Consider the following 46,604-nt stretch of genomic DNA (forward strand, 5'->3'; position numbering starts at 1 on the left):
CCGTCAGCCGCGCCCTGTCCGCCGTGGGCAGCTCCTCGATTCCCGCGGCCACCGCTTCGGCCAGCCGGGCCGCCGCCTTGCCGGTCGGTGCGGCCAGCGCGATCCGGGGACGAGGCCGGCCGGCACGCTCGGCCTGTTCGACCAGCAGGGCGAGCAGGCGGGCGATCGTGGTGGTCTTGCCGGTCCCGGGCCCGCCGGTCAACACGGTCAGCGCCTGCGACACCGCGATCTCGGCGGCGGCCCGCTGCTCGTCGTACCCGGACGGGAAAAGCCGGTCGTAGGTGGCTGATTCGACGCTCGCGGGCGTCACCGACAGCGCCAGCAGGTCGGTGCACACTTGCTCTTCCTCGAGCCAGTACCTGTCGAAGTACAGCAGATCCCCGAACAGCCTCAGCACTGGCGGCGTCTGCAGCATTGCGCTGGCCCGCACCGCCGCCATCCAGTCGTCGGCCTCCGGCCAGGCCAGGTCGGGCGCACTCACCTGCGCGGGTACCGCGCGCAGATCGACGCACACCGACCCGCCCCGCAGCGCGCGCACCACTAGGGCGACCGCGAGCGCCACCCGCTCGTCGGGCTCGCCGGTGAGTGCCGTAAGCCGTTGCGCGACATGGATATCGGCGGGCTCGAAAACGCCGGCATCGGCGAACGTGCGCAGCAGCCCGGTCGCGAACATGGCTTCGACCGTCACGCGGCCACCCCCCGCGCGTCGAGCAGGTCCGACAGCGCCGCAACCAACGGCCAGGGCGGCCGCCAATCGAAGACCCCCGCCGGGTGGCCGTCGAGCACCGGCGTGTCGGCACCACACATGCCTCGCAGGAACAGATACAGGACGCCGCCGAGATGCCGGCTCGGGTCGTAATCCGCCAACCGCCACCGCAAAAACCGGTGCAGCACAGCGCAATACAGTAGCGCCTGCAGCGGATAGTCCGAATGCAACATCGCCTCGGCCATCCGTGACCGGTCGTAGTCGGCGGCGGTCAGCGGTCGCTCCGGTTCCCCGAGCCGATTCGTCTTGTAATCCACCACCACGAACCGGTGCCCGGTGCCGTCCGGAACGCGGAGCACGGCGTCGATGGAACCGGTGAGGTAGCCGCGCAGCGACTGATCGCCCAGGCCCGGTTCGGCCAGCCGGTCGGCATACGATGCCAGCACGTCGTCGTGCGGCAGGTGCTCGCGCAACAGCGCCGCCAGATCCGCCAGCCGGAGCGGGGTAGCCGTCGACCGACGGTCGCCGCCGGCCAGCGGCAGCTCAAAGTCCAGCTCGCGCAGGCGGTCTGACAATCCGATCTGGCGCAGCGTGATCCCACCCGTCAACGCACCCAGCGGCGTGTCGTGCATCGGCACCATCGCCGCGGCCAGCTCCTCGGGGGCAACGGCAACCGGCCACCACGTTGAGTGCGTCCGGATCTGCACCTCCAGCTCGGCGGCCAGGTCCGCGGCGAAGGGGTCGGCCGTCTCCAGCACGGCGTGCACCAGCGTGCCGAACGTGGCGCCCGCGGGAAGGTCGGCCATCGGCGAGGGCACGTCCGGCCCGGACACCGCGGACACCAACGGGATGTCGCCGGCTTCGTCGTCAAGCTCGCCGATTTCGGGTTCGCTGCCCACCCCGCTGGTTTGCGCCGCCCGGATCAGACCGGAATACGAGGTGCGCCGCCAGCCGGTGTCGATGCCGCGGTGGAAGTGGCGATTCTCCAGGCGCGCGGGCACCGGCCCGGCGGGCAGCGTCGGGGCCGCCGCCACCAGCGACTCCTCGATGACCGGGCCGCCGGCCGCCTCCCACTCGCGCAGCCGGGCCAGGGCGTCGTCGTCGGAGACCTTCGCGGGTTCGCACCGGTCCGGCACCACCGGCTCGCCGGGCCGGCGGCCGCGCAGCAGCCGCGACAGGCCGCCGTTGGGCTCGTAGTACGCCGGCGACCACCACGCCACCACCTGGGACTGCGCCCTGGTGAGCGCGACGTAGGTCAGGCGGCTGTCGTCGCTGGCGTCCTCTTTGCGGCCCAGTCGCTCAACGGTTTTGAAGTCGGGGCTGTCCTTGCCCCCGACGTGCAGGCAACGCGTGCCGTCCTCATCGTGGAACAGCACCACGTCGCTGTCCTGGGTGTTGCGATTGAACGCGAACGGCAGGTACACGATCGGGTACTGCAGGCCCTTGCTGACGAAGACGGTCATGATCTGGACGGCGGCGGCGTCGCTGTCGAGCCGGCGATTGCGTTCCGGTGCGCCGCTGCGCTCGTCACGCTGCCGGCGCAGCCAATCGCGCAGCGCGGGCAGGCTGTAGTGCTCGCGGTGCGCGACATCCTGCAGCAGCTGGGTGACATGGGCCAGGTCGGTCATGTGCCGCTCGCCGCCCTGCCAGGCGAGCACGCGGTTGCCCATGCCCAGCAATTGAGCGGCCTCGAAGATGGCCGCGACGCCGCGTTCGCGGGCGTGACCGGCCCACTCCCGCAAGGTTTTCGCGATCCGATCCGTGAGCGCGTCGCCGCCGGCCACCAGCGACTCGGCCGTCTCGCCGAAGAACATCGTCGCCGCGGCCGCGCGCACCATGCCGGGCCGGTGCGGTTGGTCGAAGGCTTCCAGCAGGCACAGCCAGTCCTCGGCGGCCTCGGAGGTGAACACGTCGGAGTTGCCGGTGTAGACCGCGGGAACGCCCGCATCGCAGAGCGCGGTGAAGCAGGCGTGCGCGTCTCGGTGCTTCTCCACGATCACCGCGATGTCGCGGGCCTGCAGCGGTCTGCCGCCGAAGGTGGCACCGCTGGCCAGCAGCGCGCGGATGTCGGACGCGAGGTCCGCCCCGATGTGCTCGCGCACCTGGTCGATCGGAAGGTTCGCAATACCGCGGCGGCCCAACGTCTTCCGCGCCACCACGCGCAGCCGGAACGGCTCGTTGTGCGGCGCACCGGCGAGCCGGTGGCCGCGGTGATGCGCGTCGACGTCGTTCACGACGATCGCGGGGTCACCGAGCTGCGCGCCGCGCAGCACCACCTGCAACCGTTGCAGCAGCGCGGAGTCGCTGCGCCAGTTGGTGTCCAGCGTCTTGCGCTGGCCCGCCGTCTCGGCCGCCCGCAGATACGTGACGATGTCACCGCCGCGAAACGCATAGATCGCCTGCTTCGGGTCGCCGATGAGAATCACGGTGGAGCGCCCGCTGAACGCCCGGTCGATCACCTGCCACTGCACCGGGTCGGTGTCCTGGAACTCGTCGACCATGACGATCGGCCAGCGTTGATGCATGCGCAGCCGGGCGGGAGAGCCCTCGGTGGCCAGCGCCTCGGCCAGCCGGATCAGCAGGTCGTCATAGCCGAGCACGCCCAGCCGCCGCTTACGCGTATCCAGTTCGGCCAGAACATCATTGGCGAACCTGAGGCTGACGGCGGCCCGCGAGTCCGGATCCGGGTCGCGCGGCCGCAGCTGGGTCGACGGGTTCTTCACCACCTCGCGGGCCAGCCGCAGCGCCTCGCGGTAGTGCAGCACCGGATCGTCGCGTTCCTGGCCGAAGTGGGCCAGGTACAGATCGTCGACGATCTCGGTCACCAGGTCATCGAGGCTGTCGAGCAACGTCACGCTCGCGGCGGTGTCGCCGGCCACGCCGAGCGAGCGCAACACCAGCTGGCAGAACTGGTGGGTAGTGGCGATCGTCGCCGCGTCGAAACCGGCCAGCGCGTCACGGAGACGCTGCCGGCGCGCCGCGCGCTGCTCGTCGGTGCCCTCGAGCAGGTGCGCCACCACCTGGTTGTCGCCGACGGTCGACGGATCGGCGAAAGCGCGTACCGCGTCCACCATCTGACAGCGGACGCGTTCGCGCAGCTCCTGGCTGGCGGCCCGGCCGAAGGTGATGAGCAGCATCTGGTCTAGCGCCGCCACGCCCTCGGCGACATATCGGGTCACCAGCGAAGCCAGCGCGAAAGTCTTGCCGGTTCCCGCGCTGGCCTCCAGCACCGTGGTGGACCGCTCGGCCGGCAGCGGACCCAACAGGTCAAAGCGTTCCATCTACACCGGCCTCCGCTCGGCGCGCAGCATCGGCAGCCAGACCCGGGCGGCGTAGGCGCCGAGCCGGTTGTCTTCGCCGTCGCACTCCTCGCCCGGCCGCACGGGTTGCATCAGCTCGTCGAGCGGGGCTCCCTTTCCCCACGCCCGCACGTGCGCCGGGGCCTGGTCCTCGCCCGGGAAGCGGTCGCTGGATCTCCACCGGTAACGGGCCTCCGTCACCGGGTCCTCGCCGCCGTGCCGGGCGGCCGCCCAGGCGTAGGACGTCTTGATGGGCAAGGGAATCGGTTCACGCCGCCCGGCGTCGTAGACCGCCACCAGCTCGCGCAGTATCTCGGTGGCGTCCTCACCCTCGCGCGGCCGCCCCAGGCCCTCCACCCGGGTGGTGGTCCCCCGGCGCATGCGGCCGATGCACACCGCCGACCAATCCCGGCCGGGGTCATGAGCGACCAACGCCAGCAATGGGATCCACGATTCGAGCAGATGCTTGCCGTCCAGCCGGGAATACGTCACCGACACCAACCGGTCGCCGTACACCGGTGACACCGTGCCGGTGAGGCGTCGCCCGCCGCCGAGGTCGACGTCGACGTCGTAGGCGGCCGCCGGGCGCTGACTCTCCATGTGACGCATCGCCTCGCGCGCCAACAGTGCCGCCTGGTCCCGGATCTCGGTGACCTTGCGCCAGCCCAGCTGGCCCGGGGGCAGCGTGCCGCGGCGCCACTCGGCTTGCCGCGCATCGTCGGGTGTCATGCCGCGCAGGATGTCGCCCAGCATCCGGTCGCCGACCGTCCACTCCTCGAGGCCGTCGATGTCGACCGGGATCGCGTCCTGCACGCCGTCGACGTCGTAGGGCAGCGTGAATTCCAGCGCGCGGAAGAAGCCCTTGACCGGATCCTTGAAGAAGCCGACGAGGTCGGCGAGGATGACGTCGTCCGCCGGCGGTGGGCGCAGCGGCGCCGAGATGAATTTCGGTCGTGCGCTGTGGTCGCCGGCGGTGGCGCGTGCCGCGCGCAACACCGTGGGGTCGAAACTGAACGGCACGTCCGGCACCAGCCGGCCAGGGATCACATTGCGAATGTCGAAGGGCTGCAACGGATGTTGGACGACGATGCGGTCGCGCACCTTGACCGGCGTGGTCACGTCGAGGGCGTCGAGCAGTTCGGCCAGCGGCACCGCCGGGGGGCGCGGCTGCCCCGAGTACTCGTTGGCGCCGGTGTAGGTGATGACCAATTTCTCGGTGGCCGCGCCGATCGCGTCGAGCAGCAATTGCCGGTCCTCGGAACGGATGTCGCGTTCGCCGGTCATCGGGCAGCGGGCCAGCGCGTCGTCACCGTCGACGATGCCGAGCCGTGGGAACAGCCCGTCGTCGAGGCCCACCAGGCACACCACCCGGTGTGGCACCGAGCGCATCGGCACCATGGTGCAGACAGTGAGGGTGCCGGTGCGGAAGTTGGCCCGGGTCGGCCGACCGGAGAGGCGCCGGGTCAGCAGCGCGCGAACGTCGGCCAGCCGCAGCGGGGTGTCGCCGCGGGATCCGGCGTGCGCGGCGGTCTGGGCGAACTCGCGTTGCATCTGACCGGTCTGCCAGGCGTCCGCATCGCTGACCCGGGTCAGCATCGTGACGCCGTCGGTCAGGGTGGCCAGCCATTCGGTCAGCGGCCGGGCGCCGGTGAGCGAGTCCAGGACATGCTGGAGCCGCGCGACGAATTCGGCGAACTGGCCGGCCAATTGGACGCGATTGCTGCTGACGTCGTCGAGTGGCAGCGTCGCGTCGATCCACGCGTTCGAATCGTCCGACATCGCGACGCCGGCCAGGATCCGGTCGATGCCGAAACGCCATGTGTTGTGTACGAAGTCGACGTGATAGGGCCGGCGATGCTGCTGATCCAATCCCCACCGGATGTTGGCCTGCCGGACCCAGCGGGTGATGGCCTCCAAATCGTCGTCGGTGAGCCCGAATTGCGCACGCACGGGCGGGGCCTGCGCCAGGTTGAGCACCTCGCTGGCCGTCACCCGGCCGGCCGCCAGCGCCAGCAGCTGCGCGGCCACCCCCAGCAGCGGATTGGTCTGGATCGGCGAGCGGTCCGCCAGCCGCACGCGCAGCTGGTGGGCCGGATGCGCGCCGTGCACCACGTCGCCCAGGCCGAAGTCGGCCACGATCAGCGGCGCGTAGGTCTCGATGTCCGGACACATCACCAGGATGTCGCGCGGCTCGAGCGTCGGGTCGTCCTGCAACAGGCCGAGCAGCACCTCGCGCAGCACGTCGACCTGGCGGGCCGGACCGTGGCAGTTGTGGATCTGCACCGATCGGTCGTCGGCGGCCAACGTGCGCCCAAGTGGGCGAACGGCATTGGCGGCGATGTCGGACTGCAGCCAGCCGAGCAGCGTGTCCGGGCGGACGCCGCCGGGTAGGTAGTCGTCGGTCCGCGCGTCCGCCGGCAGGCTGCGTTGCAGTTCACGCAGGTCTCGTCCCAGCGTCGCGAGCAGCGGATGGGACACCGCGCGATGGCTGACGTCGTCGCGCCGGGGAATCGCGCCGTGCGCGCCGGCCAGCGCGCGCCACAGCTCGTCGCTGGGGTGCGGTAGCCACAGATGCAGCTCGTGGTGGGCGGCCACCGCCTCCAACAGCTCGACGTCGGTGCGGGTCAATCGGGTATGCCCGAACAGCGACAGCCGCGGCGGCAGCGCGCTGGGCGCCGCCTTCAGCCGCGCGATGGTCTTCCCGTGACGGACGTGCGGCGGGTCGGCGGCGACCCGCGCGACCAGCGCCCGCCACACCTGCGGCTGCCAGCGCAGGTCCTCGTCGAGATCACCGATGTCCCCGTTGCCCCAGTCGACGAGCAGCTGCGGGCGCTGCCGGGCGTAGGAGTCGAACAGCCCGGCCAGCCGGCGCGCGACCTCGTATCGCCTGCCCTGGCGCAGCTCGGCCTCCGCGCCGGCGTGGAAATGACCGACATGCGATGCCAGCGTGCGGCACCACGGTTCGTCCAGCGAGCAGTCGATGGCCTCCAGCAGGGGCCACACCATGGCGTCCGGCGACCACGGATCGTCGTCGGCGGTGCCGGTGATCTCGGCGATCAACGAGCCCGGGCTGCGAAACGCCACCCCGGCGCACACCCCGTCGCCGCCGCGCGCCCCGAGCACATGGGACAGCCGCTGGCTGAGCCAACGCTCCACGCCGCGCGCGGGCACCACGACCAGTTCGGTGGCGAACGGGTCGGGCAACGGGTTGGCCAGCAGGGCGCCGAGGCCGTCGGCCAGGAGATCGGTGCGCTCGGCACGGTGCAGATGAAGCGGCATTGCGGTGTCACGATAAACCCCGACACCGACGCGGTGGCCTACTTCGCCAGCGTGAACTGGTTGACGTCGATGTATCCGGCCCGGAATGCGTCGGCGCAGCCCGTCAGGTACCGCATGTAGCGCTGGTAGACCTCTTCGGACTGGATCTCGACGGCCTCGCGGTGGTGCGCCTGCAAGGCCTCGGCCCAGTGGTCGAGGGTCCGGGCGTAGTGCAACCGCAGCGACTGCCTGCGTTTCAGGTTGAAGCCCATCTTCGAGGCGTGGAACTCCACGATCTCGATCGCCGGCAGCTGGCCGCCCGGGAAGATCTCGGTGGCGATGAACTCGTTGAAGCTCGTCTGCTCCTCGGTCATCGGCAGCTCACGCTCGACGATCTGCTGCGGGGTCAGCATGGTGATGGTGTGCAACAGCATCACCCCGTCGTCGGGCAGGGTGCGGTGGGCCATCGCGAAGAAGTCGTCGTAGCGGTCGTAGCCGAAGTGCTCGAACGCGCCGATGGAGACGATCCGGTCGGCGTACCCGTCGAACTCTTCCCAGCCGTGCAGCAGCACCTGCTTGCTGCGTTCGGTGTTTAACGAGTCGAGGAGCTTCTGCACGTGCGCGGCCTGGTGCTCGGACAGGGTCAGACCGATGACGTTGACGTCGTAGTTCTCCAGCGCGCGGCGCATCGTGCCGCCCCAGCCGCACCCGATGTCCAGCAACGTCATGCCCGGTCGCAGGCCCAGCTTGCCCAGCGAGAGGTCCATCTTGCGCAGTTGCGCCTCTTCCAGCGATATGTCCCGGTTGCGATCCCAGTACGCGCAGCTATACGTCATGGTGGGGTCGAGGAACAACCGGAAGAAGTCGTCGGACAGGTCGTAATGGGCCTGGACCTCTTCGAAGTGCGGCGTCAGGTGCTCTGCCACGGCGGGTACCCGCCTTTCTGACTTGGGGCCATTCGGTTGTTGACGAGCGGGCCGCTCATTTGGTTCACCCCGGCTTCCCGGAAACGCGATAGTCAAACCCAACCGGCCGGCAACCGCGGCCGTCTCGCGCAGAACGTGTTGAGCTGTGGCCCAAGGTGTTTGGCTGCGTTGGCGCCCGTGCACTCACATGTGTCGGGGCTAGACTGCGGGCGAACGCGCAATCGCCACCTGGGAATTCACCAGATCCTACGCCGGTTGACGCGGGAAAACAGTTAGTGGAGGCAACCAGATGGAAGCTTGGGACGCGATCCGTGCACGTCGCAATGTCCGGGAGTACCAGCGCAAGCCGATACCGGCCGAGGACCTGGACCGCATCGCCGAAGCGGGCTGGCGCGCGCCCTCGGCGAAGAACCGCCAGCCGTGGGACTTCGTCATCGTCACCGACGGCGACCAGCTGGCCGAGCTGTCCACGGTCTGGCGGGGCGCCGGCCACATCGCCGGGGCGGTGGCCGCGATCGCCATCGTGGTCCCGGTGCCGCCCGACGAGCGCCGAGTGGTGACCGACAACTACGACGTCGGCCAGGCCACCATGGCGATGATGATCGCCGCCACCGACCTGGGGATCGGGACCGGTCATTCGTCGGTGGGCGAGCAGGACAAGGCGCGCGCCATTTTGGGCGTGCCCGACGAGTACCTGGTGGCTTTCCTGCTCGGGCTGGGCTACCCCGCCGATCGCCCGCTCGCGCCGATCCGCAAGCCGAACCGGCGGCCGTTCGCCGAGGTGGTACACCACGGCCGTTGGTAGCGCGCACGGTGAAAAACCTTCGGCGCCTTGGTCGTAAGATGATCGGCGTGCACGACCATCGCGGCGATTACGGAATAGACGGTTCCTTTCACACCGTGTCGCCGCGCGCGCAGGCAGTAGGCATCGCCGCTCAGGCTGCCGGCCTCGCCGCGTTCGCCGGAATCAGCTGGGCGCGCGGCAAGCGGCTGCGGGCGGCCTTGGCCGCGGTGTCGTCCGCCGGCGTCGCGGGCGCCGTCGCCCTGTACATGTACGCCACCCGGGCCGGAAAATTCGTGGTCTGGGACCGGGTTCTCAGCGACCTGCGCCTGGCGGGCGACGAAACCGTGCTCGACCTCGGCTGCGGCCGGGGCGCGGTGTTGCTGGCGACGGCCAAGCGGTTGCCCCGGGGCCGCGCGATCGGCGTCGACCTGTGGCAGGCCGACCAGACCGACAACTCCGAGCGGGCCACGCTGGCCAACGCGGTGGCCGAAGGCGTCGCCGATCGGATCGAATTGCACACCGCGGACATGACCGCGCTGCCCTTCGCCGACGCAAGCGTCGACGTGATCGTCAGCAACCTGGCCATCCACAACATCCCCGGCCACGCCGGCCGGCGCCGGGCGCTCGAGGAAGCCGCGCGCGTGCTGCGGCCCGGCGGGCGGCTCGCCATCGCCGACCTGTGGGAGACGCGCCAACACGCCGCCCGGCTGCGCGAACTCGGCTGGCGCAACGTGCGGCGGCGCAATCTCGGCTGGCGCATGTGGTACGGCGGCCCCTGGTTCTCCACCCGCTTGGTCACCGCCACCAAGCCGGAATGAGCCCGGGCGGGTAGGGAGCTGTATCCGGCAGGGGGTGGGTAGATATCGCCACCGTTTCAGCTAGCGCATGCGCTAGCTGAAACGGCGAAGCATCAGTGGTCCGGACACGGCTCGGCGCAACTACGCTTCCCTTGCCACCACGCGCTGGCCCAGCAGCAGGGGATCGACCACTTCAGCCATAACGTTTGAGTATGCCGAAGCGCGCGACTGCGCCGGGCCGGACCGCAGGGCATGCTTGAGCGCTATGAACAGAACCGAAATCACCGAACAGGTCGTTTTAGCCCGGCTCCGTCAGGGGCTGACGTGGCAGGAGCTGGCCGACGCGATCGACCGGCCGCTGCTGTGGACCACCGCCGCGCTGCTCGGCCAGCATCCGATTCCGGTGGAGCAGGCCAAGGTTCTGGCCGAAAAACTCAAGCTCGACGAGTCCGCGGTGGCCGTGCTGGCGGCGCCGCCCATGCGCGGCGGACTGCCCACCGCGGTCCCCACCGACCCCACCATCTACCGCTTCTACGAGGCCCTGCAGGTTTATGGCGGCGCCCTCAAGGAGGTGATCGCCGAGCAGTTCGGCGACGGCATCATGAGCGCGATCAACTTCAGCCTCGACGTGCAGAAGAAGCCGCACCCGTCCGGCGACCGTGTCGTGGTGACGTTCGACGGGAAATTCCTTCCCTATCAATGGGTTGCGGCCGACGACTGACACGGAGTTGCCGAGTGAAGTGACGGCACGCCGCGCACGTGCCAGACTGGCGTCGAGGAGGCGAGCTGAACGCGGTGGCGGCCATTGGCGGCCACCGCGTTCGCCGTTTCAGCTCATCAAGACCTGCGGGGTCCGCGTTCCCCACGGGTCCGCGATGCGATCTATGGCCATTCCGGTGACTTCCCCGGCAGCGGCACGCGAACCGAGGCGGGCGGACGCCCTTAGCAGATCACACGCCGAATTCGGCTTCGATCCCGTCGATGCCGGCGCGGATGGCCGCCAGGGCGTCGGCGCGGGCGCGCAGCTTGGTGGCGGCGTGCGCGCGCTGATGCAGCCCGGCGAACTCCCGCGCGGCCTCCTCGGCGCGGTCGACCACCACCTCGGGCAACACGATCTCGTCGATAAAGCCTGCGGCGAGGGCGGTTTCACCGAAGAAGGTCTTGGCCAGCCCGCTGGCTTGCTGGTAGGCCGACGGCGTCAACCGCAGCTTCATGATTTCCAGGGCGGCATAGGGGATGACCATACCGATCGCGACCTCGTTGGCCTGGATGTTGTACGCGTGCGCGGCAATTCGGTGATCACCCGCCGACAGCAAAAACGCCCCCATCGCGATGGCGTGGCCGGTGCAGGCCATCACCACCGGCTTCGGATGGGACAGCAGGCGATGCGCCAGCTCGAATCCGCCGCGCAGCATGTCGATCGCGGGCTGCACCTCGCCGGAGGTGAGGATCTTCAGGTCGAAGCCCCCGCTGAACACCCGCTCGTTCCCGGTGATCACCAGCGCCCCGACGTTGTCCGCCTCGGCCCGGTCGATCGCGTCGTTGAGCGCCTGCTGCATGGTCGGGCCCAGCGCGTTGACCTTGCCGTCGTCCATCTTGATGACGGCGATGGAGTCTTTGGTGCTGTAGTGAACCGGGGCGGTCATCGGTTGCTCCTTGCCGTCAGGCGGGCTGGCTGTGGTGTTTGCCCAGGTCGTCTTCGGCGTTACTCCAGCGCAGGCTGACATCGGTGGGTTCGTCGAGTTGGCGGGTGCGCCATCGGTCCTGGGTTTCCCGGACCGCGGCGTTGATCCGCTCGATCTCGCTGCGGAACACCTCGGGACGGGTTTCCTTGCTGGCGTAGTGGAAGTAGGTCAGCAGGCCGCGCAGCAGCTCCAGCTTCTCCTTCTCCCGCTTCGCCAGGTCATGGGTGGTCATCAACTCGATGCGCTGCACGGGCGGCAGAGCGTCCCAATCCAGCACCACGTCGGTCTGCAGCGGCGAACGCTCGCGCTGCCAGAACCGCCGGGCGTGCGGCCGATCCGGCCGGTCGTGATAGGTCACGGTGCCGGTGAAGCGGGATTCGATGCCGCTGCCGATCTCGGCGCGGTCGAGCGCGGAATCCCACACCATGCGCCATTCCTGGCCCGGGGCCAGCATCGGCAGCTCGCGGGGGAGCCGCAATTCGACGACGTCGGCGTAGCCGTCGGTGGCGTTTTCGTACTCGGCCACCGTGGGGGGATTGTCGAAGGAAAAGCTGATGTCGTAGGCCGCGGTCCGGCCGAAATTGCGGACCACCAGCTCGATCACGTGCCAGTCGGCCGAATGCGGCTCCATGAACATCGCGACGTGGGGGCGGGTCTGCTCGGCCGCCGCGCGGCGATTGCGGTTGATCTGGCTGTTGGTGAAGACCAGCGTGACCACTGCCAGGACGATCGCCGCCCACGCTGCCCACGCAATCCAGGTGCCGGACCCGACGTGCGTGACTTCATGCCAGCTGTCCTGGATCCAACCCATGGAATCCACCCTCCGCTTATATCACAGAAGGCGGCCGCCGGATGGCCATCACCGAGCGATCCCCGGGCCGCTCAGCCGCCCATCAGCATTCGCCATTGGTCGAGGTCCGCGGCCCGATACACGTAGTTGGAACGCTTGACCTCCGAGAGCGAGGCGCTGGGCTCCGCCGAATACCAATGGCCGGGAAACACGGTCGGGTCACCGGGCAGGGTCGCGAGCCGCTGCAGGCTGCGGTACATCTCGTCGGAGTCGCCGCCGGGGAAGTCGGTGCGCCCGCAGCCCTCCAAGAACAACGTGTCACCGGCGACCAGGCGGCCGTCGAGCAGGAAGCACTGGCTGCCCGGCGTGTGGCCGGGGGTGTGCAGCAACTCGATCTCGATGTCGCCGATGCTGACCTTGTCATGGTTCTCGTGGGAGGTCAGGTCGCTGCGGCTTATCCCGGTGACACGCGAAACCCACAGTGCCTCATGGGTATTGACGTGCACCGGCACCGGTGCCCGCTCCAGTAGTTCGGCCAGGCCCGCCAGCGCGAAGCCCATCATGGACCCGCCCACGTGGTCGGGGTGGTGATGGGTCACCAGCACCCCCGACAGGTGCATGCCGTCGGCCTCGAGCGCGTCGAGCAGGTCGCCCGCGGCGTACGCCGGGTCGACGACGACGCAGTCGCCGGTTTGCCGGTCGCCGATCAGGTAGGCGAAGTTGCGCATCTGCGTCGCCATCATGTCGCCGGCGGCGAAGTCGCGACCGGAGAGCAGTTGACGAAAGTACAGCCGGTCCTCTGGCACGTGACCAGACTAGGGCCTCGGCTCACACGGCCGGTTGCGGCCCGTGGGGCCGGTGTCCGCTGGGTATTGTTGGCGCATGAAGAAGAAGGTTGAAATCGAGCTGGACGTCGATCTGGTCGATGAGGCGATCCGCCGGTTTCATCTCCTCGACGCGCGCGAGGCCGTCAATCTCGCGTTGCGGACCCTGCTCAACGAGAGCGATTCCGTCGAACAGGACGACGAGTACGACGAGTTCAGCGACCTGGGCGCTTGGCGGCCCGGGCACCGGTCCGGCGGCAGCTGACGTTTGCCGCGGCTACGCCGATCGCCGGGTGAGCCGCGGTTGCCCACGACCCGCCCTCGACCGGGCTTCGCGTGGTTTGGTTCCGCTGCAAGCCAGGCTGTACCCTCTTTTAGGCCCGCGCGGAGGAGATCGCTTCGGGTGCACGGCCCCCTTAGCTCAGTCGGTAGAGCGTTTCCATGGTAAGGAAAAGGTCAACGGTTCGATTCCGTTAGGGGGCTCGGCGGACGCCGAGCAGGCGTGGCGGCCCCGACCCCACAAGGGGTGGCCAGAGGCGATGTAGCTCAGTCGGTTAGAGCGAACGACTCATAATCGTTAGGTCGCCGGTTCGAGTCCGGCCATCGCTACAACACAACAGCAAAGCTTTATTCAGGAATTGAGAGAGAACCGTCATGGCTTCCAGTACCGATGTACGGCCGAAGATCACCTTGGCATGTGAGGTGTGCAAGCACCGCAACTACATCACCAAGAAAAACCGCCGGAACGACCCGGACCGACTGGAGCTGAAGAAGTTCTGCCCCAACTGCGGTAAGCACCAGGCGCATCGGGAGACACGCTAGCGGCCACCCGCGGGCGTTTACTCCGATTGACTAGGTAGTTTAAGAATCGTGCCGTTAAGTTCAAGCCTGGTGGGGATGCACTATCGCTACCCCGATCATTACGAGGTGGAGCGGGAGAAGATCCGCGAACACGCGACGGCCGTGAAAAACGACGACGCCTGGTACTTCGAGGAAAAGGCGGCCGCCGAACTCGGCTACAGGGGTCTGATCGCGCCGTTGACGTTCGTCTCCGTCTTCGGCTATCAGGCGCAGACAGCCTTCTTCAAGCACGCCAACGTCGCCGTCCAGGACGCCCAAATCGTGCAGGTCGACCAGGTGCTGAAGTACTTCGCTCCGCTGGTGGCCGGGGACAAGCTGTACTGCGACGTCTACGTGGACTCGATGCGTGTGTCGCACGGCACCCAGATCATCGTCACCAAGAATGTCATCACCAATGAAGCCGGTGACGTCGTGCAAGAGACCTACACAACCCTCGCGGGCCGTGCCGGCGAGGATGGAGAAGAGGGATTTTCTGATGCCACTGCGTGAGTTCAGCTCGGTGAAGGTGGGTGACCTATTGCCGGAGAAGACCTACCCGCTGACCCGACAGGACCTGGTGAATTACGCGGGCGTCTCTGGTGACCTGAACCCGATCCACTGGGACGACGAGATGGCCAAGGTCGTCGGCCTGGACACCGCGATCGCGCACGGCATGTTGACCATGGGCATCGGCGGCGGCTACGTGACCGCGTGGATCGGCGACCCCGGCGCCGTGACCGAATACAACGTGCGGTTCACCGCCGTGGTGCCGGTGCCCAACGACGGTAAGGGCGCCGAGCTGGTCTTCAATGGCCGGGTCAAGTCCGCCGACCCCGAGACCAAGTCCGTGACCATCGCGCTCACCGCCACCACCGGCGGCAAGAAGATCTTCGGCAGGGCCATCGCGTCCGCGACACTCGCGTAGGCTATGGCGCTCAAAACAGACATCCGGGGGATGATCTGGCGCTACCCGGACTACTTCGTTGTGGGGCGGGAACAACTGCGCCAGTTCGCGCTTGCTATCAAGAACCGCCACCCGGCCCACTACGAGGAAGACGCCGCCGCCGAACTCGGCCACGACGCGATCATCGCGCCGCTGACCTTCGGGACCATCTTCGCCAAGCTGGTCCAGCTGGATTTCTTTCGGCACGTCGACATCGGCATGGAGACGCTGGTGATCGTCCAGGTCGACCAGCGGTTCGTATTCTCCAAGCCGATCAAGGCCGGCGACAAGCTGTGGGCCCGCATGGACATCCTGTCGGTGGACGAGCGTTTCGGCGCCGACATCGTCGTCACCAAGAACATCTGCACCGACGACAAGGGTGAAGTGGTCCTGGAGGCCTACACCACGCTGATGGGCCAGTACGCCGACAACTCCGCGAACCTGCGCTGGGACCCGGACTCCGGTCAGGTCGTCAGAACGGCGTAATTAGTATCTGACTCTCGCGTCGATGTACACTCGGTCCTCGGGGTTTTCCCAGCATTAGCGCGCTTTCCGTGAGTCGAGCAATCGGAAGGCGCGCGTGTCATGTAAGCCCCGGTAGGTAAGCGCAGGTTGGCCTGCCAACCGCGAAGGGGCGTAGCTCAACTGGCAGAGCAGCGGTCTCCAAAACCGCAGGTTGCAGGTTCAAGTCCTGTCGCCCCTGCTAATGGCGAACGTCCTGGCATGGTGGACACTGGAAGAAGGTTCCCACCTTCGGCGGGATGGTTCGCGAGTGACTAGCAGACAAAGGAGCATGCGGTGAGCGACGAAGGCGATGTTGCCAACGACGCCGCAAGCGACGGCACTGACAAAGAGGACGGCCGCGCGAGCGGCGGTCGGACGGCGGTGGTGACGCGGCCCCAGCGCCCCACGGGCAAGCGGTCCCGGCAGCGGGCGGCCGAGGCCGGCGAGGACGCCGTATCGCCGGACGACGTCGAAGCCGCGACGCCGGAGAAGACCAAAAAGGGCGCCAAAGCCAAGAAGGCCGCCAAGCCCAAGAAGGCCGGCGACCACCGGGTCAACCCCTTCGTGTTCGTCTACAACTACCTCAAGCAGGTCGTTGCAGAGATGCGGAAGGTCATCTGGCCCAACCGCAAGCAGATGCTCACTTACACCTCCGTTGTGCTGGCTTTCCTGGCCTTCATGGTGGCGCTGGTCGGCCTGGCGGATTTCGGCCTGACCAAGCTGGTGCTGCTGGTGTTCGGCTGAGCGAGTGACGCCGCTTTTGAATGTGACGCCGCTTTTGAATGTGACAGAGAGGACTCAAACCGTGACTACCTTCGACGGTGACCCGTCCGCGGGTGAAGCGGTCGACCTGAAAGGGACCGACGAGGCCGCCGAGGCGCAGGCCACGGACACCTCTGCGGCCACCGAGGTCACCGAGGCGACCGCGGACCAGGCTGTCGACGAGACGGCCGAGGCCGCCGAGGCGCCCGAGGAGCCGGCCGAGGACGAGGATGTCGACCCCGCCGTCGCGCTCAAGGCCGAACTGCGCTCCAAGCCCGGCGACTGGTATGTCATCCACTCCTATGCGGGCTACGAGAACAAGGTCAAAGCCAACCTCGAAACCCGTGTGCAGAACCTCGACGTCGGCGACTACATCTTCCAGGTGGAGGTGCCCACCGAAGAGGTCACCGAGATCAAGAACGGCCAGCGCAAGCAGGTCAACCGCAAGGTGCTGCCCGGCTACATCCTGGTGCGCATGGACCTGACCGACGACTCGTGGGCCGCGGTGCGCAACACCCCCGGCGTCACCGGGTTCGTCGGGGCCACCTCGCGTCCGTCGGCGCTGACCCTCGACGACGTGGTCAAGTTCCTGCTGCCGCGCGGCGCGACGAAGAAGGCCGCCAAGGGTGCGGCCACCACGGCGGCCGCCGCCGAGGTCGGCGGGCTGGAACGTCCGGCCATCGAGGTCGACTACGAGGTCGGCGAATCGGTGACGGTCATGGACGGCCCGTTCGCGACGCTGCCCGCCACGATCAGCGAGGTCAACGGCGAACAGCAGAAGCTCAAGGTGCTGGTGTCCATCTTCGGCCGCGAAACCCCGGTCGAATTGACCTTCAGCCAAGTCTCCAAGCTCTAACCGGCGCATACGCCGGGCGTAAACCAGGAAGGAACAGCACAATCTCATGGCCCCGAAGAAGAAAGTCGTCGGGCTGATCAAGCTTCAGATCCAGGCGGGGCAGGCCAACCCGGCGCCGCCGGTCGGGCCCGCGCTCGGTCAGCACGGCGTCAACATCATGGAGTTCTGCAAGGCGTACAACGCCGCCACCGAGAACCAGCGCGGCCAGGTCATCCCGGTGGAGATCACGGTCTACGAGGACCGCAGCTTCACCTTCGCGCTCAAGACGCCGCCCGCCGCCAAGCTGTTGCTCAAGGCCGCCGGCGTGGGCAAGGGATCGGCCGAGCCGCACAAGAACAAGGTGGCCAAGGTCAGCTGGGATCAGGTCAAGGAGATCGCCGAGACCAAGAAGGCCGACCTGAACGCCAACGACATCGACGCGGCCGCCAAGATCATCGCCGGCACCGCCCGGTCGATGGGTATCACCGTCGAGTAACACCAGCACCACCACCGTGGGAGGGCCAGCTTCGGCCCGCCGTCGGACGACGATGCAGGCCGGCAACGGCCTGAGGAGGAGTCCGACACCAGACAACCACGACCCAACATCGGATTGGATGAATCAATGAGCAAGAACAGCAAGGCATATCGCGCCGCCGCCGAGAAGGTGGACCGCGACAACCTCTACTCCCCGCTGGAGGCGGCCAAGCTCGCCAAGGAGACGTCGTCGAGCAAGCAGGACTCGACCGTCGAGGTGGCGATCCGGCTCGGCGTCGACCCCCGCAAGGCCGACCAGATGGTCCGCGGCACGGTCAACCTGCCGCACGGCACCGGTAAGACCGCCCGCGTCGCCGTGTTCGCCGTCGGCGACAAGGCCGAGCAGGCGCAGGCCGCCGGCGCCGACATCGTCGGCAGCGACGACCTGATCGAGAAGATCCAGGGCGGCTGGCTGGAATTCGACGCCGCGATCGCGACCCCGGACCAGATGGCCAAGGTGGGTCGCATCGCCCGGGTGCTCGGCCCCCGCGGCCTGATGCCGAACCCCAAGACCGGCACCGTGACCCCCGATGTCGCCAAGGCCGTGGCCGACATCAAGGGCGGAAAGATCAACTTCCGGGTGGACAAGCAGGCCAACCTGCACTTCGTCATCGGCAAGGCCTCGTTCGACGAGAAGGCGCTGGCCGAGAACTACGGCGCGGCGCTGGACGAGGTGCTGCGGCTCAAGCCGTCCGCGTCCAAGGGCCGCTACCTGAAGAAGATCGTGGTCTCGACGACGACCGGCCCGGGTATCCCGGTGGACCCCGCCGTCACCCGCAATTTCGCGGAGTCCTGAGCCCGGGCGGGTTATCCGCCGCACTCGATGATGCGCCGCCGCAGAAACTCGCGGCCCGGGTCGGATCCGTTGGACTCCAACGCGGCTCGATACCAGGGCAGCGCGTCGGCGGGTCTGCCGGCGCGCCGCAGCAGGTCGGCGCGCACGGTCGCGCTCAGATTGGTGCGGGTTAGCCGCGGGTCGTGTGCCACCTCGTCCAGGGCGGCCAGGCCGGCGTCGGGGCCGTCGCGGAATCCGAGGGCCAGCGCCCGGTTGGCGGCCACCACCGGCGAGTTGGTCAGCGCGAGGAGCCGGTCGTAGGCGACGCAGATGGTGACCCAGTCGGTCTGCTCCCAGGACGGCGCCGTGGCGTGCAGCGCCGCGATCACCGCCTGGGGCAGATAGGGGCCCGTCGAGCCCTCGGCGTGACGCAACCGCTCGAGACCGCGCGCGATGCGGCCCCGGTCCCACCGGCGCCGGTCCTGGTCCTCGAGCGGCACCAGCATGCCGGCCTCGTCCACCCGGGTGGCGCGCCGTGAATCGTGCAGCAGCATCAGCGCGGACAAGGCGTGCGCCTCCGGCTCGTCGGGCAGCAGCACGCACAACTCCCCGCCCAGCCGGATCCCTTCGTCGCACAGGTCGTCGCGGACGGCCGAGGGGCCCGCGGTCGACCAATAGCCCTCGGTGAAAACCGAATAGACGCAACCGAACACGTGCGGTGTGCGCTCGGGCAGCAACTCGGGGGGCGGCACCCGCAGCGGGATGTTGGCGTGCCGAATCTTGTTCTTGGCGCGCGTGATCCGCTGCCCGATCGCCGTCTCGGTCTGCAGCAGCGCGCGGGCGATCTCGCCGACGGTCAAACCCGACACCAGCCGCAGCGTCAGCGCCAATTGCGACTGTCGGTCCAGCGCCGGGTGGGCGCAGGTGAACATCATCCGCAGCTCGTCGTCGCGAACCGGATGCGGTTCGGTGTGATCGGTGCGAGTCCGAATATCGTCGACCACCGCCGCCAATTCCTTTCCGGGACGCGCGGATTCGCGGCGCAGCCGGTCCCGGGCGCGGTTACGGCCGACGGTCACCAGCCATCCACCGGGGTTGGCGGGCACCCCGTCGCGCGGCCAGGTGCGCAACGCTTCGGCGCAGGCCTCCTGGACGGCGTCCTCGGCGACGGTGAGGTCACCCGACCACCGCGCGAGCGCGGCCACGGCCGGTCCCCATTCCCGGCGGAAGACGCCGTCCAGGTCGGCCATCGGCTACAGGCCGGAGACGCCCGCCAGCTGGCGCAGTTGCACGGTCGAGGCGGGAATCATCGAGGCGATCTTGACGGCCTCGTCGCGATCGGTGGCGCTGAGCAGATAGATGCCGGTGGCGATCTCGGCGCCCTCGACGTAGGGCCCGTCGGTGATGAGGACCTCGCCGTCGCGCACCCGAACCGTCGTCGCCGTGGACCGGTCGTGCAGGGCCGCACCGCCGATCACGTGATCGCCGGCGGCGGCGTGCAGGTCCGCGTGCTTGGCGGCCGTCGCCTCCCACTCCGGCGTGCCCGGGGTGTGTGCCGATTCGGCCGGCTCCAACAGCAGCGCGAGCCAGTCGTTGCCGGTCAGCTTGCGCGACGGCTCGATCGAGTGGACCACCGGCCACAGCTCGACCGCCCCGAATGCGGCCACCGGGACGTCGCGGGCCAGCGCGAGCGCCTCGTCCAAATTTTCCGCTTCGAAGACGTAGTAGCCGCAGGCCACCTCGGCGGTCTCCGCGAAGGGGCCGTCGGTGACCACCGGCGCGTCCGGACCGCCGGTGACCACCACCGCGGCCGCGGCCGGGGCCAGCGCGTCACCGGCTTTGATGGCCGAGCCGGCTTTTTCGTGAAAGCTCTCGAAGGCCGCCATCGCGGTGGCGGCATCGTCGGGCGCACGGTCCTGCTCCTTGCTGATCAACAAGGCGAAGTACTGCATGGTCGTCACCTCCGGTAGTGAGCGAAGCCCTGTGCTCCACTCTCTACCTACTCGACGAACCGCGCAGTGCCAATCCGACAGGCGCGCAGATGTCAGGCCGGACTAGTTGGAGGCACCCGGCTTGAGGTAGGTGACCAGGCTGACGTCGAGCATCTCGTCGGCGAAGTAGTGCTCGCAGCCGCGCAGGTACTTGATGTAGCGGTTGTACACCTCTTCGGAGGTGACCTCGATGGCCTTGTCCCGGTTCGACTCCAGTGTGTCGCCCCAGATGTGCAGCGTCTTGATGTAGTGCGGCCGCAGCGAAAGCGGTTCGGGCACAACGAATCCGGCCTTCTCGCCATGATCGACCATCATCTGGGTGGACGGCAGCCGGCCGCCCGGGAAGATCTCGGTGACGATGAACTTGATGAACCGCGCCGTCTCGAACGTCAGCTTCTTGCCACGGGCGTGCAGGTCGCTGGGGTGGTAACTGACGCTGCTCTGGACGGTCATCCGGCCGTCGTCGGGCATGATGTCGAACGTCCGCTTGAAGAAGTCGTCGTAGTTCTCGTGGCCGAAGTGCTCGAAGGCCTCGATCGACACGATGCGGTCGACGGGCTCGTTGAAGTCCTCCCAGTTCTGCAGGCGAACCTCCCGCGAGCGGTCGCTGTCGACTGAACCGAGCAGCGCCTCGGCGCGGGCGTGCTGGTTCTTCGACAGCGTCAGGCCGATGACGTTGACGTCGAACCGCTCGACGGCGCGCTTCATGGTGGTGCCCCACCCGCAGCCGATGTCCAGCAGGGTCATGCCCGGCTTGAGGTCCAGCTTGTCCAGGTTCAGGTCGATCTTGGCGTACTGGGCCTCTTCCAGGCTCATGTCGTCGCGCTCGAAGTACGCGCAGCTGTAGATCCGGGACGGATCCTGGAACAGGCCGAAGAAGTCGTCGGAGACGTCGTAATGCGCCTGGATGTCCTCCGAACGCGTGCGCGTCTTCGTCGGGCTAGTCGGTTGCTCAGCCATTTTCGTCCTGTTCTCCTGGATGAGATCCACTTCCTATGACCCGCGCACCCATCCGAGGGGTCAAGTTTGACCAGCAACGATACCCAACGTCGTGGCGTGCTTCGGCAAGGGTGCAAGTGCGCGTCGCGGAGCCGACCGCGGTTACGCAGTCTACTTTTCCAGGGTGAACTGGTTGACGTCCACCCAGCCGAACCTAAGACGTTGGCCCGGCCGGTCGTGCTGGCCGGGGCCGGCCGCTACTTGGTGAGGGTGTACTGGGCGACGTTGGAGATGCCCTTGCGGAAAAGCTCCGCGCAGCCGGTCAGATAGCGCATGAAGCGGTCGTAGACCTCTTCGGACTGGATGGCGATGGCGCGGTCGCGATTCGCCTCGAGATTGGCCGCCCACATGTCCAGCGTGCGCGCGTAATGCGGCCGCAGGTATTGGGTGTGTTCGAGCGAGAAACCTGCCTGCTGGGAAAGGTCGACGATATCGGGTTCGCCGCACATCTGCCCGCCCGGGAAAATCTCCTTGCCGAGAAAATGCAGAAAACGCAGGTCGGACATCGTGATTTTGATGCCGACCTCCTTCCAGTGCGACTGCGGATGCGTGAAAATGCTGTGCATCAGCATCCGGCTGCCCTCCGGAAGGGTCTTATATGCCCAATCCCAGAACGCGGGCCAACGTTCCTTTTTGAACGCGTCGAAGGCCTCGAAGCTGACGATCCGGTCGACCTGCTCGTCGAACTCTTCCCACCCCTGCAGCCGGGCCTCGGCCCGCCGGGTTGTCGGGATCGCCGCCAGCCGCGCCTTGGTGCGCGCGTAGTGGTTCCGGCTCAGCGTGATGCCAATGACATTGACGTCGTATTTCTCCAGCGCACGGACCACGGCACCGCCCCAGCCGCACCCGACGTCGAGCACCGTCATTCCCGGCTCGAGATTCATCTTGTCCAGGGCCAGATCGATCTTCGCGAGCTGCGCCTCTTCCAGCGTCATGTCGTCGTTCTTGAAGTAGGCGCAGGTGTACACCATGTTCGGGTCCAGGAACAGCGCGAAAAAGTCGTCTGAAATGTCGTAGGTTGCCTGCGACTCTTCGTAATACGGCTTCAGCTTGGCCAATTGAGACACCCACCCTTCTGTGCCAACCGTACAGCCCTGCGACATGGACTGAAAATCGCGGGGATGCGTTTCTACCGAATGATTTTGGCTAACCGGCCCTGTCGAAGTTTTTCGTCAACACGTCGATCACCTGATCCCACAACTGCTGTGGAAGATCATGGCCCATGCCGTCGAATGTCACCAATCGGGCGCCATCGATCGCCCGCGCCACGGCGCGGCCACCGAACGGCCGCATCAGCTTGTCCGCCCGGCCGTGGATCACCACCGTGGGGGCGGTGGTCTGCCGGTTGTAGCGACGCAGGCTGCCGCTGCCCAGCACCGCCCCGAAATGCCTCGCGACGCCCTGCGGGTAGTAGTTGCGGTCGTAGCCCTCGGCGGCCTCGGCGCGGGCCTGCTCTTCGGGCACGCGGTAGCGCGGGCTGCCGATGATGTTGCCGACGCGCACCGCGTTGTCGATGATCACCTCGCGCGGCGAGTCGGGCGGCGGGCCCTTGAGCAGCGCCAGCAACGCACGCGGGGCCGGCGGCGGCAGCAGCGCCGAGTTGTTGCTGGAAAAGATGATCGCGAGGGACTTGGTCCGCTCCCGGAATCGCGCGGCGAAGATCTGCGCGATCATGCCGCCCATCGACGCCCCGACGATGTGGGCGCGGTCGATCCCCAGCTGGTCCAGCACGGCGGCGGCGTCGTCGGCCATGTCCTCGAGCCGGTAGGCCGACCGGCTGGGCAGACCCAGCCAGGACCGCACCAACTTGACCACCAGCGGCTGACCCGAGCTGCGGTGTTGGGTCTTGCTGGACAGGCCGACGTCGCGGTTGTCGTACCGGATGACCCGCAGACCGTGGCCGACCAGCTTCTCGCAGAACGCGATCCGCCACAGCAGCAGCTGGGCGCCCAGGCCCATGATGAGCAGGACGGGCGGGTCGTCGATGTCGCCCATGTCCTCGTAATACAGCTTCAGATCGCCGGCAATGGCATGCCCCGTGCGGACCTGCACCAGAAAGCTCCTATACCTCGATGTCGGAGGAGTGCTCGCGGCTGACTTCGACCATGAAGTTCGCGAAATAGCCGGTCAGTTGCGGATCCGACATCATCTGCCACTTGGGCGCCAGCAGCTTCATGTACCGCTCGACGTAGAGGAATTGCTTGCCGATCAGCACCAGCTCGCGGGGGAGCTTGACGTCGTAGGCGTCGGCCAGCGCCGACAGCTGCCGGCCGATGTCCGCGTAGGACATGTCGCCCAGGGTCTGCATGGTCAGCGGGGTGGCGAACTTCTCCAAATCCTTGGCGGCCTCGGCCTCCGGCTTCATGGTGCCGACGGCGCCCATCAGCACCACGATCTTGCCCGCCGCTGCGTGGTCCTTCTTGACCAGCAGCGCGTACACCAGCTCGCGCAGCAACCAGCGGGTGCGGGGATCGATGCGGCCCATGATCCCGAAGTCGAAGAAGACGATGCGACCCTGGTCGTCAACGTAGAGGTTCCCCGCGTGCAGGTCGCCGTGGAACAACCCGTGCCGCAGCCCGCCCTCGAACAGTGAGAACAGCAGCGCCTTCACCAGCTCGGTGCCGTCGAACCCGGCCTTGCGGATGGCGGCGACGTCGTCGATGCGGATCCCGTGCACCCGCTCCATCGTCAGCACCCGGTCGCTGGTGAAGTCCCAGAACACCTGCGGCACCCGGATGTTCTTGCCGAGCGGGGAGGCGTGCAGGTGCGCCACCCACGCCTCCATCGACTGCGCCTCCAGCCGGAAGTTCAGCTCCTCGGCCAGGTTGTCGGAGAAGTCGGCGACCACGTCTTGCGCCGAGAGCCGGCGGCCCAGCTTGGCCAGTTCGACGGCCTGGGCAAAACGCTTGAGGATCTGCAGGTCGGCCGCGACCCGGCGCCGGATGCCGGGGCGCTGGATCTTGACGACGACCTCCTCGCCGGTGTGCAGGGTGGCGTAGTGCACCTGCGCGATCGACGCCGACGCGAACGGCGTCTCGTCCCATTTGGCGAACAACTCGGACGGGTCGCCGCCGAGATCCTCGACGAAAAGCTTGTGCACTTCCTCGGAGTCGGCGGGCGGTACCCGGTCGAGCAGGCCGCGGAACTCGCGGGACAGCGATTCGCCGAACGCCCCGGGACTGGACGCGATGATCTGTCCGAATTTGACGTACGTCGGCCCCAGGTCGGCGAAGGTCTGCGGGAGCTGCTTGATCACCTTCTGCTGCCACGGGCCGCGACCCGGCAGCTTGGTGATGATGCGAGCGGCGGTGCGGGTGACCTGCCAACCTGTCACGGCGACCCGGGCCGCTTCGACCGGCAACGGCACCCGGTCGAGCTTGGCCCCCTCTCGGTGTTTGGTAGAGCTCATCAGTGCAGTGTGCCAAATGGGCGCGGATGAGTCCCAATCCTCTAACCCGGGCGCTCACCGCTATCGCCGGGTTTCCAGGGCTGCACCCAGCCCTCGATCGCCCAGCCCTCCCGCGCGGCGATCAGCTCGTACATGGTGGCGCCGTCGATCGTCTCCCGGATGATGTCGGCGTGCCCGGCATGCCGGGCCAGCTCGTTGATCACGTGCAGGATCACCCAGCGCACCGACCAGGCCCGCTGGTCCTTGGGAAACCACGGGATGTCCCGCGGGACGGGCACCGCGGCGTCCAGGTCCGCGGACTCCACCAGCCGCAGCGTCGTCGCGTTCTGGGCCCTGAACGCGTCCAGCAGCCCGGCCAGCGTCTCGTCGGGCCGCATCACGTGCTGATCGGCGAACTCCCTGCTGATCTGCTCGAACGGACGGGGGTCTTTCGGCGGCGCGCCGGGCGCGGCGGCCACCCGCGCCATCCAGGTGCGCTGCATGCCGGTGGCGTGCTTGACCAGCCCGCCGATCGACAGCGCGCTGACCGAGGGCGTAGAGCGGGCCTGATCGTCGGTGAGGCCGTGGCTGACGGCGAAATACGCGCTCTGGTGATAGGCGAGGAATTCGCGCAGGGCGCTGCGTTCGTCGGCCACCGGCGGGGCGAGGGCGGGCATGTCAATCCTTCCTGTTGTGGACGTAAAGGTCGCGCAGGCAAGCAATTTCGGCGCCGTGATGGATCGCTTCTCGATTGATGTGCAAAACCAGCTCGGTCAGCGGGTAGTCGGCGTATGGCCCTTCGGCCGCGCCGCAGCGGCGGGTCAGGTCGGCGGCGGACAGCGAGCGCACGCCGGTGATCCACCTCGCGTACGTCTCGTCGAGCTGCCGCAGCGCGGTGGCGGCCTCGGTCGCATAGTCCCAACTCTGGTAGTCGGCCGGCGGTCCGCCGAAATGGTGATGGGCACGCATCGCGAATACGCCGACGATGACGTGCGCCATGCGCCACGCGATCGTGGTGAACGGTGCCGGGCTGGGCGCCGGGAACGCGAAATCGATCGACCCGTCCGGATGCACGGTCCAGCAGTCGGGCACGGGCTGCCAGAAGTACTCGTCGTCGGTCAGACCGTCCAGGCGCGGGCGCAATTGGTTGTGCCAGTGCCAGTCGAGTTGATCGGCCAGTTGGGTGGTCAAATCCGCCATGACGGTCAGCTTTCCAGCAACCCCGCGTCGCCGTAAGGTGCGGGCATGCAGGTGACTTCGGTGGCCTCGACCGAACTGTTCGTCGGACCGCCGGACACCCCGCTGCAGCTGGTGCGGGTCACCCTCGCGGGGGTGAGCGGGCCGACGTCGGTCCGCATCGACGGGGACGGGCTGACGGGCGAAGCGGTCGCCGATCTCAGCGACAAGGTCGTCGAGGTCCCCGTCACCGTTCACCGTCCCGTCGTCGGGCAACGCCGGCCGGCGCGGGCGCACGTCGGCGGCGAGCGGCTGCCGTTCGAGTTCACCGTGGCCGAGCCCGGCTGGACGATGTTCATGGTCAGCCACTTCCACTACGACCCGGTGTGGTGGAACACCCAGGGCGCCTACACCAGCGAGTGGACCGAGGACCCGCCGGGGCGGGCCCGCCAGCGCAACGGGTTCGACCTGGTGCACGCGCATCTGGAGATGGCCCGCCGCGACCCCGACTACAAGTTCGTGCTGGCCGAGGTCGACTACCTCAAGCCGTACTGGGACACCCGCCCCGAAGACCGGGCCGACCTGCGCCGGTTCATCGACCAGGGCCGCGTCGAGGTGATGGGCGGCACCTACAACGAACCCAACACCAACCTCACCAGCCCGGAAACGACGATTCGCAACCTGGTGCACGGCATGGGTTTTCAGCGCCACGTCGTCGGGGCTGACCCGGCGACCGCCTGGCAGCTGGACGTGTTCGGCCACGACCCGCAGTTCCCGGGCATGGCCGCCGATGCCGGGCTGACGTCGAGTTCGTGGGCCAGGGGACCGCACCACCAGTGGGGTCCCGCGCTGGGCGACGGCGACGTGGAGCGCATGCAGTTCGCCAGCGAGTTCGAATGGATCTCGCCGTCCGGCCGCGGGCTGCTTACCCACTACATGCCGGCGCACTATTCGGCGGGGTGGTGGATGGACTCCGCGGCGTCGCTGGGCGAGGCCGAGGAGGCCACGTGCGAGCTCTTCGACCAGCTCAAGAAGGTCGCGTTGACCCGCAACGTGTTGCTGCCGGTCGGCACCGACTACACCCCGCCCAACAAGTGGGTCACCGAGATCCACCGCGACTGGGCCGCCCGCTACACGTGGCCGCGGTTCGTGTGCGCGCTGCCCAGCGAGTTCTTCGCGGCGGTGCGTGCCGAGCTGGCGCGGCGCGACTGCGTGCCGTCGCCGCAAACCCGGGACATGAACCCGATCTACACCGGCAAGGACGTGTCCTACATCGACACCAAGCAGGCCAACCGGGCCGCCGAGAACGCCGTCCTGGCGGCCGAGCGTTTCGCGGTCTTCGCCGGGCTGCTGACCGGCGCCCCTTACCCGCAGGCCGCGCTGGCCAAGGCGTGGGTGCAGCTGGTCTACGGCGCGCACCACGACGCCATCACCGGGTCGGAATCCGACCAGGTGTACCTGGACCTGCTGACCGGGTGGCGCGACGCCTGGGAGCTGGGCCGCGCGGCCCGCGACAGCTCGCTGGCCCTGCTGTCCGGCGCCGTGGGCAGGGGCGACGTGATCGTGTGGAATCCGCTGAGCTGTCCGCGCACCGACGTCGTCACCGCCCACCTCGACCGGCCGGTCGGCGCCGGGGTCCGGGTGCTCGACGCCGACGGTGCCGAGCTGGCGGCGCACGTCGAGCACGGCGGGCGGTCGGTCAGCTGGTTGGCCCGCGACGTGCCGTCGCTGGGTTGGCGGGCCTACCGGCTGGTCCCCGCTGAAGGCGGCGAACCGGCCGGCTGGGAACCGGTGCCGGGAACGGCGATCCGCAACGAGCACTACCGGATCGAGGTCGACCCGGTGCGCGGCGGGGGCGTCGCCTCGCTGATCCAGGACGGGCGCGAGCTGATCGCAGCCGGGCGGGTGGGCAACGAGCTCGCCGTCTACGAGGAATACCCGGCGCACCCGAGCCAGGGCGAGGGCCCGTGGCATCTGCTGCCCAAGGGGCCGATGGTGTGCTCGTCGGAAGGCCCCGCAGACGTGCGGGCCTGGCACGGCCCGCTGGGTCAGCGGCTGGTGGTGCGGGGCCGGATCGGGTCGCTGCTGCGCTACACCCAAACCCTGACGTTGTGGCGCGGGATCGCGCGGGTGGACTGCCGCACCACGATCGACGAGTTCACCGGCGCCGACCAGTTGGTGCGGCTGCGCTGGCCGTGCCCGGTGCCGGGCGCCATGCCGGTCAGCGAGGTGGGCGACGCCGTCATCGGCCGCGGTTTCGCCCTGCTGCACGACGGATCGCGCGCCATGGACACCGCCCAGCACCTGTGGACCCTGGACAACCCGGCGTACGGCTGGTTCGGCCTGTCCTCGGCGGCCCGGGTCCGAATCTCGGGCGCCGACGTGCGGGCGATAGCGGTCGCGGAGGTGGTGTCGCCGACGGAGACGCTGTCGGGGCCGCTGGCCCGGGAGTTGATGGTCGCGCTGGTCCGCGCCGGCGTCACGGCCACCTGCGGCGGCGCCGACAAGCCGCGCTACGGCAACCTCGCAGTCGATTCCAACCTGCCCGACGCGCGCATCGCCCTGGGCGGGCCCGGCCGCAACGCCTTCGCCGCGGCCGTGTTGGCCGAGGCCCCGGCGCACGCCGAGGAGCTGGACCGCCAGTTGGCGACGACCGGCCGGGCCCTCGTGTGGGTGCCCGCCGAGACGCCGCTGGACGCCGTGTGGGTGCCCGACGCCGACCTGCGTCCGCCGCGGGCGTTGCCGGTGCTGATCATCGACGGCCGCGACGACGACCAGCTACGGGCCGCGATCGCCGCGGTGGTCGACGACCTCGGCGACGCCGAGATCGCCGTCGCTCAGCAGGCGCCGGCAGAAACGGGCGCTTTCGAGGACCGCACCGTCGCCCTGCTCAACCGCGGGGTGCCGAGCTTCGCCGTCGACACCGAGGGCACCCTGCACACCGCGCTGATGCGGTCCTGCACCGGTTGGCCGTCGGGCATCTGGATCGACGACCCGCGCCGCACCGCGCCGGACGGCTCCAACTTCCAACTGCAGCACTGGACGCACCACTTCGACTACGCGTTGGTCAGCGCGGCGGGTGACTGGCGGCGCGCCCGGATCGCCACCCACAGTGCGCAGTTCTCCCAGCCGCTGCTCGCCGTCACGCCGGACCGCCGCGGGGGCGCGCTCCCGCCGGCCGGGTCGCTGCTGCGGGTCGAGCCCGCCGAATCGGTACAGCTGGCCGCCCTCAAGGTGGCCGGCAATCCGCTGACCGCGGGCAGCGCGGCGCCGCTGGACCCGAACGCGGTCGCCCTGCGCCTGGTGGAGACCACCGGCGCGGGCACGCCCGTCGTTCTCGAGTCCGACGTCGCGACGCTGACCGGCCTGCACCGCGCCGACCTGCTGGAATCGCGCGCCGAACCCGTATCGTCGGTCGAGCTGCACGGCTATGAGGTGGCGACCGTGCTGGCCCGGTTCGACGCGTCCCGGGCGGCGACCGGCGCCGCCGCGCCGGCCCCGCACGCCGAGGCCGCGCAGCCGCTGTACGCGCGGTATTGGCTGCAAAATCGCGGCCCCGCGCCCCTCGGCGGGCTGCCGGCGGTCGCCCATTTGCACCCGGTGCAGCTGACCGCCCAACCCGGCGACGAGGTGACGCTGCGGCTCACCGCGGCCAGCGACAGCACCGACGCCACCCTTCCCGGCGCCGTCACCCTCAGGTGTCCGGACGGGTGGACGGCCACGCCCGCCCACCTGCCCTTCACCCTGGGCGCCGGCGATCACCTGCACACCGACGTGGCGCTGAGGGTCCCGGCTGGCACCCCACCCGGGCGCTACCCGGTGCGCGCCGAACTGCGCGTCGCCGGCGAAGGCGTCCCGGCCTCCTGGCGACAGCCCGTCGAGGACGTGTGCGTGGTGACGGTGGGCGAGCCCGGCGACCTGATCTTCCTGGGCGGCGGCCCCGTCGAGGTCACGCTCGCACCCGGCGACGCGGGCGACCTGACGGTCACGGTCGGCAGCCACGCCGGGGCCGACCTGGCGCTGGAGGCCCATCTGATCAGCCCGTGGGGCACCTGGGAGTGGATGGGTCCCGCCGCGCTCGGCGCGGTGCTGCCCGCCCGCGGCGCCGTCGACTTAATCTTCCAGCTGACCCCGCCGGCCTGGCTGGCCCCCGGCCAGTGGTGGGCGCTGGTGCGGGTCGGTTGCGCCGGCCGGCTGGTCTACTCGCCGGCGGTGAAGGTGACGGTGACGGTGACATGACAGAGCTGAACTGCCCGACTCCTCCGCACGCCGACTTGCGGCGTGCATCGTCGTCGGGCGAGCATCCGATCGCGACCGTGGCCGGCCTGCCCGTACCGTCGGGCGTGCTCGACGCCGCCGAGGCGCGGCTGCGCGCCGGGCGCGATGCGGCCGCCCTGCCGGTCACCGGCACCAGCGAGGGCCGCCAACTGCGGCGGTGGCTGACCCAGCTGATCGTCACCGAGCGGGTGGTCGCCGTGGAGGCGGCCGCGCGCGGCCTGACCGCGAGCGGCGCCCCATCCGAGGCCGAGCTGCTGCCCGACGTGACCGCCCGGCTGGAGATCGGCAGCGTCGCCGCGGCCGTGCTGGCCGACCCGCGTGCCCGGGCGCTGTTCGCCGATGTCACCGCGGCGGTGCAAGTGGGCGACGCCGAGGTGGCCGCCTACCACGCCCGCAACCCGCTGCGGTTCGCCGCGCCGTTATCGGGCGAACACGGTTGGCGCACACCGGCGCTGGCCGCGCCGCCGCTGGACGAGGTGCGCCCGGCGATCGAAGGGCATCTGCGCGGCGCCGCGCGGCGCCGCGCATTCCGGCTGTGGCTGGACGAGCGGCGCGCCGCGCTGGTGGAGCTGACGCCCGGCTACGAGCATCCCGGTGACCCCCGGCAACCCGACAACACCCACCGGCACTGAGCGCCATGCTCACCCTCGCGCTGGATATCGGCGGCACGAAAATCGCTGCGGGACTGGTGGATTCGGGGGGGAAGCTGGTGTACACCGCGATCCGCCCAACTCCGGTCACGACCGCCCCCGACGACGTCTGGGCCGCCGTCGAAGCGACTATCGCCGACGCCCTGGGGACGGCGGACGCCGCCGTCACCGCGGTGGGGATCGCGTCGGCCGGGCCCATCGATCTGCGCAGCGGATCCGTCAGCCCCATCAACATCGGCAGCTGGGACCGGTTCCCGTTGCGCGACAGGGTCGCCGCGGCGGTGCCCGGGCTGCCGGTGGTTCTGGCCGGCGACGGCGTCTGTATGGCGTTGGGGGAGCACTGGATTGGAGCGGGCAAAACGGCGGGGCCCGACGCCCGATTCCTGCTCGGCATGGTGGTCTCCACCGGGGTGGGCGGCGGCCTGGTGTTCGACGGCGTCCCCTACTCGGGGCGCACCGGCAACGCCGGTCACGTCGGGCACGTAGTGGTCGAGCTGGATGGCCGGCCCTGCACCTGCGGCGGGCACGGCTGCGTCGAAACCGTCGCGTCCGGGCCGTGGATGGTGCGCTGGGCGCGGGAAAACGGATGGTCCGCGCCGGCCGGCGCCGGCGCGAGCGACCTGGCCGCCGCCGCGGCATCAGACCCGTTGGCGCAGCGGGCGTTTCAGCGCGGAGCCAACGCGCTTGCCGCGATGATCGCCTCCGTCGGTGCGGTGTGCGATCTGGACCTGGTGGTGATCGGGGGAGGCGTCGCCAGATCCGGGCCGCTGCTCTTCGACCCGCTGCGCGCGAAGCTCGCCGAATACGCCGGCCTGGACTTCTTGTCCGGGCTGCGGGTGGTGCCGGGGGAACTCGGCGGTGCGGCCGGTCTGATCGGCGCCGCCCGGCTCGCGGGCCTCGGCTGACCCCACGCGGGTTTCATGCCAAGGTCATTGTCATGAACCACAGCATCGACGCCCTCGCGGTCGTGGTCACCGGGCTGCTGGTCGGTGTGGAGCTGGCGGTCGCGGTGTTCTTCCACCCGCTCATCGCCCGGCTGCCCGACGACGCCTTCCGGGCGGCGCGCGGCGGCGCCGGCCGGGCGCTGGGCACGACGATGCCCTTCTGGTACGCCATCGTCCTGCTGCTGTTGGTGTCGCTCGCGGTCCAGGAGCGCGGCGCCCCACGCGATTGGCTCTGCGGCGTCGCCGCCGGCCTGATGGCCGTGGTGGTGTTGTCGACGGTCGCCCTGCTGGTGCCGATCAACAACCGCATCGCGAAGTGGCCCAGCACCGGTGAGCTCTCGCGTGAGCTCGCCGCCCGCTGGGATCGTCGGCACCGCGTGCGGGTGATCCTGCTGCTGGCGGTGTTCGTGCTGCTGGCCCTCGCCGTCACCTGAGTCCGCCGTTTTGGCTGACCGCGCCAGGTCGCGCTATTCTGTTGGCCGATCCACCGAAGACCGTCGGTCACCGAGCAATCGGTTGAAGGTCCGGGAGCATCCCGGCGGCCCACGCAGGAGGACGAGGCATCAGCGCCGGCTCGCGCCGGCGCATTTTCACGCCCCGGCCGCTTCTGCGCCGGGGCGTTCGTCGTTCTTGCGGGGGATCGAGACGACACGTCGCATTGACTTTCACTTCAGGAGGTAGGCATGGCCAGGGCTGACAAGGCCACCGCCGTTGCAGACATCGCCGAGCAGTTCAAGGGATCGACCGCGACCCTGATCACGGAATACCGCGGTCTGACCGTCGCCAACCTGGCCGAACTGCGGCGCTCGCTGGGCGGGGCGGCCACCTACTCGGTGGCCAAGAACACGCTGGTCAAGCGGGCGGCCTCGGAGGCCGGGGTCGAGGGGCTCGACGAGCTTTTCGCCGGCCCGACGGCCATCGCCTTCGTCTCCGGGGAACCGGTCGACGCCGCCAAGGCGATCAAGACCTTCGCCAAGGAACACAAGGCGCTGGTCATCAAGGGCGGCTACATGGACGGCCGTGCGCTGACGGTCGCCGAAGTGGAGCGCATCGCCGACCTCGAGTCGCGCGAGGTGCTGCTGGCCAAGCTGGCCGGCGCGATGAAGGGCAACCTGGCCAAGGCGGCCGGGCTGTTCAACGCTCCGGCGTCGCAGGTCGCCCGCCTGGCGGCCGCTCTGCAGGAGAAGAAGGCTGCAGAGGGGCCAGCAGCTCCGGCAGAGCCCGCGCCCGCCGCGGAATCCACCCCGGAACCCGCTTCGGAAGCACCCGCTGAGGCGCCGGAAACCCCGGCCGAAGCCGAATAACAACCACCCCGGAACCTGGGAAAAACAAGGAAGGACCACACCCATGGCAAAGCTGTCCACTGACGACCTGCTCGACGCGTTCAAGGAAATGACCCTGCTCGAGCTCTCCGACTTCGTGAAGAAGTTCGAGGAGACCTTCGAGGTCACCGCGGCCGCCCCGGTCGCCGTTGCCGCCGCCGGCGGTGGCGCCGCCGGTGGCGCGCCCGCCGAGGCCGCCGAGGAGCAGTCGGAGTTCGACGTCATCCTCGAGGCCGCCGGCGACAAGAAGATCGGCGTCATCAAGGTGGTCCGCGAGATCGTCTCCGGCCTGGGCCTCAAGGAGGCCAAGGACCTGGTCGACGGCGCCCCCAAGCCGCTGCTGGAGAAGGTGGCCAAGGAGGCCGCCGACGAGGCCAAGACCAAGCTCGAGGCCGCCGGCGCCACCGTCACCGTCAAGTAAGTCACTGCGCACCAAACCCCCGGGATCGCCATCCCGGGGGTTTCGTGCGCTCAGCGCCCCTGCATCGCCGTGTGCAGCGACCGCGTCACCCGCTCCGGTGAATCACCAAGGGCGACAAGCAGGTTCGACGTCATCGAGCCGAGCACCGGCACGACGGCCGAGCTGTCAGCGCCGTAATAGCCGGCCAGCTCCAGCATGACGAACCCGTGGATCAACGCCCAGAACTGGGCCGCGGTGGCCACCACGGACGCGTCGTCGGTCGCGGCGCCGGCGGCGATCCGGCCGGCCACCATGCAGCGGTGCACTCCGCGCACCACGTGCGCGAAGCTCGGGTAGTCCCGCTCGATCTCGGCGACCGTCAGCGTCAGGACGTTGTGGGCGGGTGCGTTGATGCCGTGCGCGCTGGTGCTGCCGAACATCAGCCGGTACATGTGCGGGCGCTCGATGGCGTAGCGGCGGTAGGCCGCCCCGATCACGAACAGGTCCGCGACCGGGTCGTCGGTGCGCGGCACCGTCAGCGCGGCGTCGAACTGGCGCAGGCCCTCCTCGGCCACCTCGGCGATGAGCCCGCGCATCCCGCCGAAATGGGTGTAGACCGCCATCGTGGAGGTCCCCGCGGCGCCGGCCACCTTGCGGGTCTGCAGGGCGTCGGGTCCGTCCTCGTCGAGCAGGGCGACCGCCGCGTGCAGCATCCCCTCGCGGACGCTGCGCTGAACGTCTGAAGTCATCGTTGCCATCTTCTCATCGGCGGCGTACCGTGCCAATAACGCTGAAATAACAATGTTATAGGAGCTCAGCCATGGCGACTGCGACACCCGTCAAGCCCGGCAATCCCTACCTCGAGCACTTTCTCGCGCCGGTGCGCACCGAGGTCACCGCGCACGACCTGCGCGTCACCGGGCACATCCCCGACCACCTCGACGGGCGCTACCTGCGCAACGGGCCCAACCCGGTCGCCGAGGTGAACCCGGCCGTCTACCACTGGTTCAGCGGCGACGGCATGGTGCACGGGGTGGCGCTGCGCGGCGGCGAGGCGCGCTGGTATCGCAACCGGTGGGTGCGCACCGCCCACGTCTGCGCCGAACTCGGCGAGCCGGCGCCCAGCGGATTGGACCCGCGGGCGGGCATGCTCTCCGTCGGGCCCAACACCAACGTGCTGAGCCATGCCGGACAAACCCTCGCGCTCGTCGAGGGGGGCGGGGCGAACTACCGCCTGACCGACGAGTTGGACACCGAGGGGCCTTGCGATTTCGACGGGACGTTGTTCGGGGGCTACACCGCACATCCGCACGCCGATCCGCGGACCGGCGAATTGCACGCCGTCTCCTACTCGTTCACCCGCGGGCGCACCGTGCAGTACTCGGTCATCGACACCGCCGGCCGGGCCCGGCGCACGGTGGACATCGAGGTCGGCGGGTCGCCGATGATGCACGACTTCTCGCTGACCGACAAATACGTGGTGATCTACGACCTGCCGGTGACCTTCGACCCCGTGCAGGTGATGCCGACCAACGTGCCGCGCTGGCTGAGTCTGCCGGCCCGGCTGGTGCTGCAGTCGCTCATCGGACGCGTGCGGGTGCCCAACCCGATGACGACCGTGATCAACCGCAATCGCGAGCCGATCAACCGGATGCCCTACCGCTGGAACCCCGACTACCAAGCGCGCATCGGCGTCATGCCGCGCGAGGGCCACGGGAGCAATGCGGGCAAGGATGGCATCCGCTGGTTCGAAATCGAACCCTGCTACGTCTACCACCCGCTCAACGCCTACTCCGAGATGCGTGCTGGCGCAGAGGTTCTGGTGCTCGACGTGGTGCGCTACTCGCGGATGTTCGACCGCGACCTGCGCGGTCCCGGCGACAGCCTGCCGACGCTGGACCGCTGGACCGTCAACCTGGCCACCGGGGCGGTCACCAGCGAGCGCCGCGACGATCGTCCACAGGAATTCCCACGGATCAACGAGTCGCTGTTGGGTGGGCGGCACCGGTACGGCTACACCATCGGCACCGAGGGCGGTTACCTGTCCGGCGGGGCGGCCGAGATGACCACCGCACTGTACAAACACGACTACGCCACGGGTTCTTGCGCGGCCGCCGGCCTGGATGCCGGTCTTTTGCTCGGCGAGATGTCCTTTGTGCCCAATCCCACACCCCGCGCCGAGGATGACGGCATCCTGATCGGCTTCGGCTATCACCGCGAGCACGACGAGGGCCAACTGCTCTTGCTGGACGCGCAGACGCTCGAGCAGGTCGCCACCGTGCACCTGCCGCAGCGGGTGCCGATGGGCTTCCACGGCAACTGGGCGCCCACTGGCTAACGTTTGGCTAACACGTGCGTCAAATAAGTTGTGCCATCGGGGCTTCCGGCTGATCTCAGGACGGCCAATTTTTCCCGGCAGTGCTCCGCATCCCTGATGCCGTGTGGCAGCCGTGCGCTACAGTGACTCATGCCACACAAAAGGGCAGGTGGCGGGCACGAGTGTCGACGGAAGGATTCCCCATGGGCGTCGCTATCGAGGTGAATGGACTGACGAAGTCCTTCGGCTCCTCGAGGATTTGGGAAGACGTGACGTTGGAAATCCCCGCCGGGGAGGTCAGCGTCCTGCTGGGGCCGTCGGGTACCGGCAAATCCGTGTTCCTGAAGTCCTTGATCGGTTTGTTGCGGCCCGAGCGCGGCTCGGTCGTCATCGACGGCACGGACATCCTGCAATGTACGGCCAAGGAGCTCTACGAGATCCGCACGCTGTTCGGTGTGATGTTCCAGGACGGCGCCCTGTTCGGATCGATGAACCTGTTCGACAACGCGGCTTTCCCGCTGCGCGAGCACACCAAGAAGAAGGAAGGCGAGATCCGTGACATCGTCATGGAGAAGCTGACCCTGGTCGGTCTCGGCGGCGACGAGAAGAAGTTCCCCGGAGAGATCTCCGGTGGTATGCGCAAGCGCGCCAGCCTGGCCCGCGCCCTGGTGATGGACCCGCAGATCATCCTCTGCGACGAGCCCGACTCCGGTCTGGACCCGGTCCGTACCGCCTACCTGAGCCAGTTGATCCTCGACATCAACGCCCAGATCGACGCCACGGTGCTGATCGTTACCCACAACATCAACATCGCCCGCACGGTGCCGGACAACATGGGCATGCTGTTCCGCCGCAAGCTGGTCATGTTCGGCCCGCGCGAGGTGCTGCTGACCAGCGACGAGCCCGTCGTGCGGCAGTTCCTCAACGGTCGCCGGATCGGACCGATCGGCATGTCCGAGGAGAAGGACGAGGCGACCATGGCCGAAGAGCAGGCCGCCCTGGACGCCGGCCAGCATGCCGGCGGTGTCGAGGAGATCGAGGGCGTGCCCCCGCAGATCGTCGCCTCGCCGGGCATGCCGGAGCGCAAGGCCGTCGCCCGCCGCCAGGCGCGGGTGCGTGAGATCCTGCACACCCTGCCGCAGAAGGCCCAAGCCGCGATCATCGACGACATGGAAGGCACCCACAAGTACCGCGCACACGAGGTCGGCGAGTAGGCAGCGGCGTCCGGCGGTTCGCGATAACTCCGCGTAACACTCCCGGCCCGCCCTCTTGACGACGGGCCGTAAACGGGCCAGTCTGTTGGGCAGCATGTACCTGAATGGCCCAAGGGAAGTCGAGATCGCCAGCCAGCGCCGATGTCCCTGGACTGCTAACGCTGGGAAGTTGAGGAATGCGCGGTCCTGCGCTATTGTTGGACGTTGCGCTGGCTACCTCCTGCCCACCTCACCCGCCACCTGACACCGTGGTCTAAGCCTGAGCCCCCTTAAGTGGCTTAGTTCTAGTTGCGCGTGAGATCCGGACAGTTCGTTCGCCGGCCGAACCGACACAATTCGCGGCGAGCTGGCCGGTGGTCCCGGCCTTCGTGAGTCGCACGAGGTGCTGGAAGGATGCATCTTGGCAGATTTCCGCCAGAGCAAGACGGATCGCCCACAAAGTTCCTCTAACGGAAGTTCCTCAAACGGCTCCGTGCCCGGAGCGCCCAACCGAGTTTCCTTCGCCAAGCTCCGCGAACCGCTCGAGGTTCCCGGCCTGCTTGACGTGCAGATCGACTCCTTCGAGTGGTTGATCGGCGCGCCGCGGTGGCGCGAGGCCGCCGCCGCCCGCGGCGACGTCACTCCGGTGGGCGGCCTGGAAGAGGTGCTCTACGAGCTCTCGCCGATCGAGGACTTTTCCGGCTCGATGTCGCTGTCGTTCTCCGACCCGCGTTTCGACGAGGTCAAGGCGCCGGTCGACGAGTGCAAAGACAAGGACATGACGTACGCGGCCCCGCTGTTCGTCACGGCCGAGTTCATCAACAACAACACCGGCGAGATCAAGAGCCAGACGGTGTTCATGGGTGACTTCCCGATGATGACCGAGAAGGGCACCTTCATCATCAACGGCACCGAGCGTGTCGTGGTCAGCCAGCTGGTCCGCTCGCCCGGTGTGTACTTCGACGAGACGATCGACAAGTCCACCGAGAAGCTGCTGCACAGCGTCAAGGTGATCCCCAGCCGGGGCGCCTGGCTGGAGTTCGACGTCGACAAGCGCGACACCGTCGGCGTCCGCATCGACCGCAAGCGCCGCCAGCCCGTCACCGTGCTGCTCAAGGCGCTGGGCTGGACCAACGAGCAGATCACCGAGCGGTTCGGCTTCTCCGAGATCATGATGTCGACGCTGGAGAAGGACAACACCGCCGGCACCGACGAGGCGCTGCTGGACATCTACCGCAAGCTGCGTCCGGGCGAGCCGCCGACCAAGGAGTCCGCGCAGACCCTGCTGGAGAACCTGTTCTTCAAGGAGAAGCGCTACGACCTGGCCCGCGTCGGCCGTTACAAGGTCAACAAGAAGCTCGGCCTGAACGTGGGCGAGCCGATCACGAGCTCGACGCTGACCGAGGAAGACGTCGTCGCCACCATCGAGTACCTGGTGCGCCTGCACCACGCCCGTACGGATGGCCAGCCCGCGGTCATGACTGTCCCCGGCGGCACCGAGGTGCCGGTGGAGACCGACGACATCGACCACTTCGGCAACCGGCGGTTGCGCACGGTCGGCGAGCTGATCCAGAACCAGATCCGGGTCGGCATGTCCCGGATGGAGCGCGTCGTGCGCGAGCGGATGACCACCCAGGACGTCGAGGCCATCACGCCGCAGACCCTGATCAACATCCGGCCGGTCGTCGCCGCGATCAAGGAGTTCTTCGGCACCAGCCAGTTGTCGCAGTTCATGGACCAGAACAATCCGCTGTCCGGGCTGACCCACAAGCGTCGTCTCTCGGCGCTGGGCCCCGGCGGTCTGTCCCGTGAGCGCGCCGGCCTGGAGGTCCGTGACGTCCACCCGTCGCACTACGGCCGCATGTGCCCGATCGAGACCCCGGAGGGTCCGAACATCGGTCTGATCGGCTCGCTGTCGGTGTACGCCCGGGTCAACCCGTTCGGCTTCATCGAGACGCCGTACCGCAAGGTGGTCGACGGTGTGGTCTCCGACGAGATCCACTACCTGACCGCCGACGAGGAGGACCGCCACGTCGTGGCGCAGGCCAATTCGCCGATCGACGACAAGGGCCGGTTCGAGGAGTCGCGCGTCCTGGTCCGCCGCAAGGCGGGCGAGGTCGAATACGTCCCGTCCTCCGAGGTGGACTACATGGACGTGTCGCCGCGCCAGATGGTGTCGGTGGCCACGGCCATGATCCCGTTCCTCGAGCACGACGACGCCAACCGCGCCCTGATGGGTGCCAACATGCAGCGCCAGGCGGTTCCGCTGGTGCGCAGCGAGGCGCCGCTGGTGGGCACCGGCATGGAGTTGCGTGCGGCGATCGACGCCGGCGACGTGGTGGTGGCCGACAAGGCCGGCGTGATCGAGGAGGTCTCCGCCGACTACATCACCGTGATGGCCGACGACGGCACACGGCACACCTACCGGATGCGCAAGTTCGAGCGGTCCAACCACGGCACCTGCGCCAACCAGTCGCCGATCGTCGACGCCGGTGAGCGAGTGGAGGCCGGTCAGGTCATCGCCGACGGTCCGTGCACCGAGAACGGCGAGATGGCGCTCGGCAAGAACCTGCTCGTGGCGATCATGCCGTGGGAAGGCCACAACTACGAGGACGCGATCATCCTGTCCAACCGCCTGGTTGAGGAGGACGTGCTCACCTCGATCCACATCGAGGAGCATGAGATCGACGCCCGCGACACCAAGCTGGGCGCCGAGGAGATCACCCGGGACATCCCGAACGTCTCCGACGAGGTGCTGGCCGACCTGGACGAGCGCGGCATCGTGCGCATCGGTGCCGAGGTCCGCGACGGCGACATCCTGGTCGGCAAGGTCACCCCGAAGGGTGAGACCGAGCTGACCCCGGAGGAGCGGCTGCTGCGCGCGATCTTCGGCGAGAAGGCCCGCGAGGTCCGCGACACCTCACTGAAGGTGCCGCACGGCGAGTCCGGCAAGGTCATCGGCATCCGGGTGTTCTCCCGCGAGGACGACGACGAGCTGCCGGCCGGTGTCAACGAGCTGGTGCGCGTCTACGTGGCCCAGAAGCGCAAGATCTCCGACGGCGACAAGCTCGCCGGACGCCACGGCAACAAGGGCGTCATCGGCAAGATCCTGCCGCAGGAGGACATGCCGTTCCTGCCGGACGGCACGCCGGTCGACATCATCCTGAACACCCACGGTGTGCCGCGACGGATGAACATCGGCCAGATCTTGGAGACCCACCTCGGGTGGGTGGCCAAGTCCGGCTGGAACATCGAGGGCACGCCCGACTGGGCGGCGAACCTGCCGGAGGACCTGCGGCACGCGCAGCCGGACCAGATCGTGTCGACGCCGGTGTTCGACGGCGCCAAGGAGGAGGAGCTGCAGGGCATGCTGTCCTGCACGCTGCCCAACCGCGACGGCGAGGTCATGGTCGACGGCGACGGCAAGGCGGTGCTGTTCGACGGCCGCAGCGGCGAGCCGTTCCCGTACCCGGTGACCGTTGGCTACATGTACATCATGAAGCTGCACCACCTGGTGGACGACAAGATCCACGCCCGCTCCACCGGTCCGTACTCGATGATCACGCAGCAGCCGCTGGGTGGTAAGGCGCAGTTCGGTGGTCAGCGCTTCGGTGAGATGGAGTGCTGGGCCATGCAGGCCTACGGCGCGGCGTACACGCTGCAGGAGCTGTTGACCATCAAGTCCGACGACACCGTCGGCCGGGTCAAGGTGTACGAGGCGATCGTCAAGGGCGAGAACATCCCGGAGCCGGGTATCCCCGAGTCCTTCAAGGTGTTGCTCAAGGAGCTGCAGTCGCTCTGCCTCAACGTCGAGGTGCTCTCCTCCGACGGTGCGGCGATCGAGTTGCGCGAAGGCGAGGACGAAGACCTCGAGCGGGCAGCGGCGAACCTGGGAATCAACCTGTCCCGCAACGAATCCGCGTCCGTCGAGGATCTCGCCTAGCTTGACCCCACGCAAAGCGTTTTTTCAGTTACTAAACCCGCAAGGGGAAAGGGAGTTACGTGCTCGACGTCAACTTCTTCGATGAACTCCGTATCGGCCTGGCCACCGCGGAGGACATCAGGCAATGGTCTTACGGCGAGGTCAAGAAGCCGGAGACGATCAACTACCGCACGCTGAAGCCGGAGAAGGACGGCCTGTTCTGCGAGAAGATCTTCGGACCGACTCGCGACTGGGAGTGCTACTGCGGCAAGTACAAGCGGGTCCGGTTCAAGGGCATCATCTGTGAGCGCTGCGGCGTCGAGGTGACCCGCGCCAAGGTGCGTCGCGAGCGGATGGGTCACATCGAGCTGGCCGCTCCCGTCACGCACATCTGGTACTTCAAGGGCGTGCCGTCGCGGCTGGGGTACCTGCTCGACCTGGCGCCCAAGGATCTCGAGAAGATCATCTACTTCGCCGCCTACGTCATCACCTCGGTCGACGAGGAGATGCGCCACAACGAGCTCTCGACCCTCGAGGCCGAAATGCTGGTGGAGCGCAAGGCCATTGAGGACCAGCGCGACGCCGACCTGGAGGCCCGCGCCCAGAAGCTCGAGGCCGACCTGGCCGAGCTGGAGGCCGAGGGCGCGAAAGCCGACGCACGCCGCAAGGTTCGCGACGGCGGCGAGCGCGAGATGCGTCAGCTGCGCGACCGTGCTCAGCGCGAGCTGGACCGGCTCGAGGAGATCTGGACGACCTTCACCAAGCTGGCCCCCAAGCAGCTGATCGTCGACGAGAACCTCTACCGCGAGCTGATCGACCGCTTCGGTGAGTACTTCACCGGCGCCATGGGCGCGGAGTCGATCCAGAAGCTGATCGAGAACTTCGACATCGACGCCGAGGCCGAGATCCTGCGTGACGTCATCCGGAACGGCAAGGGGCAGAAGAAGCTTCGCGCCCTCAAGCGGCTCAAGGTGGTCGCCGCGTTCCAGCAGTCGGGCAACTCCCCGATGGGCATGGTGCTCGACGCCGTCCCGGTGATCCCGCCGGAGCTGCGCCCGATGGTGCAGCTCGACGGTGGCCGGTTCGCCACGTCGGACCTCAACGACCTGTACCGCCGGGTGATCAACCGCAACAACCGCCTCAAGAGGCTGATCGACCTCGGCGCGCCCGAGATCATCGTCAACAACGAGAAGCGGATGTTGCAGGAGTCCGTGGACGCGCTGTTCGACAACGGCCGCCGCGGCCGCCCGGTCACCGGGCCGGGTAACCGCCCGCTGAAGTCGCTGTCGGATCTGCTCAAGGGTAAGCAGGGCCGGTTCCGCCAGAACCTGCTCGGTAAGCGCGTCGACTACTCGGGCCGTTCGGTCATCGTGGTCGGCCCGCAGCTCAAGCTGCACCAGTGCGGTCTGCCCAAGCTGATGGCGCTGGAGCTGTTCAAGCCGTTCGTGATGAAGCGACTGGTCGACCTGAACCACGCGCAGAACATCAAGAGCGCCAAGCGCATGGTGGAGCGCCAGCGTCCCCAGGTGTGGGATGTCCTCGAAGAGGTCATCGCCGAGCACCCGGTGCTGCTGAACCGCGCGCCCACCCTGCACCGGCTGGGCATCCAGGCCTTCGAGCCGATGCTGGTGGAAGGCAAGGCAATTCAGCTGCACCCGCTGGTGTGTGAGGCGTTCAATGCCGACTTCGACGGTGACCAGATGGCGGTGCACCTGCCGCTGTCCGCCGAGGCGCAGGCCGAGGCACGCATCTTGATGCTGTCGAGTAACAACATCCTGTCGCCCGCGTCGGGCCGACCGCTGGCCATGCCGCGTCTGGACATGGTGACCGGTCTGTACTACCTGACCACCGAAGTCGACGGGGACAAGGGCGAATACCAGGCGGCCGCCAAGGATGAGCCCGAGGTCGGGGTGTACGCCTCGCCGGCCGAGGCGATCATGGCGTCGGACCGTGGCGTGCTGTCGGTGCGGGCCAAGATCAAGGTGCGGCTGACCCAGTTGCGTCCGCCGGCCGAGATCGAGGCCGAGCTGTTCGGCGCCAACGGCTGGCAGCCCGGCGATGCCTGGTTGGCCGAGACCACCCTGGGCCGGGTGCTGTTCAACGAGCTGCTGCCGGTGGGCTATCCGTTCGTGAACAAGCAGATGCACAAGAAGGTGCAGGCGTCGATCATCAACGATCTGGCCGAGCGCTACCCGATGATCGTGGTCGCGCAGACCGTGGACAAGCTCAAGGACGCCGGTTTCTACTGGGCGACCCGCAGCGGTGTCACGGTCTCGATGGCCGACGTGCTCGTCCCGCCGCGCAAGAAGGAAATCCTCGACCAGTACGAGGAGCGCGCCGAGAAGGTCGAAAAGCAGTTCCAGCGTGGTGCTTTGAACCACGACGAGCGCAACGAGGCGCTGGTGGAGATCTGGAAGGAAGCCACCGACGAGGTCGGTCAGGCGCTGCGGGAGCACTACCCGGCCGACAACCCGATCATCACGATCGTCGACTCGGGCGCCACGGGTAACTTCACCCAGACGCGAACGCTGGCCGGCATGAAGGGTCTGGTGACCAACCCGAAGGGTGAGTTCATCCCGCGTCCGGTCAAGTCCTCGTTCCGTGAGGGCCTGACCGTGCTGGAGTACTTCATCAACACCCACGGTGCTCGAAAGGGCTTGGCGGACACCGCGTTGCGTACCGCCGACTCCGGGTACCTGACGCGTCGTCTGGTGGACGTGAGCCAGGACGTCATCGTCCGCGAGCACGACTGCGAGACCGAGCGGGGCATCCTCGTCGAGCTGGCCGAGCGCCAGCCCGACGGCACCGTGATCCGTGACCCGTACATCGAAACCTCGGCGTACGCACGGACTTTGGGCGCCGACGCGGTCGACGAGGCCGGCAACGTCGTCGTGCCGCGTGGCGAGGACCTGGGTGACCCGGAGATCGACGCCCTGCTGGCCGCGGGCATCACGTCGGTCAAGGTGCGCTCGGTGCTGACGTGTACCACCGGAACCGGCGTGTGTGCCACCTGCTACGGGCGGTCCATGGCGACCGGCAAGCTGGTCGACATCGGTGAGGCCGTCGGTATCGTCGCGGCGCAATCCATCGGTGAGCCCGGTACCCAGCTGACCATGCGTACCTTCCACCAGGGTGGTGTCGGTGAGGACATCACCGGCGGTCTGCCCCGGGTGCAGGAGCTGTTCGAGGCGCGCATCCCGCGCGGCAAGGCGCCGATCGCCGACGTCACCGGGCGGGTCCGTCTCGAGGACGGTGAGCGCTTCTACAAGATCACCATCGTTCCCGACGACGGCAGCGAAGAGGTCGTGTACGACAAGCTGTCTAAGCGGCAGCGGCTGCGGGTGTTCAAGCACGAGGACGGTTCCGAGCGGGTGCTCTCCGACGGCGACCACGTCGAGGTGGGCCAGCAGCTGATGGAAGGCTCGGCCGACCCGCACGAGGTGCTGCGCGTGCAGGGCCCCCGCGAGGTGCAGATCCACCTGGTCCGTGAGGTCCAGGAGGTCTACCGCGCACAGGGTGTGTCGATCCACGACAAGCACATCGAGGTGATCGTTCGCCAGATGCTGCGCCGCGTCACCATCATCGACTCGGGCTCGACGGAGTTCCTGCCCGGCTCGCTGATCGACCGTGCGGAGTTCGAGGCGGAGAACCGCCGCGTGGTGGCCGAGGGCGGCGAGCCCGCGGCCGGGCGTCCGGTGCTGATGGGTATCACGAAGGCGTCGCTGGCCACCGACTCGTGGCTGTCCGCGGCGTCGTTCCAGGAGACCACGCGAGTGCTGACCGATGCGGCGATCAACTGCCGCAGCGACAAGCTCAACGGTCTGAAGGAGAACGTGATCATCGGAAAGCTGATCCCGGCCGGTACCGGTATCAACCGGTACCGCAACATCCAGGTGCAGCCGACCGAGGAGGCCCGGGCCGCCGCGTACACGATCCCGTCCTACGAGGATCAGTACTACAGCCCGGACTTCGGCCAGGCCACCGGTGCCGCGGTGCCGCTGGACGACTACGGCTACAGCGACTACCGCTAGTCGACAACGAAAAAAGCCCCGGGGTTCGCCCCGGGGCTTTTTCGTTGCGTCGCATTGCCGAACGTGAAGTTAACTTCACCCTCGACGCCGAGCGTGCAACTACCTTCACGTTCGCGGTCGGCCTGTGCTCGCGTCACTACCCCTCACTAGACTGTCCCCGTGCTCATCGGTTCACACGTCCGCAACGACGACCCGCTGGCCGCCGCGCAGGCCGACGGAGCCGACGTCGTGCAGTTCTTCCTCGGCAACCCGCAGAGCTGGAAAAAACCCAAGCCCCGCGAGGACGCCGAGGCGCTCAAAGCGTCGACCGTCCCGCTGTACGTCCATGCGCCGTACCTCATCAACGTCGCGTCGGCGAACAACCGCATCCGGATCCCGTCGCGCAAGATCCTGCAGGACACCTGCGACGCGGCCGCGCAGATCGACGCGACGGCGGTCATCGTGCATGGCGGCCACGCCGACGACGACGACATGGAAGCCGGCTTCCAGCGGTGGGTCAAAGCGCTGGACTACCTGGAATCAGACGTGCAGGTGTACCTGGAGAACACCGCCGGCGGTGACCACGCGATGGCCCGCTATTTCGACACCATCGGCCGGCTGTGGGATCACATCGGCGACAAGGGAATTGGCTTCTGCCTGGACACCTGCCACGCCTGGGCCGCCGGGGAGGCCCTGATCGACGCAGTCGACAGGATCAAGTCGCTGACCGGACGCATCGACCTGGTGCACTGCAACGACTCGAGGGACGCGGCCGGCTCCGGTGCCGACCGGCACGCCAACTTCGGCACCGGCCAGATCGACCCGCAGCTGCTCGTCGCGGTCGTCGAGGCCGCCGGCGCACCGGTGATCTGCGAAACCGCGGACGAGGGCCGCAAGGACGACATCGCCTTCCTGCGGGAGAACGTCAAGGACTAACCCGCTGTTACACCTCTTGTGCAGCTGTCGGGAAAATGTAACATTGGTGGCATGTCGGATACGCATGTCGTCACCAACCAGGTCCCGCCCCTGGAGAACCACAACCCCGCCAGTTCCGCCGTGCTCATCGAGGCCCTGATCCGCGAGGGCGGCCAGTGGGGCCTGGACGAGGTGAACGAGGTTGGGGCGCTGTCGGCCACCCACCAGGCGCAGCGGTGGGGCGAGCTCGCCGACCGCAATCGGCCCGTCCTGCACACCCACGACCGCAACGGCCACCGCATCGACGAGGTCGAATACGACCCCGCCTACCACGAACTGATGCGCGCGGCGATCGCCCACGGCATGCACGCCGCGCCCTGGGCCGACGAGCGGCCGGGCGCGCACGTGGTCCGCGCCGCCAAGACGTCGGTGTGGACGGTCGAGCCGGGCCACGTCTGCCCGATCTCGATGACGTACGCCGTCGTTCCCGCGCTGCGCTTCAACCCCGAGCTGGCTAGGGTGTACGAGCCGCTGCTGACCAGCCGCGAATACGACCCCGAGCTCCGGCTGGCCACCACCAAGCCGGGTATCACCGCGGGCATGTCGATGACGGAGAAACAGGGTGGCTCCGACGTGCGCGCCGGCACCACCCAGGCGATCCCCAACGCTGACGGCACCTACCGCCTGACCGGTCACAAGTGGTTCACCTCGGCGCCGATGTGCGACATCTTCCTGGTGCTCGCGCAGGCACCGGGCGGGCTGTCGTGCTTTCTGCTGCCGCGGGTGTTGCCCGACGGCACCCGCAACCGGATGTTTTTGCAGCGGCTCAAGGACAAG

General features: G+C 68.3%; 38 protein-coding genes, 3 tRNA genes and 2 pseudogenes. 27 read left to right on the forward strand and 16 right to left on the reverse strand.

Annotation, left to right across the window (positions count from 1 at the left end; translation table 11 throughout):
- The 4 genes from A5659_RS20855 to A5659_RS20870 all read right to left on the reverse strand — a co-directional run.
- Window positions 1-673: AAA family ATPase (locus tag A5659_RS20855; RefSeq protein ID WP_156749298.1), on the reverse strand; the 673-nt coding region annotated here is incomplete at its 3' end.
- A gap of 11 nt (window positions 674-684) precedes the next feature.
- Complete coding sequence (gene recB, locus A5659_RS20860; protein ID WP_067183967.1) at window positions 685-3,987, reverse strand: exodeoxyribonuclease V subunit beta; 3,303 nt, start codon at window positions 3,985-3,987, stop codon at window positions 685-687.
- The gene (gene recC / locus A5659_RS20865) at window positions 3,988-7,284 is read right to left on the reverse strand and encodes an exodeoxyribonuclease V subunit gamma (protein WP_067183970.1); all 3,297 of its coding nucleotides are present in this window, start codon (window positions 7,282-7,284) and stop codon (window positions 3,988-3,990) included. It abuts the gene before it with no gap.
- Between the two features lie 38 nt (window positions 7,285-7,322).
- Window positions 7,323-8,189, reverse strand: a complete 867-nt coding sequence (locus tag A5659_RS20870; RefSeq protein WP_067183974.1) for a cyclopropane mycolic acid synthase family methyltransferase — start codon at window positions 8,187-8,189, stop codon at window positions 7,323-7,325.
- Between the two features lie 289 nt (window positions 8,190-8,478).
- Between A5659_RS20870 and A5659_RS20875 the strand changes: the two genes are divergently transcribed.
- From A5659_RS20875 to cynS, 3 genes are all read left to right on the forward strand, one after another.
- Complete coding sequence (locus tag A5659_RS20875; protein WP_067183978.1) at window positions 8,479-8,994, forward strand: nitroreductase family protein; 516 nt, start codon at window positions 8,479-8,481, stop codon at window positions 8,992-8,994.
- 47 nt (window positions 8,995-9,041) lie between these two features.
- Window positions 9,042-9,791, forward strand: a complete 750-nt coding sequence (locus A5659_RS20880; RefSeq protein ID WP_066869482.1) for a class I SAM-dependent methyltransferase — start codon at window positions 9,042-9,044, stop codon at window positions 9,789-9,791.
- Between the two features lie 244 nt (window positions 9,792-10,035).
- Window positions 10,036-10,491 carry a cyanase gene (gene cynS / locus A5659_RS20885; protein ID WP_066869190.1) on the forward strand — a complete coding sequence of 152 codons (456 nt, stop codon included), beginning with the start codon at window positions 10,036-10,038 and terminating at the stop codon, window positions 10,489-10,491.
- A 229-nt stretch (window positions 10,492-10,720) separates the two neighbouring features.
- Here the strand turns inward: cynS and A5659_RS20890 are convergent, their stop codons facing one another.
- The 3 genes and pseudogenes from A5659_RS20890 to A5659_RS20900 form a co-directional block, all read right to left on the reverse strand.
- Window positions 10,721-11,416, reverse strand: coding sequence for a crotonase/enoyl-CoA hydratase family protein (locus A5659_RS20890; protein WP_066881182.1), 696 nt, complete (start codon window positions 11,414-11,416; stop codon window positions 10,721-10,723).
- Window positions 11,413-12,266 (reverse strand): annotated as a pseudogene (locus tag A5659_RS20895) (hypothetical protein). The gene A5659_RS20890 and the pseudogene A5659_RS20895 overlap by 4 nt, the downstream one beginning before the upstream one ends.
- 71 nt (window positions 12,267-12,337) lie before the next feature.
- Window positions 12,338-13,051, reverse strand: coding sequence for an MBL fold metallo-hydrolase (locus A5659_RS20900; protein WP_066869198.1), 714 nt, complete (start codon window positions 13,049-13,051; stop codon window positions 12,338-12,340).
- A gap of 76 nt (window positions 13,052-13,127) precedes the next feature.
- On the opposite strand from A5659_RS20900, the gene A5659_RS20905 reads away from it, so the two are divergent.
- From A5659_RS20905 to rplA, 12 genes are all read left to right on the forward strand, one after another.
- Window positions 13,128-13,334, forward strand: coding sequence for a type II toxin-antitoxin system VapB family antitoxin (locus A5659_RS20905; protein ID WP_066869202.1), 207 nt, complete (start codon window positions 13,128-13,130; stop codon window positions 13,332-13,334).
- A gap of 145 nt (window positions 13,335-13,479) precedes the next feature.
- A tRNA-Thr gene (locus tag A5659_RS20910) sits at window positions 13,480-13,552 on the forward strand.
- Between the two features lie 52 nt (window positions 13,553-13,604).
- Window positions 13,605-13,678 (forward strand) — tRNA-Met (locus A5659_RS20915).
- Between the two features lie 45 nt (window positions 13,679-13,723).
- The gene (gene rpmG / locus A5659_RS20920; RefSeq protein WP_003898538.1) at window positions 13,724-13,891 is read left to right on the forward strand and encodes a 50S ribosomal protein L33; all 168 of its coding nucleotides are present in this window, start codon (window positions 13,724-13,726) and stop codon (window positions 13,889-13,891) included.
- Between the two features lie 75 nt (window positions 13,892-13,966).
- On the forward strand, window positions 13,967-14,419 hold the full coding sequence (gene hadA, locus A5659_RS20925) for a (3R)-hydroxyacyl-ACP dehydratase subunit HadA (protein ID WP_369806957.1): 453 nt from the start codon (window positions 13,967-13,969) through the stop codon (window positions 14,417-14,419).
- Window positions 14,406-14,834 carry a (3R)-hydroxyacyl-ACP dehydratase subunit HadB gene (gene hadB, locus A5659_RS20930; RefSeq protein ID WP_065156429.1) on the forward strand — a complete coding sequence of 143 codons (429 nt, stop codon included), beginning with the start codon at window positions 14,406-14,408 and terminating at the stop codon, window positions 14,832-14,834. Before hadA ends, hadB begins: the two co-directional genes overlap by 14 nt.
- Window positions 14,835-14,837: 3 nt before the next feature.
- Window positions 14,838-15,338 (forward strand): (3R)-hydroxyacyl-ACP dehydratase subunit HadC, encoded by a 501-nt coding sequence (gene hadC, locus A5659_RS20935; protein WP_066869205.1) that lies wholly within the window; start codon window positions 14,838-14,840, stop codon window positions 15,336-15,338.
- Between the two features lie 144 nt (window positions 15,339-15,482).
- Window positions 15,483-15,555: transfer RNA gene (locus A5659_RS20940), tRNA-Trp, on the forward strand.
- A gap of 95 nt (window positions 15,556-15,650) precedes the next feature.
- A complete protein-coding gene (gene secE, locus A5659_RS20945) occupies window positions 15,651-16,100 on the forward strand; it encodes a preprotein translocase subunit SecE (RefSeq protein WP_066881176.1) in 450 nt (149 codons plus the stop codon).
- Between the two features lie 61 nt (window positions 16,101-16,161).
- Complete coding sequence (gene nusG, locus A5659_RS20950) at window positions 16,162-16,974, forward strand: transcription termination/antitermination protein NusG (RefSeq protein ID WP_067183982.1); 813 nt, start codon at window positions 16,162-16,164, stop codon at window positions 16,972-16,974.
- 46 nt (window positions 16,975-17,020) lie between these two features.
- A complete protein-coding gene (gene rplK / locus A5659_RS20955; protein WP_003873569.1) occupies window positions 17,021-17,449 on the forward strand; it encodes a 50S ribosomal protein L11 in 429 nt (142 codons plus the stop codon).
- Between the two features lie 126 nt (window positions 17,450-17,575).
- Complete coding sequence (rplA, locus tag A5659_RS20960) at window positions 17,576-18,283, forward strand: 50S ribosomal protein L1 (protein WP_066881174.1); 708 nt, start codon at window positions 17,576-17,578, stop codon at window positions 18,281-18,283.
- A gap of 11 nt (window positions 18,284-18,294) precedes the next feature.
- Here the strand turns inward: rplA and A5659_RS20965 are convergent, their stop codons facing one another.
- From A5659_RS20965 to A5659_RS21000, 8 genes are all read right to left on the reverse strand, one after another.
- Window positions 18,295-19,512, reverse strand: a complete 1,218-nt coding sequence (locus tag A5659_RS20965) for an RNA polymerase sigma factor (protein WP_067183986.1) — start codon at window positions 19,510-19,512, stop codon at window positions 18,295-18,297.
- Window positions 19,513-19,515: 3 nt separating this feature from the next.
- Window positions 19,516-20,214, reverse strand: a complete 699-nt coding sequence (locus tag A5659_RS20970; RefSeq protein WP_066869219.1) for a YciI family protein — start codon at window positions 20,212-20,214, stop codon at window positions 19,516-19,518.
- 102 nt (window positions 20,215-20,316) lie between these two features.
- Window positions 20,317-21,213: a hydroxymycolate synthase MmaA4 gene (gene mmaA4, locus A5659_RS20975; protein ID WP_066869222.1), complete on the reverse strand. Its 897-nt coding sequence runs from the start codon at window positions 21,211-21,213 to the stop codon at window positions 20,317-20,319.
- A 236-nt stretch (window positions 21,214-21,449) separates the two neighbouring features.
- Window positions 21,450-22,310, reverse strand: coding sequence for a cyclopropane mycolic acid synthase family methyltransferase (locus A5659_RS20980; RefSeq protein WP_067142581.1), 861 nt, complete (start codon window positions 22,308-22,310; stop codon window positions 21,450-21,452).
- Between the two features lie 88 nt (window positions 22,311-22,398).
- Complete coding sequence (locus A5659_RS20985) at window positions 22,399-23,307, reverse strand: alpha/beta fold hydrolase (RefSeq protein ID WP_197498125.1); 909 nt, start codon at window positions 23,305-23,307, stop codon at window positions 22,399-22,401.
- Window positions 23,308-23,314: 7 nt separating this feature from the next.
- Entirely contained in the window at window positions 23,315-24,661 is a 1,347-nt protein-coding gene (locus A5659_RS20990) for an AarF/ABC1/UbiB kinase family protein (RefSeq protein WP_066881167.1), read from the reverse strand.
- A gap of 41 nt (window positions 24,662-24,702) precedes the next feature.
- Window positions 24,703-25,296, reverse strand: coding sequence for a DinB family protein (locus A5659_RS20995; protein WP_066869485.1), 594 nt, complete (start codon window positions 25,294-25,296; stop codon window positions 24,703-24,705).
- A gap of 22 nt (window positions 25,297-25,318) precedes the next feature.
- On the reverse strand, window positions 25,319-25,840 hold the full coding sequence (locus A5659_RS21000) for a DinB family protein (RefSeq protein ID WP_066869233.1): 522 nt from the start codon (window positions 25,838-25,840) through the stop codon (window positions 25,319-25,321).
- 45 nt (window positions 25,841-25,885) lie between these two features.
- Here A5659_RS21000 and A5659_RS21005 point away from each other — a divergent pair, with 45 nt between their 5' ends.
- The 6 genes and pseudogenes from A5659_RS21005 to rplL all read left to right on the forward strand — a co-directional run bounded on the left by A5659_RS21005 (window position 25,886) and on the right by rplL (window position 33,431).
- Window positions 25,886-30,055, forward strand: coding sequence for an NEW3 domain-containing protein (locus tag A5659_RS21005; protein ID WP_067183995.1), 4,170 nt, complete (start codon window positions 25,886-25,888; stop codon window positions 30,053-30,055).
- A 10-nt stretch (window positions 30,056-30,065) separates the two neighbouring features.
- Window positions 30,066-30,726, forward strand: a pseudogene (locus A5659_RS21010) (malonyl CoA-ACP transacylase).
- Between the two features lie 5 nt (window positions 30,727-30,731).
- Window positions 30,732-31,649 carry an ROK family protein gene (locus tag A5659_RS21015; protein WP_066869243.1) on the forward strand — a complete coding sequence of 306 codons (918 nt, stop codon included), beginning with the start codon at window positions 30,732-30,734 and terminating at the stop codon, window positions 31,647-31,649.
- Between the two features lie 32 nt (window positions 31,650-31,681).
- Window positions 31,682-32,122, forward strand: a complete 441-nt coding sequence (locus A5659_RS21020; RefSeq protein WP_066869246.1) for a DUF1772 domain-containing protein — start codon at window positions 31,682-31,684, stop codon at window positions 32,120-32,122.
- A gap of 249 nt (window positions 32,123-32,371) precedes the next feature.
- Window positions 32,372-32,992: a 50S ribosomal protein L10 gene (rplJ, locus tag A5659_RS21025; RefSeq protein ID WP_067183998.1), complete on the forward strand. Its 621-nt coding sequence runs from the start codon at window positions 32,372-32,374 to the stop codon at window positions 32,990-32,992.
- A gap of 43 nt (window positions 32,993-33,035) precedes the next feature.
- Window positions 33,036-33,431, forward strand: coding sequence for a 50S ribosomal protein L7/L12 (gene rplL, locus A5659_RS21030; RefSeq protein ID WP_066869254.1), 396 nt, complete (start codon window positions 33,036-33,038; stop codon window positions 33,429-33,431).
- 50 nt (window positions 33,432-33,481) lie between these two features.
- On the opposite strand, the gene A5659_RS21035 is transcribed toward rplL, so the two are convergent.
- Window positions 33,482-34,159: a TetR/AcrR family transcriptional regulator gene (locus tag A5659_RS21035; protein ID WP_067142609.1), complete on the reverse strand. Its 678-nt coding sequence runs from the start codon at window positions 34,157-34,159 to the stop codon at window positions 33,482-33,484.
- Window positions 34,160-34,230: 71 nt separating this feature from the next.
- On the opposite strand from A5659_RS21035, the gene A5659_RS21040 reads away from it, so the two are divergent.
- From A5659_RS21040 to A5659_RS21065, 6 genes are all read left to right on the forward strand, one after another.
- Complete coding sequence (locus A5659_RS21040) at window positions 34,231-35,748, forward strand: carotenoid oxygenase family protein (protein ID WP_067184001.1); 1,518 nt, start codon at window positions 34,231-34,233, stop codon at window positions 35,746-35,748.
- A gap of 182 nt (window positions 35,749-35,930) precedes the next feature.
- Complete coding sequence (locus A5659_RS21045) at window positions 35,931-36,941, forward strand: ABC transporter ATP-binding protein (protein ID WP_066869263.1); 1,011 nt, start codon at window positions 35,931-35,933, stop codon at window positions 36,939-36,941.
- A 400-nt stretch (window positions 36,942-37,341) separates the two neighbouring features.
- The gene (locus tag A5659_RS21050) at window positions 37,342-40,863 is read left to right on the forward strand and encodes a DNA-directed RNA polymerase subunit beta (RefSeq protein ID WP_156749086.1); all 3,522 of its coding nucleotides are present in this window, start codon (window positions 37,342-37,344) and stop codon (window positions 40,861-40,863) included.
- A 59-nt stretch (window positions 40,864-40,922) separates the two neighbouring features.
- Complete coding sequence (locus A5659_RS21055; protein ID WP_066878669.1) at window positions 40,923-44,873, forward strand: DNA-directed RNA polymerase subunit beta'; 3,951 nt, start codon at window positions 40,923-40,925, stop codon at window positions 44,871-44,873.
- A 159-nt stretch (window positions 44,874-45,032) separates the two neighbouring features.
- On the forward strand, window positions 45,033-45,788 hold the full coding sequence (locus A5659_RS21060; protein ID WP_066869279.1) for a deoxyribonuclease IV: 756 nt from the start codon (window positions 45,033-45,035) through the stop codon (window positions 45,786-45,788).
- A gap of 51 nt (window positions 45,789-45,839) precedes the next feature.
- Window positions 45,840-46,604: acyl-CoA dehydrogenase family protein (locus A5659_RS21065; RefSeq protein WP_197498124.1), on the forward strand; the 765-nt coding region annotated here is incomplete at its 3' end.

The sequence above is a fragment of the Mycobacterium sp. 1165196.3 genome (genome assembly GCF_001673415.1).
Lineage (GTDB): Bacteria > Actinomycetota > Actinomycetes > Mycobacteriales > Mycobacteriaceae > Mycobacterium > Mycobacterium europaeum_A.

What these genes read in the sequence shown, in the direction of transcription:
- hadA (WP_369806957.1), top strand. Translation starts at nt 13,967, where the DNA reads ATGCACTATCGCTACCCCGATCATTACGAGGTGGAGCGGGAGAAGATC.
- A5659_RS21020 (WP_066869246.1), top strand. Translation starts at nt 31,682, where the DNA reads ATGAACCACAGCATCGACGCCCTCGCGGTCGTGGTCACCGGGCTGCTG.
- A5659_RS21040 (WP_067184001.1), top strand. Translation starts at nt 34,231, where the DNA reads ATGGCGACTGCGACACCCGTCAAGCCCGGCAATCCCTACCTCGAGCAC.
- rplL (WP_066869254.1), top strand. Translation starts at nt 33,036, where the DNA reads ATGGCAAAGCTGTCCACTGACGACCTGCTCGACGCGTTCAAGGAAATG.
- rplK (WP_003873569.1), top strand. Translation starts at nt 17,021, where the DNA reads ATGGCCCCGAAGAAGAAAGTCGTCGGGCTGATCAAGCTTCAGATCCAG.
- hadB (WP_065156429.1), top strand. Translation starts at nt 14,406, where the DNA reads ATGCCACTGCGTGAGTTCAGCTCGGTGAAGGTGGGTGACCTATTGCCG.
- A5659_RS20965 (WP_067183986.1), bottom strand. Translation starts at nt 19,512, where the DNA reads ATGGCCGACCTGGACGGCGTCTTCCGCCGGGAATGGGGACCGGCCGTG.
- A5659_RS21000 (WP_066869233.1), bottom strand. Translation starts at nt 25,840, where the DNA reads ATGGCGGATTTGACCACCCAACTGGCCGATCAACTCGACTGGCACTGG.
- A5659_RS20970 (WP_066869219.1), bottom strand. Translation starts at nt 20,214, where the DNA reads ATGCAGTACTTCGCCTTGTTGATCAGCAAGGAGCAGGACCGTGCGCCC.
- recC (WP_067183970.1), bottom strand. Translation starts at nt 7,284, where the DNA reads ATGCCGCTTCATCTGCACCGTGCCGAGCGCACCGATCTCCTGGCCGAC.
- A5659_RS21005 (WP_067183995.1), top strand. Translation starts at nt 25,886, where the DNA reads ATGCAGGTGACTTCGGTGGCCTCGACCGAACTGTTCGTCGGACCGCCG.
- mmaA4 (WP_066869222.1), bottom strand. Translation starts at nt 21,213, where the DNA reads ATGGCTGAGCAACCGACTAGCCCGACGAAGACGCGCACGCGTTCGGAG.
- rplJ (WP_067183998.1), top strand. Translation starts at nt 32,372, where the DNA reads ATGGCCAGGGCTGACAAGGCCACCGCCGTTGCAGACATCGCCGAGCAG.
- A5659_RS21035 (WP_067142609.1), bottom strand. Translation starts at nt 34,159, where the DNA reads ATGACTTCAGACGTTCAGCGCAGCGTCCGCGAGGGGATGCTGCACGCG.
- rpmG (WP_003898538.1), top strand. Translation starts at nt 13,724, where the DNA reads ATGGCTTCCAGTACCGATGTACGGCCGAAGATCACCTTGGCATGTGAG.
- A5659_RS20990 (WP_066881167.1), bottom strand. Translation starts at nt 24,661, where the DNA reads ATGAGCTCTACCAAACACCGAGAGGGGGCCAAGCTCGACCGGGTGCCG.
- cynS (WP_066869190.1), top strand. Translation starts at nt 10,036, where the DNA reads ATGAACAGAACCGAAATCACCGAACAGGTCGTTTTAGCCCGGCTCCGT.
- A5659_RS21015 (WP_066869243.1), top strand. Translation starts at nt 30,732, where the DNA reads ATGCTCACCCTCGCGCTGGATATCGGCGGCACGAAAATCGCTGCGGGA.
- A5659_RS20905 (WP_066869202.1), top strand. Translation starts at nt 13,128, where the DNA reads ATGAAGAAGAAGGTTGAAATCGAGCTGGACGTCGATCTGGTCGATGAG.
- A5659_RS20890 (WP_066881182.1), bottom strand. Translation starts at nt 11,416, where the DNA reads ATGACCGCCCCGGTTCACTACAGCACCAAAGACTCCATCGCCGTCATC.
- hadC (WP_066869205.1), top strand. Translation starts at nt 14,838, where the DNA reads ATGGCGCTCAAAACAGACATCCGGGGGATGATCTGGCGCTACCCGGAC.
- A5659_RS21045 (WP_066869263.1), top strand. Translation starts at nt 35,931, where the DNA reads ATGGGCGTCGCTATCGAGGTGAATGGACTGACGAAGTCCTTCGGCTCC.
- recB (WP_067183967.1), bottom strand. Translation starts at nt 3,987, where the DNA reads ATGGAACGCTTTGACCTGTTGGGTCCGCTGCCGGCCGAGCGGTCCACC.
- rplA (WP_066881174.1), top strand. Translation starts at nt 17,576, where the DNA reads ATGAGCAAGAACAGCAAGGCATATCGCGCCGCCGCCGAGAAGGTGGAC.
- A5659_RS20875 (WP_067183978.1), top strand. Translation starts at nt 8,479, where the DNA reads ATGGAAGCTTGGGACGCGATCCGTGCACGTCGCAATGTCCGGGAGTAC.